At 42.3% G+C, this 48,798-nt stretch carries 46 protein-coding genes, 1 tRNA gene, 1 other RNA gene and 1 riboswitch; of the genes, 37 read left to right on the top strand and 11 right to left on the bottom strand.

Translation table 11 applies throughout. The annotated features are described in order from the left end of the window. Positions 1-1,349: 1,349 nt before the first annotated feature. From guaB to KFT32_RS22420, 9 genes are all read left to right on the top strand, one after another. On the top strand, positions 1,350-2,807 hold the full coding sequence (gene guaB, locus KFT32_RS22460; protein ID WP_211749667.1) for an IMP dehydrogenase: 1,458 nt from the start codon (positions 1,350-1,352) through the stop codon (positions 2,805-2,807). Between the two features lie 415 nt (positions 2,808-3,222). Then, the gene (locus KFT32_RS22455) at positions 3,223-4,542 is read left to right on the top strand and encodes a D-alanyl-D-alanine carboxypeptidase family protein (RefSeq protein WP_211749671.1); all 1,320 of its coding nucleotides are present in this window, start codon (positions 3,223-3,225) and stop codon (positions 4,540-4,542) included. Positions 4,543-4,757: 215 nt separating this feature from the next. Next, on the top strand, positions 4,758-5,639 hold the full coding sequence (pdxS, locus tag KFT32_RS22450) for a pyridoxal 5'-phosphate synthase lyase subunit PdxS (protein ID WP_211749666.1): 882 nt from the start codon (positions 4,758-4,760) through the stop codon (positions 5,637-5,639). 18 nt (positions 5,640-5,657) lie between these two features. Further along, positions 5,658-6,242 carry a pyridoxal 5'-phosphate synthase glutaminase subunit PdxT gene (gene pdxT / locus KFT32_RS22445; protein ID WP_211749665.1) on the top strand — a complete coding sequence of 195 codons (585 nt, stop codon included), beginning with the start codon at positions 5,658-5,660 and terminating at the stop codon, positions 6,240-6,242. Positions 6,243-6,374: 132 nt separating this feature from the next. Next, entirely contained in the window at positions 6,375-7,655 is a 1,281-nt protein-coding gene (gene serS, locus KFT32_RS22440) for a serine--tRNA ligase (RefSeq protein WP_211749664.1), read from the top strand. A gap of 97 nt (positions 7,656-7,752) precedes the next feature. Continuing rightward, positions 7,753-7,841 (top strand) — tRNA-Ser (locus KFT32_RS22435). Positions 7,842-8,013: 172 nt separating this feature from the next. Beyond that, positions 8,014-8,355, top strand: coding sequence for a hypothetical protein (locus KFT32_RS22430; protein WP_211749663.1), 342 nt, complete (start codon positions 8,014-8,016; stop codon positions 8,353-8,355). Between the two features lie 12 nt (positions 8,356-8,367). After that, a complete protein-coding gene (locus tag KFT32_RS22425; protein ID WP_211749662.1) occupies positions 8,368-8,520 on the top strand; it encodes a small acid-soluble spore protein P in 153 nt (50 codons plus the stop codon). A gap of 227 nt (positions 8,521-8,747) precedes the next feature. Beyond that, complete coding sequence (locus KFT32_RS22420) at positions 8,748-9,827, top strand: putative periplasmic lipoprotein (protein WP_211749661.1); 1,080 nt, start codon at positions 8,748-8,750, stop codon at positions 9,825-9,827. Between the two features lie 77 nt (positions 9,828-9,904). Here the strand turns inward: KFT32_RS22420 and KFT32_RS22415 are convergent, their stop codons facing one another. Both KFT32_RS22415 and tadA read right to left on the bottom strand, forming a co-directional pair. Next, positions 9,905-10,471 (bottom strand): GNAT family N-acetyltransferase, encoded by a 567-nt coding sequence (locus KFT32_RS22415; RefSeq protein ID WP_249436065.1) that lies wholly within the window; start codon positions 10,469-10,471, stop codon positions 9,905-9,907. Then, positions 10,472-10,966 carry a tRNA adenosine(34) deaminase TadA gene (gene tadA, locus KFT32_RS22410; protein ID WP_211749660.1) on the bottom strand — a complete coding sequence of 165 codons (495 nt, stop codon included), beginning with the start codon at positions 10,964-10,966 and terminating at the stop codon, positions 10,472-10,474. Between the two features lie 355 nt (positions 10,967-11,321). Here tadA and KFT32_RS22405 point away from each other — a divergent pair, with 355 nt between their 5' ends. Together KFT32_RS22405 and KFT32_RS22400 are read left to right on the top strand one after the other, a co-directional pair. Further along, entirely contained in the window at positions 11,322-13,628 is a 2,307-nt protein-coding gene (locus tag KFT32_RS22405; protein ID WP_211749659.1) for a PAS domain S-box protein, read from the top strand. A 29-nt stretch (positions 13,629-13,657) separates the two neighbouring features. Further along, positions 13,658-14,359 (top strand): pseudouridine synthase, encoded by a 702-nt coding sequence (locus KFT32_RS22400; protein ID WP_211749658.1) that lies wholly within the window; start codon positions 13,658-13,660, stop codon positions 14,357-14,359. A 60-nt stretch (positions 14,360-14,419) separates the two neighbouring features. Here the strand turns inward: KFT32_RS22400 and motB are convergent, their stop codons facing one another. Then, the gene (gene motB, locus KFT32_RS22395; protein WP_211749657.1) at positions 14,420-15,214 is read right to left on the bottom strand and encodes a flagellar motor protein MotB; all 795 of its coding nucleotides are present in this window, start codon (positions 15,212-15,214) and stop codon (positions 14,420-14,422) included. Then, on the bottom strand, positions 15,201-16,001 hold the full coding sequence (motA, locus tag KFT32_RS22390; RefSeq protein WP_211749669.1) for a flagellar motor stator protein MotA: 801 nt from the start codon (positions 15,999-16,001) through the stop codon (positions 15,201-15,203). Before motA ends, motB begins: the two co-directional genes overlap by 14 nt. A 147-nt stretch (positions 16,002-16,148) precedes the next feature. On the opposite strand from motA, the gene KFT32_RS22385 reads away from it, so the two are divergent. Then, positions 16,149-16,442 carry a hypothetical protein gene (locus tag KFT32_RS22385; RefSeq protein ID WP_211749656.1) on the top strand — a complete coding sequence of 98 codons (294 nt, stop codon included), beginning with the start codon at positions 16,149-16,151 and terminating at the stop codon, positions 16,440-16,442. 220 nt (positions 16,443-16,662) lie between these two features. Beyond that, a complete protein-coding gene (locus tag KFT32_RS22380) occupies positions 16,663-16,959 on the top strand; it encodes a 4a-hydroxytetrahydrobiopterin dehydratase (protein ID WP_211749655.1) in 297 nt (98 codons plus the stop codon). 63 nt (positions 16,960-17,022) lie between these two features. Here KFT32_RS22380 and KFT32_RS22375 read toward each other — a convergent pair whose 3' ends face one another. From KFT32_RS22375 to KFT32_RS22355, 5 genes are all read right to left on the bottom strand, one after another. Continuing rightward, complete coding sequence (locus tag KFT32_RS22375) at positions 17,023-17,388, bottom strand: c-type cytochrome (RefSeq protein WP_211749654.1); 366 nt, start codon at positions 17,386-17,388, stop codon at positions 17,023-17,025. Between the two features lie 113 nt (positions 17,389-17,501). After that, entirely contained in the window at positions 17,502-18,005 is a 504-nt protein-coding gene (locus KFT32_RS22370) for a GNAT family N-acetyltransferase (RefSeq protein WP_211749653.1), read from the bottom strand. A 170-nt stretch (positions 18,006-18,175) separates the two neighbouring features. Then, positions 18,176-18,643 carry a C40 family peptidase gene (locus KFT32_RS22365; protein WP_211749652.1) on the bottom strand — a complete coding sequence of 156 codons (468 nt, stop codon included), beginning with the start codon at positions 18,641-18,643 and terminating at the stop codon, positions 18,176-18,178. A 4-nt stretch (positions 18,644-18,647) separates the two neighbouring features. Then, a riboswitch (cyclic di-AMP (ydaO/yuaA leader) is annotated at positions 18,648-18,787 on the bottom strand. A gap of 242 nt (positions 18,788-19,029) precedes the next feature. Next, a complete protein-coding gene (locus tag KFT32_RS22360; protein WP_211749651.1) occupies positions 19,030-19,860 on the bottom strand; it encodes a hypothetical protein in 831 nt (276 codons plus the stop codon). A 10-nt stretch (positions 19,861-19,870) separates the two neighbouring features. Then, positions 19,871-21,850, bottom strand: a complete 1,980-nt coding sequence (locus KFT32_RS22355) for a M1 family metallopeptidase (protein WP_211749650.1) — start codon at positions 21,848-21,850, stop codon at positions 19,871-19,873. A 104-nt stretch (positions 21,851-21,954) separates the two neighbouring features. Here KFT32_RS22355 and KFT32_RS22350 point away from each other — a divergent pair, with 104 nt between their 5' ends. Next, positions 21,955-22,464 (top strand): YwhD family protein, encoded by a 510-nt coding sequence (locus tag KFT32_RS22350; RefSeq protein ID WP_211749649.1) that lies wholly within the window; start codon positions 21,955-21,957, stop codon positions 22,462-22,464. Positions 22,465-22,546: 82 nt separating this feature from the next. Here the strand turns inward: KFT32_RS22350 and KFT32_RS22345 are convergent, their stop codons facing one another. Continuing rightward, positions 22,547-24,604: a transglycosylase domain-containing protein gene (locus KFT32_RS22345; protein WP_211749648.1), complete on the bottom strand. Its 2,058-nt coding sequence runs from the start codon at positions 24,602-24,604 to the stop codon at positions 22,547-22,549. 180 nt (positions 24,605-24,784) lie between these two features. Here KFT32_RS22345 and KFT32_RS22340 point away from each other — a divergent pair, with 180 nt between their 5' ends. The 10 genes from KFT32_RS22340 to argS all read left to right on the top strand — a co-directional run bounded on the left by KFT32_RS22340 (position 24,785) and on the right by argS (position 35,032). Beyond that, on the top strand, positions 24,785-27,697 hold the full coding sequence (locus KFT32_RS22340) for a Na+/H+ antiporter subunit A (RefSeq protein ID WP_211749647.1): 2,913 nt from the start codon (positions 24,785-24,787) through the stop codon (positions 27,695-27,697). 2 nt (positions 27,698-27,699) lie between these two features. Continuing rightward, positions 27,700-28,038: a Na(+)/H(+) antiporter subunit C gene (locus tag KFT32_RS22335; protein WP_211749646.1), complete on the top strand. Its 339-nt coding sequence runs from the start codon at positions 27,700-27,702 to the stop codon at positions 28,036-28,038. Then, positions 28,031-29,515, top strand: a complete 1,485-nt coding sequence (locus KFT32_RS22330) for a Na+/H+ antiporter subunit D (protein WP_211749645.1) — start codon at positions 28,031-28,033, stop codon at positions 29,513-29,515. Before KFT32_RS22335 ends, KFT32_RS22330 begins: the two co-directional genes overlap by 8 nt. Positions 29,516-29,518: 3 nt before the next feature. Next, complete coding sequence (locus KFT32_RS22325) at positions 29,519-29,995, top strand: Na+/H+ antiporter subunit E (protein ID WP_211749644.1); 477 nt, start codon at positions 29,519-29,521, stop codon at positions 29,993-29,995. Next, positions 29,995-30,279, top strand: a complete 285-nt coding sequence (locus tag KFT32_RS22320; RefSeq protein ID WP_211749643.1) for a Na(+)/H(+) antiporter subunit F1 — start codon at positions 29,995-29,997, stop codon at positions 30,277-30,279. The genes KFT32_RS22325 and KFT32_RS22320 overlap by 1 nt, the downstream gene beginning before the upstream one ends. After that, positions 30,263-30,676, top strand: coding sequence for a monovalent cation/H(+) antiporter subunit G (gene mnhG / locus KFT32_RS22315; protein ID WP_211749642.1), 414 nt, complete (start codon positions 30,263-30,265; stop codon positions 30,674-30,676). The genes KFT32_RS22320 and mnhG overlap by 17 nt, the downstream gene beginning before the upstream one ends. Positions 30,677-30,959: 283 nt before the next feature. Beyond that, entirely contained in the window at positions 30,960-31,787 is an 828-nt protein-coding gene (speE, locus tag KFT32_RS22310) for a polyamine aminopropyltransferase (RefSeq protein ID WP_211749641.1), read from the top strand. Positions 31,788-31,802: 15 nt separating this feature from the next. Then, positions 31,803-32,672 carry an agmatinase gene (speB, locus tag KFT32_RS22305; RefSeq protein ID WP_211749640.1) on the top strand — a complete coding sequence of 290 codons (870 nt, stop codon included), beginning with the start codon at positions 31,803-31,805 and terminating at the stop codon, positions 32,670-32,672. Positions 32,673-32,928: 256 nt separating this feature from the next. Next, positions 32,929-33,348 carry a YwiB family protein gene (locus KFT32_RS22300; RefSeq protein ID WP_211749639.1) on the top strand — a complete coding sequence of 140 codons (420 nt, stop codon included), beginning with the start codon at positions 32,929-32,931 and terminating at the stop codon, positions 33,346-33,348. Between the two features lie 4 nt (positions 33,349-33,352). After that, a complete protein-coding gene (gene argS / locus KFT32_RS22295) occupies positions 33,353-35,032 on the top strand; it encodes an arginine--tRNA ligase (RefSeq protein ID WP_211749638.1) in 1,680 nt (559 codons plus the stop codon). A 126-nt stretch (positions 35,033-35,158) separates the two neighbouring features. Here argS and KFT32_RS22290 read toward each other — a convergent pair whose 3' ends face one another. Continuing rightward, positions 35,159-36,310: a S8 family peptidase gene (locus KFT32_RS22290; protein WP_211749637.1), complete on the bottom strand. Its 1,152-nt coding sequence runs from the start codon at positions 36,308-36,310 to the stop codon at positions 35,159-35,161. Between the two features lie 413 nt (positions 36,311-36,723). Between KFT32_RS22290 and rpoE the strand changes: the two genes are divergently transcribed. The 13 genes from rpoE (at position 36,724) to KFT32_RS22225 (ending at position 48,483) form a co-directional block, all read left to right on the top strand. After that, positions 36,724-37,263, top strand: a complete 540-nt coding sequence (gene rpoE / locus KFT32_RS22285) for a DNA-directed RNA polymerase subunit delta (RefSeq protein ID WP_211749636.1) — start codon at positions 36,724-36,726, stop codon at positions 37,261-37,263. 329 nt (positions 37,264-37,592) lie between these two features. Continuing rightward, complete coding sequence (locus tag KFT32_RS22280; RefSeq protein ID WP_349304940.1) at positions 37,593-39,203, top strand: CTP synthase; 1,611 nt, start codon at positions 37,593-37,595, stop codon at positions 39,201-39,203. 208 nt (positions 39,204-39,411) lie between these two features. Next, positions 39,412-39,786 (top strand): response regulator, encoded by a 375-nt coding sequence (locus tag KFT32_RS22275; protein WP_211749634.1) that lies wholly within the window; start codon positions 39,412-39,414, stop codon positions 39,784-39,786. Positions 39,787-39,975: 189 nt separating this feature from the next. After that, a complete protein-coding gene (gene fba, locus KFT32_RS22270) occupies positions 39,976-40,830 on the top strand; it encodes a class II fructose-1,6-bisphosphate aldolase (RefSeq protein ID WP_211749633.1) in 855 nt (284 codons plus the stop codon). 177 nt (positions 40,831-41,007) lie between these two features. After that, positions 41,008-42,261: a UDP-N-acetylglucosamine 1-carboxyvinyltransferase gene (locus KFT32_RS22265; RefSeq protein ID WP_211749632.1), complete on the top strand. Its 1,254-nt coding sequence runs from the start codon at positions 41,008-41,010 to the stop codon at positions 42,259-42,261. 276 nt (positions 42,262-42,537) lie between these two features. Then, the gene (gene rho, locus KFT32_RS22260) at positions 42,538-43,866 is read left to right on the top strand and encodes a transcription termination factor Rho (RefSeq protein WP_211749631.1); all 1,329 of its coding nucleotides are present in this window, start codon (positions 42,538-42,540) and stop codon (positions 43,864-43,866) included. Between the two features lie 194 nt (positions 43,867-44,060). Further along, a complete protein-coding gene (gene rpmE / locus KFT32_RS22255) occupies positions 44,061-44,258 on the top strand; it encodes a 50S ribosomal protein L31 (protein ID WP_076315723.1) in 198 nt (65 codons plus the stop codon). Positions 44,259-44,482: 224 nt separating this feature from the next. Further along, positions 44,483-44,750: signal recognition particle sRNA large type (ffs, locus tag KFT32_RS22250), an RNA gene on the top strand. A gap of 210 nt (positions 44,751-44,960) precedes the next feature. Further along, positions 44,961-46,700 carry a DNA polymerase III subunit gamma/tau gene (gene dnaX, locus KFT32_RS22245; protein WP_211749630.1) on the top strand — a complete coding sequence of 580 codons (1,740 nt, stop codon included), beginning with the start codon at positions 44,961-44,963 and terminating at the stop codon, positions 46,698-46,700. A 42-nt stretch (positions 46,701-46,742) separates the two neighbouring features. Then, positions 46,743-47,054 (top strand): YbaB/EbfC family nucleoid-associated protein, encoded by a 312-nt coding sequence (locus KFT32_RS22240; RefSeq protein ID WP_211749629.1) that lies wholly within the window; start codon positions 46,743-46,745, stop codon positions 47,052-47,054. Positions 47,055-47,083: 29 nt separating this feature from the next. Then, positions 47,084-47,683 (top strand): recombination mediator RecR, encoded by a 600-nt coding sequence (recR, locus tag KFT32_RS22235; protein WP_211749628.1) that lies wholly within the window; start codon positions 47,084-47,086, stop codon positions 47,681-47,683. Between the two features lie 219 nt (positions 47,684-47,902). After that, positions 47,903-48,208: a DUF2508 family protein gene (locus KFT32_RS22230; RefSeq protein WP_211749627.1), complete on the top strand. Its 306-nt coding sequence runs from the start codon at positions 47,903-47,905 to the stop codon at positions 48,206-48,208. Positions 48,209-48,219: 11 nt separating this feature from the next. After that, positions 48,220-48,483: a pro-sigmaK processing inhibitor BofA family protein gene (locus tag KFT32_RS22225; RefSeq protein WP_211749668.1), complete on the top strand. Its 264-nt coding sequence runs from the start codon at positions 48,220-48,222 to the stop codon at positions 48,481-48,483. Positions 48,484-48,798: the final 315 nt, after the last annotated feature.

The raw sequence follows: 48,798 nt of genomic DNA, 5'->3' as shown, positions 1-48,798 counted from the left end.
GCGCCGATGGTACTTGGACCGCAGGGTCCTGGGAGAGTAGGACGCCGCCAAGCAATAGATAACCGTTGTTGACTATACAGTCAGCAACGGTTTTTTTATGTTGTTTTAAGTGGTTGTATTGTCAATGAATATACTTTCTCAGAAATGGTTTTTATTATTAAATACTTCGAGTAGCAACTTACCCATTCCTAAAGTAGAATGGCTCCCATAGATATTTACTGTCATGAACAGTGCAGGAAGCATTGTACTCGACAACCTTGGCTAGGGTGACAATAGGGCTTGATCGTGCAGACAAGGGGATACAGGGCTCGCAGCGGCGCTCGTTATACTAGATTAGGAGGGCTTTGATCTTAGATCGACTAGATTGCTTGATTACAAAAGAGACATTTAATATAAAATACTTTAAGACACCGAACTGCCATTTCAGGTGTCATTACATTCCCTTCGGCTACGACGGATGTTTTTCCACTGGAGATAATCTCTTTCAGGAGAACAAAATCCTTATCGTGCTACAAGAAGTGTATTGTGGTGTTGTAGGAGGGGCAATTACCGGTTCTCAGCAAATCACTCAGCGATTTGCTACTGCAATATTTGAAGCGAGACAACAAGCGGGTACTTTAAAATAAAGAGCTCAATAATATGGGCTAGGCAGCTCCTGATTATCCGACTCCTTAATCGTATGAATATCATGATTGATGAAGTAACGGACTCTCACATGATGATTATGAGTGCATCTCTACTAGGTCAGAATGATCTTGTGTTAGCTGCTAGATCCCGAATAAATATTTATATTTTTAATGGACGCTTGATTACGCATGACATAGTCGGTTCTTTTCTTTTGCTGAAAAACATTGATATTGGATTTGTAGCTTATCGATCACACTAGACGATATCATTTTAGCCTCCATTTCGTTCAAATATTAGCTGTGGGCAAGCTTGTTTCAATATAGTCTACTGTCGAATAAGGAAAAGCACAAACAAGGCACTTACCATTGCGCAGAAATTACATTATATAATGTGCATTCAAAAAGCTACTCAGGAGATAATATGTTGAAATTGAATATCCAGTTAAATGATTCATTCAAGCAGCTTTACCTTACTTTGTTCTGGGAAAGTTGGGGGAGTTCGCTGTAAAGGAATTGCAGATTAATGCAGCATTGTCCGCCAGGCGAAAACAGTTGTTTTTGCTCAGTGATACACTCTTTCACAGCAGGTTACTTTTCCTTGACAGTGCAAATGGGCCTTTGCTAAGATGGCAATAATATATTTTCAGAAAATGTTCATTAGATCAATAAATGCTTTCATTTAGGGATCTTCAGTCTATATATAATTTAAGGAGGAACATCGTAGTGTGGGGAGATAAGTTTGGCAAGGAAGGTTTAACATTTGATGATGTTTTGTTAGTACCCCGTAAGTCTGAGGTACTTCCCAAGGAAGTTGATGTTTCTGTTCGTTTAAGTGATAATGTAAAGCTCAACATTCCATTGATCAGTGCTGCGATGGATACTGTTACAGAAGCGCCTTTGGCTATTGCGATTGCAAGAGAAGGTGGTATCGGTATCATCCACAAAAATATGCCGATTGAACAACAAGCTGAAGAAGTTGATCGTGTAAAACGTTCTGAAAGTGGTGTTATTACAAATCCTTTTTCTTTGACTAAGGATCACCTAGTTTCAGATGCAGAGAACGTAATGGCGAAATATCGCATCTCTGGCGTACCTATCGTTGACGAAGCTCAAAAATTGGTAGGTATTCTTACAAACCGTGATTTGCGTTTCATTCATAACTATGAGATCAAAATTTCTGAGGTTATGACTAGTGAAAACTTAGTGACTGCTCCTGTAGGCACAACGCTTGCACAAGCAGAAGAAATTTTGCAAAAACATAAGATCGAGAAACTTCCTCTCGTTGATGAGTCCAACACGCTTAAAGGGCTCATTACGATTAAAGATATTGAAAAAGCAATCCAATTCCCGAACGCAGCAAAAGATGTTCAAGGAAGACTGATTGTTGGTGCGGCTGTTGGTATATCCAAAGACTTGTATGAGCGTACGGAAGCTCTGGTACAAGCTGGTGTAGATTTGATCTCCATCGATTCCGCTCACGGTCACAGCAAAAACATTCTTGATTCTGTGCGCAAACTTCGTGAACTATACCCAGAACTTACGATTATTGCAGGTAACGTAGCTACGGGTGAAGCAACTCGTGATCTCATTGAAGCTGGAGCATCTGTTGTTAAGGTTGGTATCGGTCCTGGTTCCATCTGTACAACACGTGTTGTTGCTGGTATTGGTGTACCTCAAGTAACGGCAGTGTATGACTGTGCCAATGTAGCACGCGAATACAATATTCCTGTTATTGCAGATGGTGGTATTAAGTATTCAGGTGAGATTACGAAGGCCCTTGCTGCTGGAGCTCATGCAGTTATGCTAGGAAGTTTGCTTGCTGGTACAGAAGAAAGCCCAGGCGAATTTGAAATTTATCAAGGACGTCGCTTCAAAGGTTATCGTGGTATGGGTTCAATCAGCGCTATGAAGATGGGCAGTAAGGACCGTTACTTCCAGGATGACGACAAAAAACTCGTTCCTGAAGGTATTGAAGGACGCGTTGCCTACAAAGGTCCACTGAGTGACACTATTCATCAGCTAATTGGCGGTCTTCGTTCCGGTATGGGATACTGTGGCACAGCAACAATCGACGCTCTTCGCAACGACACTCAGTTTATTCGTATTACTGGTGCGGGCCTTCGTGAGAGCCATCCACATGATGTTCAAATTACAAAAGAAGCGCCAAACTATACGTTGTAAAAGATACGTTTTTTGATCATATAGCAGGCAGGCAAGGTGAATTTCACTTTGCCTGTCTTTTTTTGCAGAATATCGTGTGTTAAAATGAAACAGGGCTTGTATGAGCATACAAGCAGATTTCATGAACCTTACAAGAAAACACGAACAAAAAGGCCCACGCATTTTGAAATGTAGGGTATTACATATATATCTGTAATTTTCGTTTGTTTAATGGGGTTCTCTTTGGTCCTTGTTTATGGTTTCTACTACGCTCGAAATTGAAAAGAATTAGCTTACCAATCATAGCCGTACAGGAGTACAGGCATTGTGAAAGATTAGAGGGGGATTTATTCCATTGAAGAAGAAGTACAGTCATTCCTTGATTCGCTCCGCGCAAAGCGAGAGATCAAAGTTTAAGAAACGCGTTGCTACGATTATGGTGATGAACATGTTATGTATGTCGGTGATTCCGGCAGCAGTATCTGCTGATCAAGTAACGCAGGTAGCAACGGCTGCAACAACGAATACCGCTAATACCACAGCAACTCCAAAAGTACCATCACCAGATACACTAAATCTGAATGTGAAATCTGCCGTTCTTATGGAAGCTTCTACTGGTAAAATTCTAATGTCACTCAATGCAGATAAAGGTTATGCGCCTGCTAGTATGACAAAGATGATGACTGAGTATATTGTCGCTGACAAAGTGAAAAAGGGTGAATACTCCTGGGATGATATCGTAACGGTAGGGAAGAATGCTTCGCTAAGTGTTGGTTCTCGTATTTACTTGGCTGAAGGCGATCAACATACAGTTAAAGAACTGTATATTGCCATGGCCATTGGCTCTGCGAATGATGCATCCGTAGCACTTGCAGAATATGTGGCAGGTTCAGAGCAAGAGTTTGTAAAACTGATGAATGCGGAAGCTAAGCGTATGGGTATGGCCGATACACACTTTATTAACTCAACTGGTCTTAATCGTAATGATATGCCGAAAGAATACCGTCCAGAAGAAGACCGCGAGACGGTAATGACGGCGAAAGATGTCGCTACTTTGACTAGATATATTGTTGAAGATCATCCTGACTTTGCTGAATTCACATCACTTCAATCTTATAATTTCCGTGGAAAAGATAAGATTATCAACTGGAACTGGATGCTTGAAGACAACAAAAACATTACAAACTTCAAACAGTATGCTTATGAAGGGCTCGACGGTATGAAGACTGGGCATACAATAGATGCAGGTTACTGTTTTGCCGGAACTGCGGAACGAGATGGAATGCGTCTTATCAGTGTTGTAATGGGTGCAGAAACAGAGCCTACCCGTTTCACTGAAACAAAAAAGGTGCTAGACTACGGCTTTAATAATTTTGAAGTGAAGCAAGTCGTTGCTGGTAAAACAACAGTAGCGGGTGCAGAAACGGCTCCTGTATCGAAAGGCAAAGAAGCAACGGTACCGGTTGTAACCGAGGAAGCAGTCAGCTTTATCGTACCGAAAGGGACTAAATCTATTAACCCTACTTTCACAACCAGTTTCGAGGGGGAAGGCTTTGAAGCACCCGTAGAAGCAGGCGCCAAAGCAGGTACAATCACCTATACTTACAAAGTTGAGGGTATGAGTGATGCTCAAGAGCAAACGGTAAACTTGGTTACTTCTGAGAAAGTCGAAAAAGCTGGATGGTTCGGTTTAATGTTCCGTGCAATCGGAGACTTCTTCGGAGACATGTTTGACAGTATTAAAAATCTGTTTTAATCAAAAAACATAATTTTATGTTATTGCTGAGTCATGCTTTTTTCAAAGCGTAATTCAGGAAAATAGTTGTATAATAAGGGTTCATACGGTAAAATATCAAGTTAGAATTCTATTTGGAAACTTTTGATTGGTACAAGTTCTTTTCTATAGGAGATTCCCCTTTTAGAAGGGGATTGAATTGGAGAAACTGCAGATATAATACGGGAGGCGTAAACATGGAAACGGGCACATCACGCGTTAAAAGAGGTATGGCAGAAATGCAAAAAGGTGGCGTCATTATGGACGTCATGAATGCAGAACAGGCAAAAATCGCAGAGGCAGCAGGTGCTACTGCAGTTATGGCGCTTGAGCGCGTTCCATCTGATATTCGCGCAGCTGGCGGAGTAGCTCGTATGGCTGATCCAACGATCGTAGAAGAAGTTATGAAAGTCGTATCTATCCCAGTTATGGCAAAAGCTCGTATCGGTCATTATGTTGAAGCCAAAGTACTTGAGTCCTTAGGTGTCGACTACCTCGATGAGAGTGAAGTTCTTACTCCAGCGGATGAAGTTTTCCATATCGATAAACATGAATTTACGGTACCGTTTGTATGTGGAGCTAAAGATCTAGGTGAGGCACTTCGTCGTATTGGTGAAGGAGCTTCCATGATTCGTACTAAAGGTGAACCAGGAACAGGTAACATTGTTGAAGCAGTACGTCATATGCGTTTTATTAACAGCCAAATTCGCAAAGTCCAAAACTTGTCCAAGGACGAGCTGTATGCAGAGGCAAAAAATCTGGGTGTAGCCTATGAGCTTTTGCTTGATGTACATCAGAATGGAAAACTTCCTGTAGTTAACTTTGCAGCAGGTGGAGTAGCAACTCCAGCTGACGCAGCTTTGATGATGCATCTTGGTGCAGACGGTGTATTTGTAGGCTCAGGTATCTTTAAATCCGAAAGCCCTGAAAAGTTTGCTCGTGCTATTGTAGAAGCTACAACGCATTACACAGATTACAAGCTGATTGCGGAAGTCTCTAAGAATTTGGGTGCACCAATGAAAGGGATTGAAATCTCTACATTGTCTCCTGCAGAGCGTATGTCAGATCGTGGTTGGTAAGAGAGAAGGTAATCTGAAGTGAAAATTGGCGTATTAGCACTACAGGGCGCAGTTGCTGAACATATTCGCAGTATTGAACTTGCTGGAGCAGAAGGTGTAGCGGTTAAGAAAGTTGAGCAACTTGACGATATGGATGGCTTGATCATCCCAGGCGGCGAGAGCACTACGATCGGTAAGCTGATGCGCAAGTATGGTTTTATTGAAGCGATTAGGCAGTTTTCTGAAGCAGGCAAACCGATTTTTGGTACTTGTGCAGGACTTATCGTTTTGGCGAAAAATATTTCTGGACAAGATGATGCTCATCTTAGCTTGATGAATATGTCTGTTTCTCGTAACGCATTTGGACGCCAGCGGGAGAGCTTTGAGACTGATCTAGACGTGGTTGGTATTGATGAGCCCGTTCGTGCAGTATTCATTCGTGCTCCGCTTATTGAGTCAGTTGGCGAAGGGGTCGAAGTACTTTCTACCTATCAAGATGAAATTGTGACAGCTCGTGAAGGTCATTTGTTAGCTTCTTCTTTTCATCCAGAGCTGACGGATGATTATCGGTTGCATAAGTATTTTGCAGATATGGTAGAGAGCAGCTTGAAGTCCTTGAGATAAGATAACTGTATATAAACGATCTTGACTCTCGTGATGCTTGAAGACATTCCCTTATGCTGGCCTAAAAAGCTCGTATAAGGAAAAGTCTTTTCTGGCCACAGGTCAAGATTGTTTTTTTAGGAGGAATTTTTTGTGTTAGATGTGAAAATATTGCGTAATGACTTTGGCCGGGTAGAGGAAGCGCTCCAGCGTCGTGGTAAATCAGTAGATCTGATTGCTGATTTTCCAAAGCTCGATGTGCGTCGTCGTGAACTGGTTCAAGAGGTTGAGATACTAAAGAACCGTAGAAACATGGTATCTGGTGAAGTAGCGAAACGTAAAAAGAACAAAGAAGATGCCGAAGAATTGATTACTGAGATGCGTCAAGTTTCCGATAATATTAAGCAAATGGACGAAGAAATTCGTGATCTTGAGATGCAAATCAATGAGCTAACGATGGCGATCCCGAACATCCCACATGAAAGCGTACCTGTAGGTTCTTCTGAGGATGATAATGTTGAAATTCGTCGCTGGTCTGAACCGAGCGAGTTTTCTTTTACGCCAAAAGCACACTGGGATTTAGCTCAGGAGCTCGGTATCCTTGATTTTGAAGCAGCTGCTAAAGTTACTGGATCCAGATTTACATTCTATAGAGGGCTTGGGGCACGTCTTGAACGCGCACTGATCAGCTTTATGATGGATCTGCATAGTGATCATCATGGATATGAAGAGATTCTTCCTCCGATGATTGTGAACAAAGACAGCCTCTATGGAACGGGACAACTTCCGAAATTTGAAGAAGACCTTTTCAAAATCAAGGATACGGAATATTATCTGATTCCAACAGCAGAGGTTCCTGTAACCAACTATCACCGGGAAGAAATTATTGATGCAGAACAGTTGCCGCAGAAGTTTGTAGCTTATAGTTCCTGTTTCCGCTCCGAAGCTGGATCTGCTGGCCGTGACACAAGAGGTTTGATTCGGCAGCATCAATTTAATAAGGTAGAAATGCTGAAGTTTGCTTTGCCGGAACAATCTTATGATGAACTGGAGTCCATGACTAAGAATGCAGAGCGTGTTCTAGAGCTGCTGGAGCTTCCGTACCGCGTTATGGCGCTTTGCACTGCTGATATGGGCTTTACTTCGGCGAAGACGTATGACCTCGAAGTATGGCTGCCTGAGAGCGGGATGTATCGTGAAATCTCTTCATGCTCTAACTGTGAGGACTTCCAAGCGAGACGTGCTAATATTCGTTTCCGCCGCGAAGCCAAATCAAAACCTGAATTTTTGCATACTTTGAATGGTTCGGGACTTGCTGTAGGAAGAACGGTCGCTGCAATTCTTGAGAATTATCAACAAGAAGATGGCAGTGTGAAGATTCCTAAAGTGCTTATTCCTTATATGGGTGGCATTGAAGTTATTGCTCCAAAATAAATTTTAAATAATTCTTGCGTATGTGGACAATCTATGATAAAATAAATTTTGTTACGCGTTAAGTATTTAAAAACGCAAATAAAAGTTGTTTTATCCTGGAGAGGTACCGAAGCGGTCATAACGGGGCGGTCTTGAAAACCGTTAGGGTGCAAGCCCACGTGGGTTCGAATCCCACCCTCTCCGCCATAACACATACATGACAAGCCATTTTCCTTAGTAATAAGGAGAGTGGCTTTTTTGATTTTCGAAAGGTACGATGGCTATGCATTTTCTCTGATGGGAGTAAGAATGAGTAAGTTTAGAAAATGCATAAAAAAGCGGGTAATTTCACACGTTAAAAGGTGTGGAGGTGTTACTAATGGATGAAGTTTTTAATATCGATCAAACACAGCTTGTTCATGCTTGGAACGAGAGTTTACCGAATGTGCTGAATAAAGGTGACCATGCACAAGTAGACCCAGATGAAGCAGATCAACATACCATTCGCATTCATATCGATACGGCAGGACACCAGATGTATTCTTTTGATTTCAAGTGTGCCTATGTTGATAACCGTGAAGTGAAAGTGGACCTGGTAGATGTTGAAAGAGACGGACATCATATTGATGAACGTACTGAAACAATTCAGCAGCTTACTCATGATTACACGCGTCATATCCACGAGTGTGCACAAGCTGTACAGCATTTAACTAATCCTTAAGGAGATGATCTAATGAGTAAGCCTAAAGCGATTCCTGTACCAGAAGCGCAGCCGTCCCACGGCGTAAAACATAAACAGGACCATGCATCTGGCCCAGAGCCTCTTTCCGGATCCAAGAAAGTAAAGAATCATAACCACGTAGATCATAACAATCCCCAAGGTTAAGCTGATTTATATCTTCATAATTGTAAAGGGTTCCCGCTGATATAGTGGGAATCTTTTTTCTGTTTTGTACATAAATAAAGGAATGCCCGGAATGCCTCACAATCCACCAAAATTTCGTTTTATAAATATTTTTCACCAAATTTCACCAAAAGTGTTTATGTTTCAGCAAAAATGTTATATCATTCTTAGGTGTTTATTTAAGGCTAAGTCATGAAAGGGGAACAACAATGAACAAGAAGTACACAAAGATCCTGTTTACAATTATGCTGGCGGCAGTCGTCGTTCTAGCGGGTTGTGGAGCGAATCAGGAGCCAAAAGAAGCAGTAAAATCCGCTACGTCTAAAGCCACGGAGATGACCTCGTATGCACTTACGAGTAAGGTCGTTATTAATAATTTGTCGATTAGTGAATCCGAGGACGCTCCTGAAATGAGTATGGTACTCGCTATGTTGAAAGATGCCGAGCTGAATATAGACGGTGTATTTCAAAATGATCCGATGCAAGCGGAATTTACGCTTGGTGTAGAGCTGAAAGGTGATATGGAAGTTACATACAACATTCCGATGGTTATGACTACAGAAAAACTATATGTCAAAGTACCAAATATTCCAATGCTCGGAATTCCGGAAACTTTAGTGAACAAATATATTGAACTGGATATGAAGAAGCTTGCTGAAGAAGAGGGAGTAGAATGGAATCCAGCTTCCATGGATCTGACCAAATCTCAGCAGTTTTCTAATGAAGTGATGGATGCGGTTTTGGCTGAATATGATGAGGCGACTTATTTCAAGAACCTAGAAAAAGATGCAATTACGGTTCCTGAAGATGTAGAAGTACAGCAAATCGTCCAGTTTCAAGTAACGAACGAAAATGTAAAAGAAGCGATTACGATTTTGGTGAACAATGCACTGCCAAAAGTAATCGACATTATGAGTAAAGCCGAATATAAAGATATGCTCCAGCTTACCGATGAAGATTTGACTCTATTCAAAGAAGAGCTCAGTAACACTGATCAGAATCAAATGGCGGCAGATTTAGAAGAATTAAAAGATCATCTGACTATCAACACATTTAACATTAATACGGCGATCAATAAAGATGGAATTCCTGCGTATCAGGAAGGAAATGTAGATGTTGTCATTAATGATCCAGACACCAAAGAGACGATGAACCTTGCCATGACGATGACTAACCATTATAAAGATATTAATAAGACTCCAGAATTTAAAATTGGTATTCCTGCAGGGGATGAAGTGGTAACGATGGAGCAATTTCAAGAAATGATGAGTGAGGCATACAGCTATTAATAAGGAATGTAAGCAAAAAGGTCAAGTATAGGGGCAGTATATCCCTTGCTTGACCTTTTTGCTTACAAAAGTATAAATCAATCTTTCCACTCTGGGTGGATCGCGGCATAAATTTGATGATCTTGCCATTTGCCGGAAATTAGCAGATATTGACGAGCAATACCCTCCGCTTGAAAACCGTTCTTCTCTAACACCCGTCTAGATGCTACGTTATGAACAAGAATAGAGGCTTGTACACGATGCAGGTGCAGCTCATAAAAAGCGTAATGCAATACTAGTTTCACGGCTGCACTCATATACCCTTTTCCCATGTGGGAAGCATGAGTAAAATACCCCATATCAGCATATTGAGCTACTCCTCGGCTAACATTAGACAGGCTTACATGCCCGACAAGTTGATTGGTCTGGAGTTCAAATACCCCAAAATAATAACCTTGGTCATGTTCGGCCTGCTTCTGACGATCTATGATACGGTTCAGTTGTTCTGTAGGTGTATAAAATAGGTCTCCGCGAATCGGTTCAAAAGGGGCGTGGTGCTCTCTACTCACGGTCATCATGTTACACAACTCCTCAGCATCAAGGGGTGTCAGTGGCCGAATACCAATACCTGTCTGTATGTCCTTGTACATCATGTCAGTCATCATTTATTCCTCCTTGCAGCTATGTTTACGTCTAAGGCGTCTGAAAAAAGTAGTGAGCAATGAAGCGCAGGTTTCCTGCAGCACTCCACTTGTCACCTCTGTCTGATGATTAAATCTTGATTCTTGGAGCAGATTCATGAGTGTCCCTGCGCATCCAGCTTTCGGGTCGGATGTTCCAAAAATGACATGTGGGATTCTCGACTGAACAATAGCACCTGCACACATCGGGCAAGGTTCCAATGTAACATATAGTTTGCAATCAAGAAGACGCCAGGCTCGCAAATGTTCACTTGCTTCTTTAATCGCTAAAATTTCAGCATGAGCAGTAGCATCATAATTTACTTCGCGAAGATTGTATCCTCTACCGATGATTTGGTTATCTTTTACGACAACAGCCCCAATCGGAACCTCACCGAGTGCTTCTGCCTTTAAAGCTTCTTTAATCGCCTCATTCATCCAATACTCATCTGTGTATAAAATGGGCTGATTTTCTTCCATAAACGTAGTACATCCTTTCTTAACTTGCATTTATCCAACGAACAAATATTCGGGTTGTTAACATGTTGTGCATAACTTTGTGGATAACACTTCAGTTTTGCACAGAGTTATACACATATTATCCAAAGCCCTGTGGATTTGTTAACAAAGTTGTGTATGACTTCTTTATTTTATGCTCTCAATCCCGATATATCAATTTTGATTTACAAAAGTTCCTTTTCTTACATACGTACGTAGTTCGTTCCTTTTCAAATAACTTGTAAGAAGGTATGATGGTTCTATATACATGAATCCCTAAAAAGTCGTACATATAGTCACTTTTCGCCAGGATACGAGCCAAGAGGTGAGCTGGAGATTGTCTATTAAAATTAAATTGTCTTTGATGATGTCGTTCTCTTTGTTCATAATACTTGGGCTCAACATTGCTTTGAGTTATTATACGACACAGGAGAATTTGCAGCAGGATAGTGAAAAACGAACCGTATCTGCAGCGAAGCAAATTGCACTGGCTATGGAGCAAAATCAAGATAATGCCGAAGTTATTAAAAAGCAGATTTCCAAAAATTTATGGCTTTCTGCAAAGTTTGCAGCAAATATGTTAGACCCAGATATTAATAAAGTAACTACAGAGCAGTTAGAAGAGTTAAGCGAACAGACAGGGGTAACAGACATTTCCCTGATGATTCAAACCGATGATGATATTATTGTAAGCAAATCGTCCGATCCGAATGAAATTGGACTATCTACGAGAAAAATGACTTTTTGGTATCAGGCATTTACTCAACTTTTTGAAAATCACCAGGTGAACATACCGCAAGGTATCACATTTGAAAATTTTTGGTCTAATGGATTTGAATATGCGACATCAGATCCGGAGAATATCAACATATGGGGTTACTACCACGATGGGAAGAGAAACTATATCATCAATCCCTTTATGAATGCAGATCAGATTGAGGATTACGTACTTTTTTTCAACCCCGAAGGGATTATTAAGAAGTTTCAGGATGTAAACCCGTCGATTCTATCAATCGCTGGGATCAATCCAATTACATTTGGTCAGCCCTCGATGTCGCAAGACGGTACAGATGAACTAAACTTTAAGTTTGTGACAAAGCCCGTTTTTTTTGGAACTTATCGATATGGAGATATTGAGGCAGATAAAGCGGCCGTTAATAAAGCGATAGAAACCGGAAATAATGTATCCTATACAGCTGTAGTCGATGGTAAAAAGGTATTAAAGAACATGATCCCAATTATGAACACCACGGGTAGATCGTATGTAATCAGCATCGTGACAGATTATCGTGAGATTGAGAGTGTAATATCAGAGCAACTGATCAGTCATATCGCTGTCTCGCTTGTACTTTTGGAGATTGTTATTTTTGGGAGTTATGTTTTTGCCTCTGCCTACACGAAACCAATACAGACTGTTCTTTCAAAAGTGAATGAAGTGGGCGACGGACATTTTAAATATGATCTGAAATTAAAGCGCAATGATGAGCTAGGACAGTTATCTAACGGGATTAATGCGATGATCCGAAATCTCGGTCACTATACAAATCGTTTGAAACAAATGTATGAAGAAAATAGAGCAGTAAAAGAACACTTAGAGTCTGTTATTAACCAGACAGCAGATGCGATTCATATTACAGATGAACGAGGAAACATTATTCAGGTCAATCGTGCCTTTGAACAATTGTATGGATGGTCAGGAAAAGAGATCATTGGAAATCCTCTAAGTAATATTCCTGAGGAATTAATGGAAGAAGAGTGTGAACAAAGAAAGAAACTTCAAAGTGGGCAAACGATTCCTTCCAATGAATCCTACCGTTTTGCGAAAGATGGCAGCCGAGTTGAAGTCAGCGTCAGCACAGCACCGGTAAGGGACGATGAAGGAGAAATCACGGGGTTTATTAGTATTTCAAGAGATATAACAGCGCGTAAAAGAATGGAAGAGTTGCTGCGTCGTTCCGAGAAGCTTACAACGGTAGGTCAGTTAGCTGCAGGGGTAGCTCATGAAATTAGAAACCCACTCACGACGCTAAGAGGGTTTATACAACTTCAACAGCAGACCCAAAAAATGAATCCGCGTCACATTGATTTGATGTTGTCTGAGCTCGATCGAATTAACTTGATTGTAGGGGAGTTTCTGATTCTGGCGAAGCCGCAGGCAGCTAACTTTACTCCGAAAGATATCCGTTTTATTATGGGGGATGTTATTTCTCTGTTAGACAATCAGGCCCATATGCTTGGCATTGAGTTTGTATTGGACGCTGATATTCCCACCATTGTTCATTGCGGGGAGAACCAGTTAAAACAAGTGTTTATTAATCTTCTTAAAAATTCGATGGAAGCTATGCCAGATGGCGGGAAAATTGAGATTCAAATACTACTGACATCCGATCATCATGCAGAAATTGTGATCCGAGATGAAGGCGAAGGAGTTCCAGAAGATCTATTACCGAAGCTGGGAGAGCCTTTCTTCACAAGTAAAGAATCAGGTACTGGTCTTGGTTTGATGGTGAGTCAGCGCCTCATACAAGCACATAAGGGAACATTTGAAATTGAAAGTGAATATGGCAAAGGGACGACGGTTACCATTGTGATGCCGGCTTTGAACAAAAGGAATTCAAATGAAAACAGCAAAGATGAGCAATAAAATATATGAAAGTTAGGTGTGTGGCCCAATTGCGGATTAATAAATTTATAAGTGAAACTGGATATTGTTCTCGCCGGGAAGCAGACAAGCTTGTGGACAGCGGAAGAGTAACCATTAATGGCAGTATTGCTGTCTTGGGCAGCCAAGCGGAAGAGGGAGATGAGGTTCTTGTAGACGGGAAGCCCTTGAAAGAGAAAAAGAATACAGTCTATATTGCCCTTAATAAGCCGATTGGAATTACAAGTACAACGGAACAACATATCGAGGGGAACATCGTCGATTTTGTTGGCCATACGGAGAGAATATTCCCTATAGGTAGACTGGATAAAGACTCTGAAGGACTCATTCTCTTAACTAACGATGGGGATATTGTTAACAAGATTTTGCGTTCCGAAGGGAAACACGAGAAAGAATACATTGTAACTGTAAATCGTCCGGTGACTGAATCCTTTCTAAGAGGGATGGCTAGTGGTGTTAAAATTCTGGGGGAGAAGACTCTCCCATGTACGGTCACGCGAATTTCAGAGCGTACTTTTCGGATTATTCTGACGGAGGGGAAAAACCGTCAAATTCGCCGGATGTGTAGTGCTTTTGGGTATGAAGTTCATAAACTGCAAAGAATTCGGATTATGAATATTCATCTGGGATCGATGAATAGAGGTTCCTGGCGTGAACTAACAATGGATGAAAAAACAGAGCTTGGGCGCTTACTGGATTATCGTCTACTCTAAAATAATTAAATAAAAGGAGCTGTGCCAGATGGCACAGCTCCTTTTATAATAAATGTAAGATTAGTTCGAATTGATTGTTTTTGTATCGGTGGTGTACTTACGAATAATTGAGATTTCCACTCTTCGATTCTGTGCTCTTCCCTCAGCGGTTGAGTTTGACGCAACGGGATGGTACTCACCGAAGCCGCTTGGAGTAAACTTGGATGGGTCCAAATTAGAGTTTTGAAGCACGATTTTCAAAAAGTTTAAAGCTCGATCACTACTTAGATCCCAATTATCTGTGTATTCGTTATTACTAATAGGCATATTATCCGTATGACCGGTAACAATGACATCATAAGAAGGAAATTGCTCTAGCATCCGCGAGATGTTCTTGGCAAGCACCTTAGCCTCAGGTTTAACATTAGCCGCACCTGAAGCAAACAGTGCATTGTCAGCAATCGTGATCATGAGCTGTGATTGATTGAGCTTCGTATCTAGCTGTTTGGTTAAACCATTTTTATCTATATAGTCATCCAGCTGTTTTTTAAGTTTCTCAAGATCTTCTTGTTCCTTCTTCGCTAGTGCAGCATCGGTAACTGTATTTTGATTCTTTGCAGGATTTGTGTTTTTACCAAGATCCATACTGGAATCAGTCTGATAGGAAGAGGTGTGATCCAGAACCCCAGTACCTCCGTTAAGAGCACTGCTTAGGGCTTGGGACATTTCTTCAAATTTTTTGGCATCCACGGAACTCATGGAGAACAGGGTGATGAATAATGCCAATAAGAGAGTCATGAGGTCTGAATAAGGCAAGAGCCAACTCTCATCTGCATGTTCCTCGTGTTCCTCATGGCGTTTATTAGTCTTTTTCACCTGCTCTTCCCTCCTTATTGACGAGTTCTGCACGTTCTTTCGGTGTCAAAAATACAGAAAGCTTTTGATTAATTGCAATTGTTGAAACCCCAGATTGAATGGAGAGAAGACCTTCAACCATCATGAGTTTGATTTCGGATTCTTGTTTAGACAAACGTTTCAGTTTGTTAGCAATCGGATGCCACAGTACATAACCTGTGAAGATACCAAGCAAGGTAGCGATAAACGCAGCCGCAATCGCATGGGACAATTTCTCCATGTCACTAAGGTCAGCTAGAGCAGCAATTAGACCAACTACGGCACCTAGAACACCGAGTGTTGGAGCATACATGCCCGCTTGCGAGAAAATAAGGGCGCCTACCTTATGACGATCTTCTGTTGCGTGAATATCTTCCATGAGCACATCGCGAACAAACTCTTGATCATTACCATCAATGATCATTCGCATTCCACCGCGAAGAAAATCATCATTGATATCATCTACTTTGGATTCGAGTGCGAGTAGGCCTTCACGTCTAGTAATGGAAGCCCATTCTACAAACATACTGATCAGTGTTACTTTGTCGATAAACTTGGGTTTCACGAAGACTATTTTAAACAGCTTCGGAATTTTTTTGACTTCAGACATGGGAAATGCCATAAATATGGTGGCTATGGTACCACCAAAGATGATAAGGTAGGCCGCAGGGTTATTTACCAAGTTAATAATTGGTGCTCCCTTTAGGACCATACCAAATACAAGAGATATGATTCCCAAAATTAGTCCGATAATAGTTGAAATTTCCATCATACACCTCATCCGTGAGATTTAATCTGAATCCATTCATTGAGACATCCGGCTCATTTATTTTATTTATCGACATGTGATTCATTTTTATGAAGGTTTATTTTCGGTATAATGGAACCATGATATGGAAATGGAGTGAATATTCAAATGGGCGTAAAACATGGACGCGAGTATAATGACATATTACAAGATTTAATAAAGGCCGTCGGAAAAATACCGGATCGGTATACTTTCTTCGAAATGGAGGAAGAGGACTGGGCTAGGCTGGAGGATAAAGATCGACTAGAGGTAGATGAGGCACTCGCTGAAGATTTGTTCTACGCACTGGGTGCAGAAAAAATGATCGCAGTAGGAAGTGGGGTTGTTATTCATGACCAGGATCTCCACCGTCTAAACATTCTTATTGGTGATGATGAACTCGACTTTGTCTCTCTTATTTAAAGGGAGTGTATGCAACTGGATTTAAGACTGCTTCCGTGATAAGATGGAACACGAATAAAGCCGTTCGGGAAGCGAACGGCTCAATCTTATAAAGCGATAGGCTTAAAATAGAGTTTACAATATAAGCTCTATTTTAAGCCTGAGGTAATAGGGTATCTAAAGAGGCACCGGGCATGCTGAAATGGATACGTTTTTTGATTAGGGGAGGTTAGATTTAACGATGGTCTTTACGCAAGAGGAAGTAGAAGCTCATCTCGATAAACTCGAAGGTTGGGATTACGAAGAAGGACGGTGGATCGTCCGTAAATTCACATTTACCAACTTTATGAAAGGTATTGCTTTTGTGGATGAAGTAGGTTTGATCTCCGAGGCGTTTAATCATCACCCCTTCATAACCATTGACCATAAAGTAGTGACATTAAGACTCACTTCATGGGATGATGGAGGGATCACTGCTATTGATATCAAAGAAGCGCAGCAATATAACGAAGCTTACGACAAAATGATGCAAGTTTAATGGAACGACGAAAACACGCCTTATGACTTCTCTTCAGGGAGAAAGCAAAGGCGTGTTTTTATTTTACTTCTTCTCAGCTAACCAGAGAGCAAGGTTTGCTATTTCTTCTTCTGAAAGTTTTCCCTCAAAAGCAGGCATTTTGCCGCCGCCTTTACCTTTGGTAATCGTTTTATAGATTTGCTCAGCATTTAATTCAGCACCAACCGTTTGCAAGGAAGGACCGACCCCTCCTTCAAGCTGGTTCCCGTGACAAGTAATACAACTGGCTTTTGCCTTTTCTTCGGCGCTTGCTGCATCCAAGGTCACCTGGGGCATTACTGGTCCAGCTTCTTCTGCAGCTTCATGATCTCTTCCTGGCACCGTAAACATTAACACGAGGGCAAAAGTGCAAGCGAAGAAAAACAATCCGCTCATGATCCATTTCTTCATTTGTTGTGTCCTCCTACTATGTACAATCCTTAGTTTATTATAATGGAACCGGCTTCAGCTTCATAGTATTTTATGGTAAATATTTAAACAAAAGTGAGAAGAGACAAACATCCCTAAATTTGATCGGTTCCTTCATAAATCATGCAATGGAATAGCTTCGAGCCATCTGGAGTTAACCGTTCATAAGTATCATCAATGATAAACCCTGCTTTTTCGTAAGCCCGAATGGCTCTTGTATTCCAGGTTAATACCTCCAGATCAATGATATGGCCTGGGTTTCTTTGCTTAGCCTCATGTACGATAGAAGACACAAAAGCTGTACCATGCCCGTTGCCACACAAAGAGGGTCGCATGCCAAGGCCCAGACGGGTGACTCCTTCCATTGGGAATAGTTGAGCAAATCCGCATAATACAGGTTCATCTTGTTCAATTAGTACGGAGAGATACTGACGAGCCCTTATATTAGGGTCTCCAAACTCAATCTCTAGTGCTTTCATCTGATCCCATGGCAACCATCCATAGATGTTATAGGGAGGATCGTACTGCCAGGTGCTTATCTCCGCTGCCTGCTCCTCCGTCATGGGCATGACTCGGAAAACGATATTAGCCTGTGTCATATTAATTCTCCTCTACATAAGTTTCATCTCTTCTAACACTCTACAGGTACAGACGGAGTAGGGGCAAGCACTTTCCAGTGCATCGCAGGCAAAAAAAGAACTCACACTCGACTACTCTGTGGAAAAAGTAGTCAAATGTGAGTTCTCTGGGTAATGATATATAACGCTACTTACTCAATAGTAGCTGTCTCAAACTGTTCTGTACTCATGATTCGTTTAGCACCAACATAGCGTTTTGCATAATAACTTTCGTCAAGCTTGCTGATAGTAACACCTTTAGAAGTAGAAGCATGTGCAAACTTACCATCTCCTACAAAAATACCAACATGGGATACTCCTTTACCGCTTGTGTTAAAGAATACAAGGTCTCCAGATCTGATATCGGAACGGGAAACTTCTTTACCCATGTTAAACTGTGATCCAGATTGTCTTGGCAAATCGATGCCGAGCTTCTCGAATACATACATCGTGAATCCGGAGCAATCAAAACCACTAAGTGTAGTCCCGCCGTATTTATATTCTGTTCCCTCGGTACTTTCAATAACCTTGTCCATTTTGGAATCCGCAAAAGCACTTCCTGTTCCGATGGATAGCGCGATAGCAAGACTTAGTGCTGCAGCAGTTAGTGTCTTTTTCAAAAAAATAAACTCCTTCCAATGCCTGCGAGGTTAGCTTAAGGATTCGGTAGAAGGTTCCCCTATGATCACTCTGTTTCGAGATCAATTCACCCATAATATGGTTCCCCCGCTTCCCAGGTACCAGGAATTTGGCTGTCTGATGATGTGTACCTGTGAAAGACGACGTTATAACTTAGTTAATAACAATAAAACTACTATGTAAGATAAGGCTTGGATAATTTAGTTACAATAGATTACAAAGTTGTTACTACATGTTCTGGGCTTATTGTAACAGAATATGTGTAAATTTGGCAATTGTTTTTCATGGAAAAACTACAAAAAACAAGCCTGGCTCAAAATAAAGAGCGAGGCTTGTATTATTGTAGGAATTGAAGTAGTTTTTATTTCTAGTTGTTATCAGAAATATTTTTGGAATTCCACAGGCTGAAATGGGAGCATATCTTCCATACATTCATAATGGATCGAATCAGATGATAGGACTGCTGAAGTATCAGGGACAGAAGTCCAGTCCAGATCAGAGAAGCAGCAGTAAAGGATCCGAACAAGGTGAGTGTGATGAAACCTAGCAGGAGAGCGATAAGAGTGACGGGAATTGCATAACGTATGCAGATCCAAATGGACCCCGAAGTACTATGTTTTCCCGTTAGTCCAAATTGCAAGTAAAGTAACAGCTGTTTCACTATATATCCGTAGATTAGCCATAAGGCAAGGTAAGGAATGATTTTGACGAGAGCAGGAAGATTGTAAACGGCCGTGATGAGTGTCGGGAGCGTGACCGGAACAATCCAGTAGGCAGGAAGAAGTAACAGTATGATTTCTATTAAATAGAGCAGAGATGTTTTCTTCCAGTGCCGTTTCATGCCTTGGAAAAATGCAAAACCTTTTGCTGTATTCTCTTGATCATGAAGGCTATGAAGTAATCCTGCACGAATGAGAGGCGTCATGAGCATCCGGATTAGGAACATGAGGACGAGCAGCCAGGCATATTGGTGTACGAGCGGACTAGAGGACAAGCTGAGTTGTCCTTCCATCCAGAACAGTACTTTGCTCAGTTCATGAGGGGGAGGATTGGGATACCGCATTAACAGCGGAACTACTGCCGATGCGACGATTTTGTACAGGAACATCCCCCAGACTAACTGGTATAAAAAGAGGAACAGAACGATAAAATAGTGATCCTTCACATGTTTGAATCCTTCGGATAAATAAACCTTCATCGAATACACCTCACCATGACAGACTTCCAAGCAGTGCTTCAATCAGTTTGGTAATGCTGATATTGAAACGTGTCTGTACTTTCTCATCTACTTCTGCCCTCATATAATTGTTGATGTGCTTATTCTCAATGGCGATAGAGTAAGAAGGATCTACCATGACCCAGTCCAGAGGTTCCTTGTACGTGAGATTGTAGATGATCTCTGCATTCTCACCATTCCATACTTTACGGATCAGATGTCCATCCTTGAATGCGAATATGACAGGGATCTCAGTATAGTCCCCAGCTTTTTTTGTTACTTTTACTGTGGAGATGAAGCTAGGCTCTTTTTCCGTGCTTTTATCCTGAATCGAAATCGAATCCACTGCAAAGTCGGCCATCATATTACTATATACATACTGGTCGAAGAAGGTGGCCCATGACTTCCGGGTAACTTGTTCGACAACCGTCTGAAAATCTTTCGTTGAAGGATGTTTAAAACGGTATTTAGAAGCATAGGTTGCCATCACTTTGTCCATTTTTTTGGTGCCAATCTGTTGTTCAATGGCGCGTAGGATCAGTTTTCCACGGGTATATACATTTTCTGCATACTCCTGTTGTGAATCATATTTCCAAGCTTCTTGGGTGAGCGAGGCAGGTGAACTAATATAGCCCGATTGCAAAGCAATATTAGGTGTTAGACCATACTCTTGTTCCATCAGGCGATCCTCGGCGTAAGAGGTAAATGCCTCATCAAGCCAGGCCTCTTCAAATTCATTACTTGCAATCATGCCGTAAAAGTACTGATGTCCTATTTCGTGGATGACGGTACGTTCCAGTTCATACCCAGGAGAAGTCTCATCTGCACCAAATGCTGTGATGAGGGTAGGATACTCCATTCCTCCGGCTCCATTTCCGGCTTTGGGTGGTACTACAATGGATAGAGTAGAATATGGGTATTTTCCATACCATTTGCTGAAATTCGATAGCGCTGATTTGGCTGCATAAAGGTAACGGTCTTTTAAATCAGCATGAGCTGGGTCCAGATAAAGCTTAATTCGGACTCCGGGAACATTCGGTGCAGAGAATGGTTCTTCTACAACAACAAAATCTGGGGAAGCGGCCCATGCAAAATCATGTACATCGTCTGCATAGAATTGGTAGATCCGTTGACCATTCTGTTTAAAGTAAGGTTTGGTTGGGAATCCAGTTGCTGCTACGGTATAATTATCAGGTACTGCGATACGCACGCTATAAATGCCAAAGTCAGAGTAGAATTCGGAGTTGCCGTGATACTGATGTAAATTCCAACCTTCTGTTTTCCGATTGCGTGTTCCAACAGGTTCATAAACACTCAGTTTCGGAAACCACTGTCCGGCCATAACGAAGTTATCTGCTGTTCCCATACGGGCAAATATTTTTGGCATATCGACTTCGAAAGCCATACTAAGGGTAATGGACTCCCCACCTTTTACTGGCTTTGGTAAACGGACTTTCACTAGGCTTTTATCATTTACATTTCCATCATCGGGTTGAACATACTGGATGCGATGGAGCAGAGAAAGGCCATCGGTCGTTTTAATCTCAGTAAGTTTCATGGACCCATAGCCATCCTTTGGCATGGCATCACCTCTGAGTTTTCCGCCTGATTCTTTCATAAAGGTTGTCTCATCCGAGGCAAACGCATTGGGATATAAATGAAAATAAAGCTCACTTACTGTTTTTTCCCCCGGATGAGTCCACGTCATGGTGGACGTACCTTTTAGAACATGGTCTTCTGTTAATTGCACATCAATGTGATATTCAACCACTCGGTCACTAAGAACCTCGGCGAGGGGCGTCTGTACACTTTCCTGAATGGGAGCAGGTACAGGGGCATTCATATTGCCCGTTATCGGCGCAAGAGTAGACTGCGTAGATGGAGCTTGGCTTAAACTAAGCAGCAGTGTGCCACCGAGGACACAAATAGCAAGAACAGAGGATAGATAAATTTTCGCGCGAACTGGGGTCATACGTTAAATACCTCCCACTTGACAAGCATCTAAGGCATGTATATGTTTGCATCGAGAGAAATATTAGTTAAAATATTGGTATCAACTTTTGGAGGCCATAAAAAATGGAACAAAGCGGACAAAGCGGCAAAAAACAGATTGCCTTAAATATTGTTAACAGCAAGAGTAAGCATAAAGGATTCGGCTCAGGCTCCATCGATTTGAACAATGTATCACCTGTCATTATTGATGGAGGAGTTGCAACAATTGATATTGGCGCAATGCATGCCAAGAGCAAAGTAGAACGTGGCATTAAATTTTCTACTGAGAAGTCAGATGTGCCGAATGGTCGGCAGGTCTGGTTGGTGTGGGTAGCAGTGGACCGTACACCGGAAGGTCAGTTGTATGCTGGGGCAACGGCATGCGAAATGTGGATTGATACGGAAGCAAAACGCGGATGGAAAATTCTTGCCGATCATGTAAACAAAATGGATTATGCAATGAAGCGCCGCATTATGTTGGATGAGCTTGGAAGTGAAGAGAAGGCAGCTTTGAAAAAGCTTCTTATTTCCCACAATGAAGACTGGTGGAATGCAACACCAGAAGAGCTTAAACAAGCGCTTGAGAACAACTAAGCGCATATAACACGAAGAGGGTTTCGGCAATTTAGCCGAAACCCTCTTTTTGTATATAGTAAACGTTGTGCCGAATGGGTCCTTATTCAGTCCACCAACGTTTAAAATGGCCCCACCAAGAATCGTCTCGATCATTCTGAATGTCGTCGTTCTCTTGATCTGGGTTCGGTACCGCTTCATGTTCCTCGCAATATTCTGTGGGCTCTGTCCCGCGAACGAACACTTCAAGTCTGCGCCCTTCACAGTTTTCTCCAGCAAGTTTACCGGTAGAAGGGTCTATATAGACGCTGACCACTCCTTCAGGAACCGGGAATATTTTAGGTGGAACGTTCTTCAGTGCCTTTTCCATATACTCTGCAAAAATAGGAGCAGCTCGCCGGCTTTCAGCGGTTGTAATCTCCTGATTACTGTCATATCCAACCCATACCGCAGTAGATAATTCTGGCGTATAGCCTACAAGCCAAGCATCGGAACTCGTAGTTCCTGTTTTTCCAGCTACCGGTCTTTTGATCTTGTCAGCTACACGGTGAGCCGTTCCACCTGTATCAAAGACGCTCTCCATCAGACTTGTCACAACGTAAGCAGAAGCAGAGTCTACGACTTGTTCAGGTGCTTGTTCTGGCACTTTATATACAATTCTGTCTGCCGCATCCGTAATCTTCAGTACAGCTATGGGTGTATTACGAAGTCCCTCATTTGCGAGAACCGAATAGGCAGAAGCCATTTCGAAAGGACTGATGGGTGACGTGCCGAGAGCCAAGGATGGAACCGGGTTAAGAGGGCTCGTAATCCCTAGTTTTTTGGCCATTTCAATAATAGGGTCCGTCCCAATCCGCATGAGTGTACTTACAGCGTATATATTATCTGAGACTGAGATTGCTTTTCTCATATCGATGGGTCCAAGATACTTATCACCAAAGTTTTTCGGTTCATACGTTTTCCGATCATTATCATATTTGAAGACGGTTGGTTTACTATCCATCTTAGAGATCGCTGTCAGCTGTTTTGAAGAAATCGCACTCAAATACATAATCGGTTTAAAAGAGGACGCCGGCTGTCTGTTATCAGCAAGAGCATGGTTATACTGGCTGGATCTATAATCGGTTCCGCCCACCATTGCCTTAACATGACCGTTTCTCGGGTCAATCGACAAAAGGCCTACCTCAAGATCGCTATTTGCATCCATCCCCTTAGCTACTGTCTCTTCAGCAGCTTCCTGCATCCGCATATCAAGGGTGGTGTAGATGTTAAGACCACCATGGTCGAGTTTGGCTGAATCAATTCCTAGTTCACCAACAACCACACTTCGAATATAGTCACGGAAATAGGAGGCCCTCTCATTCGTTTTCGGTTCACTTTTCGGCTTGATATCAAGCAACTCGTTATAAGCCTCATCAGCTTGTTGTTGTGTAATATTTCCAGTATCCACCATGGAGCTTAGCACGATTTTTTGCCGGTCCTTGGCCTTTTTCATATCGTTATAGGGTGAGTAATATGTCGGTCCTTTCGGTATCCCGGCGAGCATGGCACTTTCGGCCAGACTTAAGTCAGCTGCAGATTTGCCAAAATACATCAGGGCAGCCGATTCAACACCATAGGCGCCATGACCATAATAAATTTCATTAAGATACATCTGCAAAATTTCATCTTTGGTATATTTCATTTCGAGTTGGACCGTATAGATGGCCTCTTTTATTTTTCTGGACCATGTCTTTTCATGGGACAAGTACAAATTCCTTGCCAGTTGCTGTGTAATCGTGCTGGCCCCCTGCGACATATTCATCTCTTTTATATTTACAAGGATGGCACGTGCCACGCCCTTAAAGTCAAACCCAATATGTTTGTAGAACTTTCGATCCTCTACCGAAATGGTAGCTTGTGTCAGCTCCGGTGAGATTTGATCCAACTTGACAGGTATGGATTCCTTACCTCCGGGTGAGAACGTGGCAATGACTTCACCATCAATATCAAAAAGTCTGGAGTTGCGGTCATTATCTGCAAGAGGAAGACTGGTCGCGTATAAATAAACAACAAGTACAACAGCAAATATAAGACCCAGTATGGTTAAGCCTGCTAACCATTTCAGAACCTTTTTGGTGCGAGAAAATTTCTTTTTTGACTGATCTACAGATTCTGGCATAACGTAGGTCTCCTTTCCAAAAATAACCCGATGTTTCCATTATGGGATTACAATTCATCCATTATTCACGATTTATACAGATTCTCCGCATAGGCAATAAGGGTAAAGGTTAACATAAACTGTAATTCGTGCTAATCCTGCTCGTTAGGTTGCTAGTTATTATACATAGGGGGTGTATTTGTGTACCTGATTCATGCTGCTATCCTGCTTCCCATTATCGCAGGAGTTGGGATTGCTTTTATGAAACGGTTGTCCCGCAGTTTTCACTTGGGATGGGCTGTTTTAACCGTACCACTTGTTCTATTTTTATACTTTCTTAGTCTGATTCCGCAGGTGCGTGATCGTAACCTTATTTATGAAACGATTCACTGGATGCCATCCCTTGGAATTAATTTCACTATTTTTCTGGATGGATTAAGTCTCTTGCTTTCATTACTAATAACCGGTATTGGTTCATTGGTTGTCCTATATTCTATCTATTATATGGAACGCGAGCAGGCTCTGCATCGATTCTATCTGTATCTGCTTCTTTTTATGGGTGCGATGCTTGGTGTTGTTCTGTCAGATAATATGATGGTGTTGTACGGATTCTGGGAATTAACTAGTATCGCTTCTTTCTTGCTCATTGCGTTTAACCACAGCAAGGAAGCATCTATTCGTGGTGCGCAAAAGTCATTCCTTATTACTGTCTTTGGCGGATTCGCCATGTTGGTTGGATTCATCTTACTGTATCTTATCAGCGGATCCTACAGTATTCGGGAGACCATCGCATCCCTCTCGAATATTGCACAGGATCCTTTGTTTGTTCCTGCACTGATTTTGATCCTAATAGGAGCTTTTACGAAATCAGCGCAATTTCCGTTTCACGTCTGGCTGCCTGATGCGATGGAGGCACCGACACCAATCAGTGCTTACTTGCACTCGGCCACTATGGTTAAAGCAGGAATTTACATTGTTGCTAGGTTTACACCTATCTTTGGCGGTGAGGCGGTTTGGTTCTGGCTGGTTTCATTAGTCGGAACAGTTACGCTGGTCTATGGTTCGTTAATCGCAATAAAGAAAACCGATCTGAAGTCCATACTAGCTTACTCCACGGTGTCTCAGTTGGGGCTAATTATGTCTCTGTTCGGATTGGGATCGGCAGCGCTCCATTTTGGCAATGGTACAGAATCTTTACTGTATACCACTGCCACTATGGCAGGATTACTCCATTTGTTTAATCACGCTTTATTTAAAGGCTCTCTGTTTATGATGGCGGGAATTGTTGATCATGAAACGGGGACGCGTGATATCCGGAAATTAGGCGGGCTTATGGCGGTTATGCCGCTAACGTTTACCGTTGCACTTGTAGGTACATTTTCAATGGCAGGTCTACCACCCTTCAATGGCTTTGTCAGTAAGGAATTATTTTTCAAGGCCACACTCGAGGCATCTGAGTTATCTATTTTTAGTCTGGAAACGTGGGGGATTATTTTCCCTGTGTTAGCTTGGATTGGTAGTGTAATGACGTTCATTTATTCACTCGTTATCGTTTTACGTACCTTCCTTGGTAAAAATAAGACTGAAATACCACTTGAAAAGCTTCATGAAGCACCGATCGGAATGTTGATTCCGCCGCTTGTCTTGGCAGCGATGGTGCTAATTACCGGTATTTATCCCGATTTCTTGTCTGCATCGATTATTGAACCTGCTATGGCTTCTGTGTTGTCTCCACTCCTTGCTGAAGGGGAACGATTTGATGTCCATCTGTATCTCTGGCATGGGTTCACTCCAGAACTGTGGATGACACTCGGTGTCATTGTGCTGGGTGTGATCTCTTATAAGTTGTTGCCACGCTGGAAAACGGTTTATGAGGAATACATACCCGTATACACAATCAATAAGTTCTACGATTCATCATTTCGTGCGCTGCATCGTTTCTCCAAACGCTGGACACAAACGTATATGAATGGCTCTGTTCGAAACTACCTTATATATATCTTTGTATTTATGATCGGGTTGATCGGTTATGGCTTCTTCCATGCAACGAATATTGAATGGAACTTTAGTGGATATGATTCCTTTATGTTGTATGAGACCATTTTGCTTGTTGGGCTAGTTATTACAGCCCTTTGTGTTCCTTTTGCAAAACAACGCTTGTCCGCTGTCATTTTGACTGGGGCCGTCGGTTATCTCGTGACTTTGTTCTTCGTGCTGTTCCGCGCACCGGATCTGGCGCTGACTCAGATGGTTGTAGAGACGGTATCCGTTGCTCTTTTCCTACTCTGTTTCTACCATCTGCCGGAACTTACGCCGAAATCAAGCAAGAAATACAAATTTGTAAATCTGGTTATTTCCATCGGTGTTGGTGTTGTTATGATGCTTATTGCTCTTGCTGCCAGCGGGACTACACAGCTTGATTCCATATCCGAATTTTATACCGCGGAAAGCTACAATCTGGCAGGAGGTAAGAACATTGTAAATGTGCTGCTAGTTGATTTTCGAGGTTTTGATACATTGCTTGAAATCATGGTACTTGGCGTAGCGGCGCTTGCCATTTACTCCATGATCAATCTGAATTTGAGTGGAAAAGATCTAGGTTCTTCTCACCGGGCCCATTCAGCCGCGGATGAAGAGGCATCGGAAGAGAAGAGAGGCATCTCTAATCCGGAAAGCTGGAATAGCGTTCCGCTGCGAAGTAACGATGTGTTCTTGCAGATGAGCACCAAGATCATTGTGTTTATTATTCTTATTTTTGCTCTGTATCTGTTCTTTGCAGGGCATCATCAGCCAGGGGGAGGATTTATCAGTGGTCTCGTTACATCGGCAGCTCTAGTACTCTTGGCTATTGCCTTTAATACAGATACACTGCGCCGAATTTTACCGGTAGATTATCGTCTGGTCATTGCTTGGGGACTTCTCATTTCCTTGGCAACGGCAGCAGGATCCTTTGTGCTGGGAGTACCTTTTATGAGTCAAGCCTTTGATTACTTTGATATCCCTCTGCTTGGAGAAGTGGAGTTAACAACAGCCATGATATTTGAAACGGGTGTATTTATGGCTGTCGTGGGCGTCACGATGACGATCATTTTACAGATCGGGGAGGACCGTTAATTATGGAAATTATAATGAGTGTCACGGTAGGTATTTTATTTGCAGTGGGGGTTTACTTAATTCTTTCAAGAAGTTTGCTTCGCCTTGTGCTTGGTATTTCCTTGATGACGCATGGCGTACACTTGCTCTTGATGACTATGGCCCGTCTCAAAACAGGGGCACCCCCGCTTCTAGGGGAGAAGGCCGAGAGTTACGTAGATCCGCTGCCCCAGGCATTGATTTTGACTTCCATTGTTATAAATTTTGGGCTGTTAGCGTTTTTCTTCGTATTGGCTTATCGGTCTTATATAAAGTTGAAGACGGACGATATGGAAGAGGTAAGGGGGCCGAAGTATGAATAATGCAGTAGTTCTGCCGATCTTTATGCCTGTACTGACCGGGATTTTGCTTATTCTCTTTATGAGATCGATCCGGTTACAGCGCGTGATCAGTGGAATTGGTTCCTTGGTGACGCTCGGTATAGCCATCTTATTGTTTTATACCGTATCCACCTCGGGATTACAGATCTTGAATATGGGTGGATGGGCTGCCCCTTACGGAATTGTATTCGTCGCAGATACACTAGCTTCCTTACTAGTACTGGTTTCTTCCGTCATTTCAGTAGCATGTACCTTTTATGCCTTTCACAGCATTACGGAAGAACGGGAGAAGCACCACTTCTATGTGTTCTTTCAGTTTCTAATGGCAGGAGTCAACGGCTCATTTTTAACGGGAGATTTGTTTACCTTGTTTGTCTGCTTTGAACTCATGCTGATCTCCTCCTATGCTTTGCTAGTGCTTGGCAACACAGAACGTCAACTTAGAGAATCTCTTAAATATGTATTGATTAATCTGGTTTCGTCTTCTCTGTTTGTTGCAGCTATTGGTTATCTGTACTCCGTTACAGGGACCATTAACATGGCTCACCTTTCTGTACGGGTAGCAGAGGTAGGGCAAAATGGGATTTTAGGTGTCATTGCGGTATTGTTTTTGCTCATCTTCAGTATTAAGGCTGGATTGTTTCTTTTCTTCTGGTTATCAGGATCCTATGCAGCCCCGCCTGCTCTTGTCACCGCACTATTTGCCGGCTTACTGACGAAAGTGGGATTATATGCAATCGTTAGAGTATTTACTTTGATCTTTTACCATGATCCAGGCTTTACACACGCCATCATTGGCTGGATGGCAGGAGCGACCATGATACTTGGAGTGATCGGTGCGATTGCTTATAAAGATGTAAATAAAATACTGGTATATAACGTAGTAGCTGGAGTAGGGTTTGTGGCTTTTGGTATGGCCGCCGGTAATAAGCTGGCACTTGAGGGGCTGATGTTTTATCTCATGCATGACATGATTATCAAAACGTTACTCTTCTTGCTCGGCGGAGCACTTATCGCTGCTGCAGGTACATCGAATCTGAGCAATATGGGCGGAATGATTCGAAGATATCCGTTACTTGGTTGGATGTTTTTTGTTACTACGCTTGCGCTAGCAGGAGTGCCTCCTCTTAGCGGTTTTCCAGGAAAACTAATGTTATTCGAGGGAGGACTTGATGCAGGTCTGTACGGACTGACTGCTATTGCAGTCGTAGCCAGCTTTATCATGCTGTACTCTCTGCTGCGTGTGTTCATTTATGCTTTCTGGGGGAGAGGGCAGACGATCCAAAGCGAGACGATACAGTTCTCTGTTAATCGTATGCTTGCTCCGGCAGGCTTCCTGTTTGTTCTTATTATCGGAATGGGGGTATTCGCAGAAGTGTTATATCCTGCAATCTCCACGGCAGCCCATGTACTGATCGACCCGAATCTTTATATTGATAACGTATTGAAGGAGTGGTGATAGATGGCACAGCAAATGATACTGAACCTGATCATTGCTTTCATATGGATGCTTCTAAATCAGTCTTGGACCGGAGCCGGCTTTCTGATCGGATATGCACTTGGTCTGCTCATTATCGGAGTCTTCCGACGATTTTTCCCCACTCCGTTCTATATTGTTCGAATTTGGGCAACGCTCAAACTGCTCAAATTACTTCTTGTTGAGCTCTTCCGATCATCATTTCAAGTCATTGGCGAAATATTGAAACCTAAACTGGATATTACACCAGGAACATTTAAATATCGGACCGAACTGACTTCCGACTTTGAAATTATGCTTTTATTCTTGTTCGTATCTTTAACTCCGGGTACCCTTGCACTGGAAATATCAAAAAATAAACGAACGTTATATATCCATGCCTTTAATATGACAGATGAAGAGGAGATGGTATCAAGCATAAGGGAGTCTTTTGAAAAAGCTATTATGGAGGTGACGAGATAATGCTGAACGTTATTTTGAACATTTCCTTGCTTCTGCTAGGTATTTCTATCATAGGCTGTCTCTACCGTGTGCTGAAAGGACCTTCGATGGCTGACCGAATTACAGCTTTGGATACAATAGGTATTCAACTTATCGGGAGTGTTGCCGTCCTTTCCATGCTCCTACATACACAGGCTTATGTCGATATTATCTTGCTCATTGGTATTCTGGCTTTCATTAGTACTGTTGCTTTTGCGAGGTTTATCGAAAGGGGGGTAGTACTCGAAAATGACGACGATCTTTAGTATTCTCATCGGAATTCTAGTTCTGTTCGGGTCGGTGCTCAGCGTACTAAGCGCCTTCGGTCTTATTCGCCTTCCAGACGTTTATCTACGTGCCCATGCTGCGACAAAGAGTACAACGCTTGGCATTTTATGCATCCTATTTGGTAGTTTTCTGTTTTTTCTTGTATTTGACGGGTATATAAGTGCAAGGCTCCTTTTAGGTATTCTATTTGTATTTATGACTGCGCCTGTGGCTGGCCATTTGAATGCACGTGCAGCGTATCGGACAGATGTTCATCTCTGGAAAGGGACGGTTCAAGACTCATTAGCCCCCGTTCTACGAGGAAAGAAGCGCCTTCTGCTGGAGGAGGAAGAAATCTCAGTGGATGGCAAAGAGGAGCAGAAACAACAAGAGTGACATTTCTCACACGTATCTTTACAGTTATTTCAGATTTAACGTATAATGCAAAAGTGCGTTTAAAGGCACAACAACGTTTAGTACAATATTAAGAAGTGAAACGGAATTCATTCTGGCGTGGACCGCTCACGTCTTTTCCATATCGCTTCGTAAACGCTGTTTACGATGGAGAACTCCAGCTGAGCTGGCCTAAATCATAGGAAACCCTTGCTATATAGGGCCATTTTACGGCGAATCATATGACGGCTGAACACCTATTCTAATCGAGAGAAGGTAATTAACGATGGAATTGTGGTTTACGGAGAAACAAACTGAAAATTTTGGTATTACTATGAAGATCAAAGAGACTTATGTAAGTGAGAAGACAGATTTTCAGGATTTGGCTATGGTTAAAACCGAAGAGTTCGGCAATATGTTGTTGCTTGATGGAATGGTTATGACAACAGAAAAAGACGAATTCGTATACCATGAAATGGTTGCGCATCCGGTTCTATATACACATCCAAACCCAGAACAAGTTCTTGTTGTTGGCGGAGGAGACGGCGGAGTGATTCGTGAAGTGCTTAAACACCCACAGGTGAAAAAAGCAGTTCTTGTTGATATTGATGGAAAAGTTATCGAATACTCTAAAAAATATTTGCCAAGCATTGCGGGCCAACTTGAAAACCCTCGTGTTGAAGTGCTTGTAAATGATGGCTTTATGCATATCCATGATCATAAGAATACTTATGATGTCATTATGGTAGATTCTACTGAACCGGTTGGCCCAGCGGCAAACCTATTTACACGTGGATTTTATCAAGGAATCTATGAAGCATTGAAAGAGGACGGAATTTTCGTTGCTCAAACGGATAATCCTTGGTTCAAGGCTGACTTGATTCAAAGTGTAAATAAAGACGTGAAAGAAGTATTCCCGATTGTACGTGTATACGCTGCTAACATTCCTACTTACCCAAGTGGTTTGTGGACTTTCACGATGGGAAGCAAGAAATATGATCCGCTTGAAGTGGACGAGAATGCTATTCCTGAAATCGATACAAAATACTATACACCGCGTCTTCACAAAGCAGCGTTTGTACTGCCTAAATTTGTAGAAGATCTGATTAAATAAAGGAGGCTTATACGGATGAAGCTTGATCAAGCCTATTCAGGCAACGTGTTTATCTGTAGTTCGGAAGACTATGCAAGTGCCAAAGCTGTCATTTATGGCATGCCTATGGACTATACTGTAAGCTTCCGCCCAGGTTCCCGATTTGGCCCTGCACATATTCGTCAGGCATCGGTTGGACTTGAGGAGTACAGTCCTTACCTCGACAAAAGTATTGTTGACATGAACTATTATGATGCTGGGGATTTACTGCTTCCTTTCGGTAATGCAAGTCGAAGTCTGGATGTCATTCGCGAATACGTGGAAGGTCTACTTGCAGATGACAAAATTCCAGTGGGTCTTGGCGGGGAACATCTCGTGACATGGCCGGTAATTGAAGCACTGTACAAAAAGTACCCTGATCTTGCTATCATTCATATCGATGCACATGCTGACCTTCGTGATCAGTATGAAGGGGAGCCGCTCTCTCATTCTACTCCGATCCGCAAAGCAGCTGAGCTTATGGGTGGAAAGAATATCTATCAATTCGGTATTCGCTCCGGTTCAAGAGAAGAGTTCCAGTATGGACGAGAGCATATTAACTTTCATCCGTTTGATGTAGCTGAGCCTTTGAAGAAAGAGCTTCCTTCTATGGGGAATCGTCCTGTCTACGTTACAATTGATATTGATGTACTCGATCCTTCCGCTGCGCCGGGAACGGGAACTGCAGAGGCAGGCGGAATTACTTCCAAAGAGCTTCTGGAGGCAGTACATGCCATTGCCGGATCTAATGTGAACGTGGTGGGCTTCGATGTAGTAGAGGTAGCTCCAATCTATGACCCTACACAGCAGACTCCGATTGTGGCAGCGAAACTTATTCGTGAAATGCTGCTTGGATTCGTGAAGTAAGTTTTTTCTTCCAATTGCAGAAGAAGGCAAATTTATGTGACTCGATTACACCCTTTAAAAACTTTGGCCTTAAAGAGCCGGGAATTTAAGGGGTGTTTTTATGTACAGTAAGAGTAAACATCTGCCTTCATTCTAAAAACAGGTTGTTTTTGTACCTGCAGGTAGGATTTAAATTTGAACAATAACCGTAAACTATATAGAATATATAAAGATGTAATAAAAAAGTACGCCTATGAATAGATGGGAGAAGAAAAAGATGTCAGTATGGAGTCCCGTCAAACTCCAAATTCACAGCGTGGCTGATGGAGAGAATGTCATCCAGCATGTAGTGGGTGAGGCTTTACGGAAAGGCACCGCTTTATATATACGATATGAGGAAGAAGAACAGCAGACTGGAAGCGAGTCCATTCGTAATACAGTGAAGATAACAGGTGACAGCGTGAAGCTGATCCGGCATGGTGGAGTTGAATCAGAGCAAACATTTGAGCTAGGGAAAAGATTGCCTGGCTTTTATCGCTCTCCATTTACTTCATTTGCTTTATCTACCGATACGAAAGAGCTGACTCTGGCCGTATCGAATTTATCGGGTAAGATTTCGTTTAGCTATGACTTATATGTTTTTGAAGAACAATCAGGGCAGTTGTCTATTAGTATAGAAATTCAGGAGGAACAATAAAATCATGACACGCAATCCACTCGATCTTATTAACGAGAAGGTAACTAAAGGAATAAAAGAAGCTATTCTTTCGGCAGGGCTGGTAACATCTGAAGAGATGCCGAGCATTGTACTTGAAGTACCAAAAGACAAGAATCATGGAGATCTTGCAACCAATGCAGCAATGCAGCTTACTCGTATTGCTAAAAAAAATCCACGGATGATTGCTGAACAAATCATTGAACATTTGAATCTTTCCGAAGCGGGGATTGAAGCAGCAGAGATTGCAGGACCAGGATTCATCAACTTCCGTTTAACCAAGAGCTATCTATACCCAATCGTAGAACTTGTTCAAGAACAAGGCGATGATTATGGACGGGTTAATCTGGGAGAAGGACGTAAAGTTCAAGTTGAGTTTGTTAGTGCAAATCCAACGGGAAGTCTGCATCTAGGACATGCTCGCGGGGCAGCAGTAGGAGATGCGCTTTGTAATGTGCTTGATTTTGCTGGCTATGAAGTAACTCGTGAGTACTATATTAATGATGCGGGAAACCAGGTATTTAACCTTAGTAAGTCAATTGAAGCACGTTACCTTCAGGAACTCGGACAAGAAGTTGAGATGCCGGAAGATGGTTACCACGGTGCTGATATTCGTGGATTTGCCAAGGAATTAATAGCGGAGAAGGGTTCATCTCTGCTTGAACTGACTCCTGGTGATCGTGCAGCCTTTTTCAGAGACTATGGTTTGGAAAAAGAACTGGATAAAATTAAACGTGACCTCGGTCTATTCCGGGTTTCCTTTGATAACTGGTTCAGCGAAACGTCCCTTTACGATAATGGTGCGGTGCTTAACGCACTCGATGAGCTCCGTGAACGGAATGAGATATTTGAAGAAGAAGGTGCAACTTGGCTTCATACAACCAAGTATGGCGATGATAAGGACCGGGTACTGATTAAGAATGATGGTACCTATACTTACCTGACTCCAGACATTGCGTATCACCGCGACAAATATGCCCGTGGATATGACACAATGATTAATATTTGGGGTGCAGATCATCACGGTTATATTCCAAGAATGAAAGCCGCGATGGAAGCACTCGGCAATGATCCGGACAAACTCATTGTTCTGATTGCTCAGATGGTCAGCTTGTTCCAAGACGGCGAAAAAGTGAAAATGTCCAAACGTACAGGAAAAGCAGTAACGATGGAAGATTTGATGGAAGAAGTAGGCGTTGACGCTATTCGTTATTTCTTCACAATGCGCAGTATGGATTCCCATCTTGATTTTGATATGGACTTGGCTATCTCCACATCGAATGAGAATCCGGTCTTCTATGTCCAGTATGCTCATGCTCGTGTATGCAGTGTGTACCGCCAGGCAGAAGAGCAAGGGATTGTTGTGTATCCAGTACGCGATGTTGACATGTCCAAGCTGACAGCTGAGCATGAATACAATCTGCTTCGCAAACTGGGAGAATTCCCAGAAGAAGTTGCGGTAGCAGCTAAAGGCCATGCACCACACCGAATCATTCGTTACGTATATGAGTTGTCCTCTATGTTCCACAGCTATTACAAAGCTGAACGTGTAATAACTGAGGATGCAGAGCAGACACAAGCTCGTCTTGCACTTCTAGGTGCGGTACGTATCGTAATTAAGAACAGTTTGAAACTGGTGGGCGTAAGCGCTCCGGAAAAAATGTAAAATACACTACTACCAAGTAGTGTAGAGAAATAGGTAAAACCCCTCTCGGAAACGGAAGGGGTTTTTACGTGATTCAAGTATCTATGAAACTACCATTGTGTAATGCCATCCATAAGATTATAGAATTCATCCCTTCATCCCTTCCTGAAGTAGCCGGAGTGCATGTAGTTCCCCGCCTTGTTCAGAGCCTCTTGCCGATTTACGGGGGCGCAAGGGCGTAGCTGTTTTTTTAATCAGGTTCTTGATCTCATCCGGAGTTAAGCCTGGTCTTTCAGCCATTAATAATGCGATTGCTCCACTTACATGGGAAGTTGCCATGGATGTTCCGCTCATTTCGTGGTACTTACCCTGCACCCAGCAGGAATTTATGTTCTTTCCTGGTGCATAGATATCAACGTGAGGGCCACGGTTACTAAAATCAGCAATATGCCGATTTTCGTCTGTTGCTCCAACTGAAATTGTCTGTGAGTATCGTGCTGGATAATCAATACTTCGGCGTTTGCCATCATTTCCGGAAGAAGCAACGATAACGATGCCTTGTTTGGTAGCTCGATTCACAACATCAAGAAGTGCTTTGCTCTTGGTTCTCATGCCAAAGCTCATATTAATGATATCCACTCGGTTTCGGACGCACCAATCGATTCCGAGAATAATATCAGATACATAGGCTGATCCTTGATTATCGAAAGCTTTGACAGGGTAGATAACAGACCTCGGTGCAACGCCAATAATCCCTTCCGTGCTGTTCGCTGCTGCAATTGTGCCGGCAATATGGGTGCCATGTCCGTTATCATCTAGTGGAAGCATACTTCGGTTTAGCAGGTTAATGCCCCTAGCTAATGAATGCCTAAGATCGGGGTGCTGATAATCCGCGCCGGTATCAATGACAGCAATTTTAATCTTATGCCCCGTTGATGTGGACCATGCCTTAGGAGCTCGAATTTGTTTTACACCCCAAGGGATACCTATGCCGCCTTCCGATTTGGGATTTCTAAAATTAGAATGAACCTGGATTCTGGTGTCCTGTTCAATCGTGACTTCGCTGTTGAAATGATGCAGCCTAGCTGAGGAAGGTAGAGGAACAATCAGTGCTCTAATTAAGTGCGAGGCACGTATATGTTGGAGTTTACTAAGGGAAGGTTTCATTTTACTTAACTGGATCAGGCAATCCCGGTATTGCTGCGGTTTCATAAAACGAATAATTTGGTGTCTTCCGGTTGGGTGGGAGGTGTGGTCAATTTCGTCATGGAGCATTTTTAAAAATATGGAATAGTCCATTTTGGGAAGTCCCCCTCTGGATGCCATGCTTGAGGTATTGTATGAAGAAGACTTCTTTGCCGCATGGGAAACACGCCCGTTTTTTCTGAGAAATAGGCGCTTTGTTCCGTGTCAAAATGGAATTAAACTCATACTATACATAGAGAGCTCCATAGCTCTTGTAGGGACCCGTAGAAGAGAATTTCTTCAGGGCGGATACAGTCAGAAGGCGGGGGAGGGACCTCCGTCTTTTTTATCTTCGAATTCGCTTTCAAAGAAGTGAAACTGTTTTTTGGTTCATCTCCTTACATAAAACTTGCATTTTGGGGCTAAATAGGTTTTACTTATGTTTGTTAATGGATATGTTAGATAAAGGTCCAAGTTATTGAAACGACAAAAGTCAATGAATTATGTGTGAGAGGAAGTGTCCGCAAGTGAGTACCTCACTCAAATTAAAATTAGATCCAGAGCAAATTCGTGAGATGCCGTTGGTTGACTTGGCATTTATGGTACTGAAAGCAGTCAATACGCCTTATTACTATCGTGACCTTATGGAAGAGGTAGCAAAACTGCGTGGTTTGAATGCTGAAGAAACAAATGATGTCATCGCTCAGCTATATACCGAAATCAATATTGATGGTCGTTTTGCTTATGTAGGAACCAATCTGTGGGGACTGAAGCGTTGGTACCCGATTGATAAGTCTGAGGACGCGGTTACAGGTACGAAACGTCCAAGAATTATCAACGATGAAGATGATGAAGAGGAATACACAGAGGAAGAAGATACATTCAGCAACGAGGAAGAAGACTTCGACAATCCTGAAGACGAAGAGGATGAGGATGAAGACCTCTTTGACGACGATTCAGAAGACGATGAAGAAGAAGAAATTATCGGTGATGAAGAGCTTGACGAAGATGAAGACCTGGAAGAAGACGACGATGACTCTTTGGAAGAAGACGAAGAGGAAAAGTAGTCCATATCTGGTCTTATAAAGTCTGTGAACATCCTTGACAAAAGATCATGCAAAGCAGTAAACTATTGCATGGGCTTATGATTGAACGATGATAATACACTTGTTTTTATATAAAAAAGTGCCCCGTTTTTCGGGTGTGCTTTTTTGTTTTTTATAGGGGAAGTTGATATGTAATTAAATGGACCGCCTTGAACGTGAAGGCGGGATGTTTTTTTGCAAGCAAATTTTGCATTTTCCCTTTTTTGACGATGATAACCTGAAAAATGGGTTAGGATAACATCATAATGTCGCCTGATTTTAACGGACTTTTAAGTAGGAGGGTATTAGTAGTGACAACAAAGTATATTTTCGTGACGGGCGGGGTTGTTTCTTCCCTGGGTAAAGGGATTACGGCTGCATCTCTTGGGAGATTGCTCAAGAACAGAGGACTTAAGGTAACGATTCAGAAATTTGATCCATACATCAATGTGGACCCAGGAACGATGAGTCCTTATCAACATGGTGAAGTGTTTGTTACAGATGATGGAGCGGAGACGGACCTTGACCTTGGACACTATGAGCGTTTTATCGATATTAATCTATCCAAGAACAGCAACGTAACGACAGGTAAAGTATATTCATCTGTTATTAGTAAAGAGCGTCGTGGAGAATACTTGGGCGGTACAGTTCAGGTTATTCCTCATATTACGAACGAAATTAAAGAGCGTGTATTCCGTGCAGGACGTGAAGCAGGTTCGGATGTAGTTATTACTGAAATTGGCGGAACTGTGGGCGACATCGAAAGTTTGCCTTACCTTGAAGCGATTCGTCAGATCAAAAGTGATGTAGGTCGCGATAATGTAATGTACATCCATGTTACTTTGATTCCTTTCATTAAAGCAGCTGGTGAAATCAAAACAAAACCGACACAACACAGTGTAAAAGAACTGCGTAGCATCGGTATTCAGCCTAATGTTATCGTATGTCGTACGGAACAAGAGCTGTCTGCTGACGTTAAGGCTAAGCTTGCTCTTTTCTGTGATATTGATCCACATGCAGTTGTGGAATGCCGTGATGCAAGTACACTGTATGAAGTGCCTCTGAATTTACGTGATGAGGGACTGGATGAAATCGTAGTAAATCACTTGAAGCTGACAACTCCTTTGCCAGATATGACTGAATGGGAAAGTCTTGTTAGCCAAATCAACAAATTGGAAAGAACAGTGGAAATCGCAATTGTAGGTAAATACGTTGCTCTTCACGATGCTTACCTCAGTGTAGTTGAGTCTCTTTCCCATGCTGGATTTGCTGCGAACGCAGATGTGAAAATTCGCTGGGTTAACGCAGAAGAAATTACGGATGAGAACGTAGATGAGCTTCTGCATGGAATCGGTGGTATTCTCGTTCCAGGCGGTTTCGGTGATCGTGGTATCGAAGGTAAAGTATCTGCGATTCGTTATGCGCGCGAGAAACAAATTCCGTTCTTCGGGATCTGTCTTGGAATGCAAGTGTCTGTAATTGAGTATGCACGTTCTGTAGTGGGACTTGCTGATGCCAATAGCTCTGAAATTAATCCTTCTACAGAGTTCCCTGTTATCGATCTTCTTCCTGAGCAGAAGGATATCGAAGATTTGGGCGGTACAATGAGACTTGGACTATACCCTTGTAAATTACAAGAAGGTTCCCTTGCAGCAGAATGCTACCAAGACGAGCTGGTATACGAAAGACATCGTCACCGGTACGAGTTTAACAATCAATATCGTGAAATGATTGAAAAAGCAGGTCTTCTTATTTCTGGTACTTCACCAGATGGACGTCTTGTGGAAATCGTAGAGCTGCCAGGACACCCTTGGTTCCTTTCAGTTCAATTCCATCCAGAATTTATTTCTCGTCCAAACCGTCCGCAACCTCTTTTCCGTGAATTTGTGAAAGCATCCCTAACTCATTCGGAAAACCTGTAGTGAAACGGAACAAAGTCTTTTCTGGGCTTTGATTAATATAGATTGCTAACGTAAAGACCCCTTATCTTCTAGGGGTCTTTTTTTGTTTGATAACAAGAGAAGAAGGATTTATCAGAGGGAGGTAGAATCTTTAACTAAACAGCCTAATGATCGTGTTTAGGTAAGAATAATGAGCGGGTAGAACAGTTAGAAATAGCGGGAGGTTTAGATGAATAATAAAAAGGTACTCATTGTAGATGATCAGAATGGAATTCGCATTTTGCTCATGGAGGTTTTCAGCAGTGAAGGATATACGACTTATCAGGCAGCTAACGGTAAAACAGCACTAGAGATCGTTGAGAAGCATATTCCGGATTTGGTGCTCTTAGATATGAAAATCCCTGGAATGGATGGCTTAGAGATTCTGAAACATATTAAAGAAATGAATCCATCTATAAAGGTTATCATGATGACGGCATATGGGGAATTGGACATGATTAAGGAAGTGACAGAACTGGGCGCACTTATGCATTTCACTAAGCCTTTCGATATAGATGAGATGCGGATCGCAGTGAATATGCAGTTAAACGGAGTAAACACATAACAGGGAAAGTGTATGAAGTCCTGTCTTCCTGGGCAGGATTTTTTGTAGTGGCTTTTTTCTTGTGGTAAAGAGCACAGCAATTTTTATTGCCTATGTTTAGTATTTGACATGGGATGTGGTATAATAAGTTCCGTATGTGATGTCGGCTTAAAACCATAGACAAACAATCATTTTAGGAGGATTTAAACCATGCCATTAGTATCTATGACAGACATGTTGAACAAAGCTCTTGAGGGTAAATACGCTGTTGGTCAATTTAACATCAACAACCTTGAGTGGACACAAGCAATCTTGGGTGCAGCTGAACAAGAAAAATCCCCAGTAATCCTTGGTGTTTCTGAAGGTGCAGCTCGCCACATGGGCGGATTCTATACCGTTGTAAAAATGGTGGAAGGTCTTATTCACGATATGAAAATTACCGTGCCTGTAGCCATTCATCTTGATCATGGCTCCAGTTTCGATAAATGTAAAGAAGCAATCGATGCAGGTTTCACTTCCGTTATGATTGACGGATCTCACCATGTTATCGACGAGAACGTTGAAATCACGAAAAAAGTGGTTGAATACGCTCATTCCAAAGGTGTTTCTGTTGAAGCAGAAGTTGGAATCGTTGGTGGACAAGAGGATGATGTTATTGGTGAAGTAATGTACGCGAAACTTGACGATTGCCTTCGCATCGTTAACGAAACAGGTATCGATACACTTGCTCCAGCACTTGGTTCTGTACATGGTCCTTACAAAGGCGAACCAAACCTTGGATTTAAAGAGATGGAAGAAATCTGCAATGCAGTTCATACTCCACTCGTTCTTCATGGTGGTACAGGTATCCCTGAGCATGACATCAAAAAAGCAATCTCTTTGGGTACATCCAAAATCAACGTAAACACAGAGAACCAAATCGCATTTGCTAAAGTCGTTCGCGAAGTTCTTGCTGCTAAACCAGATGCTTACGATCCACGTACTTTCATTCAACCAGGACGTGACGCAATTAAAGAAACAGTTGTTGGTAAAATCCGTGAGTTCGGTTCCAGCAACAAAGCGTAAGATTGTTCTTTAACATAACGCTTTAACATTATAGTTGTGAATGGAAACACACCGCTTAGTCGGTGTGTTTCCATTTTTAATACGATTTTTAAATAATGATTGGGATATGTTATACTAACTCTGCCATGAGAACTATTTTTTCGGCTAGAAGTGATTTCTAGGGGGACCCTTTACCTTATGGAAAAATTAATGATTAGTGGTGGACGTCCACTACAAGGTACTGTCAATATTAGTGGTGCCAAAAACAGTGCGATTGCACTTATACCGGCGGCGATTTTAGCCGAATCGGAAGTTATTCTTGATAATTTACCTTTACTCAGTGATGTAGCAGTATATTCCGAAATTCTGGAAGAACTTGGTGCAACTGTTTCTTGGGAAGGAAACCAGATGAGAATTGATCCTTCTCATATTATTTCACTTCCAATGCCGAATGGACCAGTGAAGAAGCTTCGTGCTTCCTACTATATGATGGGGGCGTTACTTGGTCGTTTTAAAGAAGCAGTCATTGGACTTCCAGGGGGATGTAACTTTGAGCCACGTCCAATTGATCAACATATTAAAGGATTTGAAGCTTTGGGTGCTACCGTTACCAATGAGCATGGCTCTATCCATCTTCACGCCAAGGAACTGAAAGGCGCTAAGATCTATTTGGATGTAGTCAGTGTAGGAGCAACCATTAATATTATGCTGGCGGCCACTCGTGCCAAAGGCTCTACAATTATCGAAAACGCGGCGAAAGAGCCTGAGATTATAGATGTGGCAACACTTTTGAATTCAATGGGTGCTTCCATTAAGGGAGCGGGTACAGAGACGATCCGAATTGAAGGGAAATCAGAACTTCGCGGATGCCGTCATTCCATTATTCCTGACCGTATACAAGCTGGAACCTATATGATTGCAGCTGCGGCAACTCGCGGCAATGTTTTGATTGATAATGTTATTCCGAAGCATCTGGAAGCCTTGACAGCCAAGCTGATCGAGATGGGTGTGGGAATTGAAGAACTCGACGAAAGTATCCGTGTTATTGGAAAAGAAAAATATGAGAGTATCGATGTCAAAGCACTCGTATACCCTGGTTTTGCTACCGATCTGCAGTCACCGATGACGAGTCTACTGACTCAAGCGAATGGTGTTAGTGTGCTGAGTGACTTTGTTTACAGCAACCGTTTTAAGCATGTACCTGAACTTGCTCGAATGGGAGCCAAAATTAGAGTTGAGGGACGTTCTGCAATTATTGAAGGACATCCTTTGAATGCTGCAAAAGTAAAAGCGACGGATTTACGTGCTGGAGCAGCGCTGGTTATTGCTGGGCTGACAGTGAGTGAAGGTGTAACAGAAGTCACTGGAGTGGAGTTTATCGACCGTGGATACGATCATTTGGTTACTAACTTGAGAGAGCTTGGTGCAGATGTTTGGCGTCAGAATGACTAACGTTTCTATTTTTCACAAGGGATATCTCATGTAAGCGAGAAGTTGGTATTACTTTTGCTTTTGAATATCCCTTTGAAAATTGGGTAAACCTATTCTAATAGATTTGTATTATAGTAATGATTGAAAACGCGTAACATACAATTTGCAATATGTAGGGTATATTCCTTACAATGGAGAGTAAGTATTATTCTAATTGCTTAATAAGCTTACAAACAAGGCTGAACCGTCGGCTTTTCTCCTTACAACGGACTTAATAATTGAATAGGTGGTTATTTTATGGATCTACAAATTTCTGATCTGGAGGTAATGAAGCTAACCGATTTGTACAAGTTAGCAAAGAAGTACCAGATCCCTTATTATGGGCAGCTCAAGAAGAAGGAACTCGTTTTCGCTATTCTTCGTGCACAAGCAGAACAAAGCGGCCTTATGTTTATGGAAGGTGTTCTAGAAATTCTGCCTGAAGGTTACGGCTTTCTCCGCCCGATAAACTATTTGCCTAGTAAAGAGGATATCTATATTTCTTCCTCACAAATTCGTAAATTTGATTTAAGGACAGGGGATCTTGTATCAGGTAAGTGTCGTACCCCTAAAGAGAATGAACGGTATTTCGGACTACTGCAAGTCAATGCTGTAAACGGCCAAAGTCCTGAACTTGCTGCAGAAAGACTCCATTTTCCAGCCTTAACTCCTCTATATCCACAGAAAAAGCTAACGCTTGAAACATCCCCGACGAATTTATCTACCCGAATTATGGATGTGCTTGCTCCCGTAGGTCTGGGACAGCGCGGACTTATCGTTGCTCCACCCAAAGCGGGAAAGACGCTTCTTCTGAAAGAGATCGCAAACAGTATTTCAACCAACAATCCGGAAATAGAATTATTTGTGCTACTGATTGATGAACGGCCTGAAGAAGTAACTGATATGCAGCGTTCTGTAAAAGGGGAAGTGGTAGCGTCCACATTTGATGAGCTTCCGGAAAATCATATAAAAGTGGCAGAACTTGTACTAGAGCGTGCTTTGCGTTTAGTAGAGGCAAAAAAAGATGTTGTCATTTTACTAGATAGTATCACACGTCTTGCGCGTGCATATAACCTAGTTATTCCACCTTCTGGTCGAACGCTTAGTGGTGGTATTGACCCTGCAGCATTTCATCGTCCGAAACGTTTCTTTGGTTCGGCACGTAATGTGGAAGAAGGCGGTAGCTTGACGATTTTGGCTACAGCTTTGATTGATACAGGTTCACGGATGGATGATATTATCTATGAAGAGTTTAAAGGAACAGGTAATATGGAGCTTCATCTGGATCGTAAGCTGGCAGAGCGTCGTATTTTCCCTGCTATCGACATTCGTCGATCCGGTACTCGGCGGGAGGAAGTTCTTCTTAGCAAAGAGGAACTGGATGCAATTTGGGCAGTGCGTAAAAACATGAATGAAAGTTATGACTTCGTTGAAGGATTCCTCAAAAAATTGCGTAACACCAAAACGAATGAGGAATTTTTGGCTTCGCTGGATACAGCAGGTCAATCCGGAGGACAAACTTCAAATTCAGGGACAAGCGCACCGCGTCGTTCTAATCGAACGACAACAGCTTCAGTAACAACGTAATAGTCGTGTGCTTGAATAAGATGCAGCTTTTCTACAAAAGTTATAGTAGTAAGAATAAAGTCACAACGGTATTATAGGGACATTCTGCAAATAGAGAAGGGATTGCATTTGCAAAATGTACGTGCTATAATCGACTTTGTGTTCTTAATAACTCTGGATCCGCATGAGGTTCAGGGCAAGAAGAGGTGAAAGTCATGAATGAAGCGATTCAACCAAAATATCACGTAACTACAGCTACTTGCGCTTGTGGTAACACGTTTGAAACGGGTTCTGTTAAAGAATCTTTGCGTGTAGAGGTTTGCTCCGCATGTCACCCGTTCTTCACTGGTAAACAGAAATTCCTGGATGCTGGTGGTCGTGTTGATAGATTTAAGAAAAAATACGGTATGTAATTTTGATATGAGGCCAGCGTTATATGCTGGCCTCATTTTTGTTTTCTTTTCATTATAGAAGTACAGCGTGTGTTATGGTTTCTTTAACACGTTACTTTTTGTTTCGTATAACAATATATTTACGTAGGGTAAATGTTGTTTTTGTTTTTTTTCAAGAGAGACAAATGTTGGATTAGCCCGTATCTGGTTGCATTTTTACTTGTCTTGCGATATACTTATTTTCACCGTGCTAGATGGGGAGGTAGCGGTGCCCTGTAACTCGCAATCCGCTGTAGCGAGGTTGAATTCCTGTTAGAGGTTTTGTCGATGTGAGGTTTGGTCTCTGCATGCAATGTTGACGGCTGGGTCCTCCGCAATGAGTACTTGTGAACTTGGTCAGGTCCGGAAGGAAGCAGCCATAAGCAGGACCACTCTTGTGCCGGAGGGGTGCCTAACCCGAGTTGTTATGCAGGGGTGCCGCTTGGATCGCAATTATCGATAACAGGTGCACGGTTCTACTTTTTAATTAAAAGAAGAACGAATAATATATGAACTTCAAGACATCTTTGCATGCAATTGCAAGGATTTTTTTGTTTTTAACAAGATAAAATATTTTTGCTAATTTATACTTGGCTGCTTTTAAAGTTTTGATTGAGCAGGGAATATAGTATAATGAAGCCACGACAAAAGGTCACGAGACATGTGGAAAGAGGGTAAAGCACAGTGGAACATATTGCGTTGTACCGTGCTTGGCGGCCTCAGTCGTTTCAAGACATGGTTGGACAACAGCATATTATTCAGACCTTGCAGAATGCCATTCGTGAGCAGCGGATTTCGCATGCGTATTTATTCAGCGGTCCGCGAGGGACGGGGAAGACCAGTGCAGCCAAAATCTTGGCCAAAGCCGTTAACTGTGAACGTGGTCCAAGTACAGAGCCGTGTAACGAATGTGAAGCGTGTCTTCGCATTACATCTGGAGCAGTTATGGATGTTCAGGAGATTGATGCTGCCTCTAACCGGGGTGTAGAAGAAATTCGTGATCTCCGGGAGAAAGTAAAATATGCTCCAACAGAGGTTCGTCACAAAGTGTATATCATAGATGAGGTACACATGTTGACGACAGAAGCATTCAATGCTCTGCTTAAAACGCTTGAAGAACCGCCGCCGCACGTTATGTTTATTTTGGCAACAACCGAGCCTCATAGACTTCCAGCTACGATTATTTCCCGTTGTCAGCGGTTTGATTTCCGCCGGGTTTCTCTTGAGGAGCAGACAGAGCGTCTTGCTATGATCTGCAAGGAAGAGAATATTACTGCTGAGGAAGAGGCGCTACAATATATTGCTCGTCTATCGGATGGTGGTATGAGGGATGCGCTGAGTATTCTTGATCAGGTTTCTTCTTTTACTGGTGGGCATGTTTCCTATAGCCAAACGCTTGATATGACTGGCGGTTTGCCTGCAGAGCAGTTTAGTAAACTTGCTAAATTTCTCCTTCAAGGAGAAGTGGGTGAAGTATTGCAGACGGTGGAGCAGTTCATGCAAGAGGGTAAAAGTGCAGATAAGAGCATGGAGAACCTGCTTTACTATTTCCGAGATCTTCTTCTGATTAAAATGGTGCCAGATGCGGAACGTATGACAGATCGTGTACTTGACCCGGCATCATTTAAAGGAATGGCAGATGCATTTTCCAAGGAACAACTTTTTTATATTATTGATACACTTAATCGTTATCAAAGTGAGATGAAATATGCGGCCCAGCCGCAGACTCTGTTTGAAGTAGCGCTTCTGAAACTGTGCAGTCTTCCTCAGGGAGGGAAAGAATCTGTTTCTGGCGCAGGAGAAGCTGTAGCGGTTGGTTCTTCGGAGTTAACTGCAATGAAACGTCAGATAGCAGAACTTGAACAGAAGCTTGAGAAGGCACTTAAGAACGGTGGTATTGGAGCTGGGAGCACGAACCAGAATTCTGTGACTCCGGCAAGATCTAATCGCCCAGCCGCGCCAAGATCTTCGGGAGTAGCTAAAATTCCGCCTCATATGGATCAGTATATTGCTGAGAAGGGGAGTGCTGAGTTCACCGAGGTCACTAGAAAATGGAGCCAGATTCTTCAGCGTGTGAAAGAAGAAAAGGTGACGGTCCATGCTTGGTTTGTTGATGGAGAGCCGGTATCTATACTGAACGATGCGATTCTTGTAGCCTTTAAGAATAATATTCATCGCGAAACTACTGAGAAACCAGCAAACAAGCAAGTGATTGAGAGTGTTCTCGAGCAGCAGATCGGCAGACCGCTTCGGCTTGTAACGATGCTACAAAAAGATTGGCTTGCCGCGATTGAGGGTTCCTCTGATCCGAAGAAAGAAGAAGAGTTTACACTCGAAATGGAACAAGTGGATGGGAAAAAGGAACCTTGGATTGATGAGGCGCTTGAGCTTTTTGGTGAAAAATTGGTTATCATTAAGGAATAAAGTTGCAAGTCAAATACAATAGACTTAGGAGATGATGAGACGATGAATAACATGAACCAAATGATGAAGCAAGTGAAGAAGATGCAGGAACAAATGCTGAAAGCTCAAGAAGAGCTTGGAACAAAAACGGTAGAAGGTACTTCTGGTGGCGGTGTAGTAACTGCAGAAGTTAACGGTCACAAAAAACTGACTTCTATTACAATCAAACCGGAAGCTGTTGATCCAGAGGACGTAGAAATGCTACAAGATCTCGTTATGGCGGCAGTGAATGACGCGATGACGAAAGCTGATGAACTAGCTAACCAAGACATGGGTAAATTTACGAACGGTATGAAAATCCCTGGCTTGTTCTAATTTGAATTGATCTAGAAGGAGAATTAATATTGTATTATCCGGAACCGATTGCGAAACTTATAGATGCTTTCACCCGTCTACCCGGCATCGGTCCGAAAACGGCCGCTCGCTTGGCTTTTCATGTACTGAAGATGAACGAAGACGATGTGATTGATTTTGCTAAGGCGCTGGTTAGCGTGAAGAGGAACCTTCATTACTGTTCGGTGTGCTGTAACATTACGGATACAGATCCTTGCAGGATATGCCAAGATAAATCGCGTGACCCTTCTGTCATTTGCGTAGTTCAGGATTCAAAAGACCTTGTGGCTATGGAACGGACGAAAGAGTTCGATGGATATTATCATGTGCTTCAGGGCGCTATCTCTCCTATGGAGGGTGTTGGTCCTGATGACATAAGACTTAAAGAGTTACTTATGAGGCTGAGTGATGAGCGGGTAAAAGAATTAATACTTGCCACCAATCCGAATATTGAGGGAGAGGCTACAGCAATGTACATCTCTCGGCTCGTTAAACCTTTTGAGATCGTAGTAAGTCGTATCGCCCACGGACTCCCGGTAGGTGGAGATTTGGAGTACGCAGACGAAGTAACCTTATCGAAGGCCTTGGAAGGACGGCGCCAGCTGAATTAGTTTTAAATCTTATATAGTAACAACAAAAAAGCTCCCAATCTGGGAGCTTTTTTTGTTCTAAGTTGGTCCCTTCAGCGATATGTATGGAATAACGTCAGAAGATGAAGTGCGCAACTGACAAGAAGGACAAGCGCTCATGTACAAGCTGTGTAGCGTTTGTTTCATTCCAAGCATTCTTGCTTCAAGAATGGTATAGGCAAATGAACGGGAGGGGTTATTATGGTAGGTTGGATAAAAGTGGCTGGTTCCAGAAGTGAAAAATTAATAAACGAAGGGGTGGAATTGCACAGGGAGATATTCGAAGATATCAGGAAATCACACGAGGAATGGAAACTGGCACATTGTATGTTTGAAGAAGCAATAGAGCAGGATCAAATTGACTATGCCATTTTTACACTGGAGGCCGCAGAACGGAGATATCAAATGCATCTTAGAAGGGCTAAACAGTGTGGGATCTCAGGCTCAACTCAAGAATGTGTTTACGATACACCGTATTCTAACCTTTCTAAAAGAATGGAGGGGTAACATTGAGGGATATGATTTTGTGGGGAGTGCTTTCTGTTTCGTTAGTACTGATACTATTTATTGTATTTAGAAAAAAGATAGGTCTTAGTTGGCTAAGTTCATTGGGTCTTCATTTGGTTCTTGCGGCTCTTGGGATTTATGTTGTTAATTATTCGGGTTTATCGGGCGATTTGTATATACCCATTAATCCGACAACAATAGGAACAGTAACGGTTTTGGGATTGCCTGGAGTAGGGCTTTTATTAGGTTTAAAATTCACTTTATTTAATGGTTGACTTTCATAGATGGTATATGATACATTATATCTCGGCCCTTTAAAGAGCAATTAATCAGAACGAGAAGCCAAAATAACGGCTGAAAAGAAAATTAAAAAAACTCTTGACATCAAGGTAGCCAACATGATATATTATAAAGGTCGCTGAAACAAAGCGATTCACAAGAAACTTGATCTTTGAAAACTGAACAACGAGGAGTTTTACGCAAGTGAAACTCGTGAGTGAGTAATACAATTTCAATTTGTTGGTCATAACAAATTAAAAAAAAGAGAACGTTAAGTTCTCGTCAGCATTTTCTAAATGAGCTTATCGCTC

This window comes from Paenibacillus sp. Marseille-Q4541 (assembly GCF_018310695.1).
GTDB lineage: Bacteria > Bacillota > Bacilli > Paenibacillales > Paenibacillaceae > Paenibacillus.
Note: the sequence above shows the minus strand (reverse complement) of the source record. Positions and strands in the feature narration are given on the sequence as shown.

What these genes read in the sequence shown, in the direction of transcription:
- KFT32_RS22345 (WP_211749648.1), bottom strand. Translation starts at nt 24,604, where the DNA reads ATGCCAGAATCTGTAGATCAGTCAAAAAAGAAATTTTCTCGCACCAAA.
- rho (WP_211749631.1), top strand. Translation starts at nt 42,538, where the DNA reads ATGGATCTACAAATTTCTGATCTGGAGGTAATGAAGCTAACCGATTTG.
- KFT32_RS22355 (WP_211749650.1), bottom strand. Translation starts at nt 21,850, where the DNA reads ATGACCCCAGTTCGCGCGAAAATTTATCTATCCTCTGTTCTTGCTATT.
- KFT32_RS22330 (WP_211749645.1), top strand. Translation starts at nt 28,031, where the DNA reads ATGAATAATGCAGTAGTTCTGCCGATCTTTATGCCTGTACTGACCGGG.
- motA (WP_211749669.1), bottom strand. Translation starts at nt 16,001, where the DNA reads ATGGAAATTTCAACTATTATCGGACTAATTTTGGGAATCATATCTCTT.
- KFT32_RS22240 (WP_211749629.1), top strand. Translation starts at nt 46,743, where the DNA reads ATGAATAACATGAACCAAATGATGAAGCAAGTGAAGAAGATGCAGGAA.
- speE (WP_211749641.1), top strand. Translation starts at nt 30,960, where the DNA reads ATGGAATTGTGGTTTACGGAGAAACAAACTGAAAATTTTGGTATTACT.
- tadA (WP_211749660.1), bottom strand. Translation starts at nt 10,966, where the DNA reads ATGGAAGAAAATCAGCCCATTTTATACACAGATGAGTATTGGATGAAT.
- KFT32_RS22380 (WP_211749655.1), top strand. Translation starts at nt 16,663, where the DNA reads ATGGTCTTTACGCAAGAGGAAGTAGAAGCTCATCTCGATAAACTCGAA.
- KFT32_RS22420 (WP_211749661.1), top strand. Translation starts at nt 8,748, where the DNA reads ATGAACAAGAAGTACACAAAGATCCTGTTTACAATTATGCTGGCGGCA.
- KFT32_RS22320 (WP_211749643.1), top strand. Translation starts at nt 29,995, where the DNA reads ATGCTGAACGTTATTTTGAACATTTCCTTGCTTCTGCTAGGTATTTCT.
- KFT32_RS22300 (WP_211749639.1), top strand. Translation starts at nt 32,929, where the DNA reads ATGTCAGTATGGAGTCCCGTCAAACTCCAAATTCACAGCGTGGCTGAT.
- KFT32_RS22350 (WP_211749649.1), top strand. Translation starts at nt 21,955, where the DNA reads ATGGAACAAAGCGGACAAAGCGGCAAAAAACAGATTGCCTTAAATATT.
- argS (WP_211749638.1), top strand. Translation starts at nt 33,353, where the DNA reads ATGACACGCAATCCACTCGATCTTATTAACGAGAAGGTAACTAAAGGA.
- KFT32_RS22370 (WP_211749653.1), bottom strand. Translation starts at nt 18,005, where the DNA reads ATGACACAGGCTAATATCGTTTTCCGAGTCATGCCCATGACGGAGGAG.
- KFT32_RS22425 (WP_211749662.1), top strand. Translation starts at nt 8,368, where the DNA reads ATGAGTAAGCCTAAAGCGATTCCTGTACCAGAAGCGCAGCCGTCCCAC.
- KFT32_RS22385 (WP_211749656.1), top strand. Translation starts at nt 16,149, where the DNA reads ATGGGCGTAAAACATGGACGCGAGTATAATGACATATTACAAGATTTA.
- KFT32_RS22325 (WP_211749644.1), top strand. Translation starts at nt 29,519, where the DNA reads ATGGCACAGCAAATGATACTGAACCTGATCATTGCTTTCATATGGATG.
- KFT32_RS22415 (WP_249436065.1), bottom strand. Translation starts at nt 10,471, where the DNA reads ATGATGACTGACATGATGTACAAGGACATACAGACAGGTATTGGTATT.
- KFT32_RS22225 (WP_211749668.1), top strand. Translation starts at nt 48,220, where the DNA reads ATGATTTTGTGGGGAGTGCTTTCTGTTTCGTTAGTACTGATACTATTT.
- KFT32_RS22455 (WP_211749671.1), top strand. Translation starts at nt 3,223, where the DNA reads ATGGTGATGAACATGTTATGTATGTCGGTGATTCCGGCAGCAGTATCT.
- KFT32_RS22360 (WP_211749651.1), bottom strand. Translation starts at nt 19,860, where the DNA reads ATGAAGGTTTATTTATCCGAAGGATTCAAACATGTGAAGGATCACTAT.
- speB (WP_211749640.1), top strand. Translation starts at nt 31,803, where the DNA reads ATGAAGCTTGATCAAGCCTATTCAGGCAACGTGTTTATCTGTAGTTCG.
- KFT32_RS22275 (WP_211749634.1), top strand. Translation starts at nt 39,412, where the DNA reads ATGAATAATAAAAAGGTACTCATTGTAGATGATCAGAATGGAATTCGC.
- KFT32_RS22290 (WP_211749637.1), bottom strand. Translation starts at nt 36,310, where the DNA reads ATGGACTATTCCATATTTTTAAAAATGCTCCATGACGAAATTGACCAC.
- fba (WP_211749633.1), top strand. Translation starts at nt 39,976, where the DNA reads ATGCCATTAGTATCTATGACAGACATGTTGAACAAAGCTCTTGAGGGT.
- KFT32_RS22265 (WP_211749632.1), top strand. Translation starts at nt 41,008, where the DNA reads ATGGAAAAATTAATGATTAGTGGTGGACGTCCACTACAAGGTACTGTC.
- KFT32_RS22335 (WP_211749646.1), top strand. Translation starts at nt 27,700, where the DNA reads ATGGAAATTATAATGAGTGTCACGGTAGGTATTTTATTTGCAGTGGGG.
- KFT32_RS22375 (WP_211749654.1), bottom strand. Translation starts at nt 17,388, where the DNA reads ATGAAGAAATGGATCATGAGCGGATTGTTTTTCTTCGCTTGCACTTTT.
- KFT32_RS22430 (WP_211749663.1), top strand. Translation starts at nt 8,014, where the DNA reads ATGGATGAAGTTTTTAATATCGATCAAACACAGCTTGTTCATGCTTGG.
- KFT32_RS22230 (WP_211749627.1), top strand. Translation starts at nt 47,903, where the DNA reads ATGGTAGGTTGGATAAAAGTGGCTGGTTCCAGAAGTGAAAAATTAATA.
- rpmE (WP_076315723.1), top strand. Translation starts at nt 44,061, where the DNA reads ATGAATGAAGCGATTCAACCAAAATATCACGTAACTACAGCTACTTGC.
- mnhG (WP_211749642.1), top strand. Translation starts at nt 30,263, where the DNA reads ATGACGACGATCTTTAGTATTCTCATCGGAATTCTAGTTCTGTTCGGG.
- pdxS (WP_211749666.1), top strand. Translation starts at nt 4,758, where the DNA reads ATGGAAACGGGCACATCACGCGTTAAAAGAGGTATGGCAGAAATGCAA.